Origin of the sequence: Burkholderia sp. RS01, from assembly GCF_039748055.1 — a bacterium.
In the GTDB taxonomy this organism is placed as follows: Bacteria; Actinomycetota; Actinomycetes; order Actinomycetales; family Micrococcaceae; genus Arthrobacter.
Map to the genome: position 1 here is coordinate 57,265 of NZ_JBDLAK010000007.1, position 57,671 is coordinate 114,935.

General features: G+C 61.7%; 46 protein-coding genes and 2 pseudogenes (1 of these 48 running past the window's edge). 24 read left to right on the top strand and 24 right to left on the bottom strand.

Annotated features, from left to right (window positions below; all coding sequences use genetic code 11):
- From ABFP37_RS08475 to ABFP37_RS08490, 4 genes are all read right to left on the bottom strand, one after another.
- Positions 1–1,064: the 5' portion of an iron-containing alcohol dehydrogenase gene (locus ABFP37_RS08475; protein WP_082506853.1), read on the bottom strand. The gene continues 118 nt to the left of window position 1, outside the view; 1,064 of the gene's 1,182 nt are visible here — the first part of the coding sequence; it begins with the start codon at positions 1,062–1,064; its stop codon lies off the left edge, out of view.
- Positions 1,065–1,157: 93 nt separating this feature from the next.
- Positions 1,158–1,832 (bottom strand): RraA family protein, encoded by a 675-nt coding sequence (locus ABFP37_RS08480; protein ID WP_055802829.1) that lies wholly within the window; start codon positions 1,830–1,832, stop codon positions 1,158–1,160.
- Positions 1,833–1,866: 34 nt separating this feature from the next.
- Entirely contained in the window at positions 1,867–2,544 is a 678-nt protein-coding gene (locus ABFP37_RS08485) for a GntR family transcriptional regulator (protein WP_055802828.1), read from the bottom strand.
- A gap of 267 nt (positions 2,545–2,811) precedes the next feature.
- Positions 2,812–3,942, bottom strand: coding sequence for an Ldh family oxidoreductase (locus ABFP37_RS08490; protein WP_347033252.1), 1,131 nt, complete (start codon positions 3,940–3,942; stop codon positions 2,812–2,814).
- 122 nt (positions 3,943–4,064) lie between these two features.
- On the opposite strand from ABFP37_RS08490, the gene ABFP37_RS08495 reads away from it, so the two are divergent.
- The 4 genes from ABFP37_RS08495 to ABFP37_RS08510 all read left to right on the top strand — a co-directional run bounded on the left by ABFP37_RS08495 (position 4,065) and on the right by ABFP37_RS08510 (position 8,834).
- Positions 4,065–5,483, top strand: a complete 1,419-nt coding sequence (locus ABFP37_RS08495) for an MFS transporter (protein ID WP_235505976.1) — start codon at positions 4,065–4,067, stop codon at positions 5,481–5,483.
- An 84-nt stretch (positions 5,484–5,567) separates the two neighbouring features.
- A complete protein-coding gene (locus tag ABFP37_RS08500; protein WP_055802824.1) occupies positions 5,568–6,662 on the top strand; it encodes a glycerate kinase in 1,095 nt (364 codons plus the stop codon).
- A 259-nt stretch (positions 6,663–6,921) separates the two neighbouring features.
- Entirely contained in the window at positions 6,922–7,647 is a 726-nt protein-coding gene (locus ABFP37_RS08505; RefSeq protein WP_347033345.1) for a FadR/GntR family transcriptional regulator, read from the top strand.
- A 491-nt stretch (positions 7,648–8,138) separates the two neighbouring features.
- A complete protein-coding gene (locus tag ABFP37_RS08510) occupies positions 8,139–8,834 on the top strand; it encodes an ATP-binding cassette domain-containing protein (protein ID WP_235505973.1) in 696 nt (231 codons plus the stop codon).
- Between the two features lie 280 nt (positions 8,835–9,114).
- Here the strand turns inward: ABFP37_RS08510 and ABFP37_RS08515 are convergent, their stop codons facing one another.
- From ABFP37_RS08515 to ABFP37_RS08535, 5 genes are all read right to left on the bottom strand, one after another.
- Positions 9,115–10,263, bottom strand: a complete 1,149-nt coding sequence (locus tag ABFP37_RS08515) for an MFS transporter (protein ID WP_082506856.1) — start codon at positions 10,261–10,263, stop codon at positions 9,115–9,117.
- 537 nt (positions 10,264–10,800) lie between these two features.
- Positions 10,801–12,345 carry an FGGY-family carbohydrate kinase gene (locus ABFP37_RS08520; RefSeq protein WP_347033253.1) on the bottom strand — a complete coding sequence of 515 codons (1,545 nt, stop codon included), beginning with the start codon at positions 12,343–12,345 and terminating at the stop codon, positions 10,801–10,803.
- Between the two features lie 7 nt (positions 12,346–12,352).
- Positions 12,353–13,186, bottom strand: coding sequence for a fructose-bisphosphate aldolase (locus ABFP37_RS08525; RefSeq protein WP_347033254.1), 834 nt, complete (start codon positions 13,184–13,186; stop codon positions 12,353–12,355).
- Between the two features lie 94 nt (positions 13,187–13,280).
- On the bottom strand, positions 13,281–14,327 hold the full coding sequence (locus ABFP37_RS08530; protein WP_347033255.1) for an alcohol dehydrogenase catalytic domain-containing protein: 1,047 nt from the start codon (positions 14,325–14,327) through the stop codon (positions 13,281–13,283).
- 99 nt (positions 14,328–14,426) lie between these two features.
- Positions 14,427–15,254 carry a DeoR/GlpR family DNA-binding transcription regulator gene (locus ABFP37_RS08535; protein WP_055802808.1) on the bottom strand — a complete coding sequence of 276 codons (828 nt, stop codon included), beginning with the start codon at positions 15,252–15,254 and terminating at the stop codon, positions 14,427–14,429.
- A gap of 327 nt (positions 15,255–15,581) precedes the next feature.
- Between ABFP37_RS08535 and ABFP37_RS08540 the strand changes: the two genes are divergently transcribed.
- From ABFP37_RS08540 to ABFP37_RS08595, 12 genes are all read left to right on the top strand, one after another.
- Positions 15,582–16,253 carry a GntR family transcriptional regulator gene (locus ABFP37_RS08540; protein WP_347033256.1) on the top strand — a complete coding sequence of 224 codons (672 nt, stop codon included), beginning with the start codon at positions 15,582–15,584 and terminating at the stop codon, positions 16,251–16,253.
- A 35-nt stretch (positions 16,254–16,288) separates the two neighbouring features.
- Positions 16,289–17,311, top strand: a complete 1,023-nt coding sequence (locus tag ABFP37_RS08545; protein WP_347033257.1) for a DctP family TRAP transporter solute-binding subunit — start codon at positions 16,289–16,291, stop codon at positions 17,309–17,311.
- A 14-nt stretch (positions 17,312–17,325) separates the two neighbouring features.
- Positions 17,326–17,889, top strand: a complete 564-nt coding sequence (locus ABFP37_RS08550) for a TRAP transporter small permease (protein ID WP_156372414.1) — start codon at positions 17,326–17,328, stop codon at positions 17,887–17,889.
- Positions 17,886–19,160 carry a TRAP transporter large permease gene (locus ABFP37_RS08555; protein WP_347033258.1) on the top strand — a complete coding sequence of 425 codons (1,275 nt, stop codon included), beginning with the start codon at positions 17,886–17,888 and terminating at the stop codon, positions 19,158–19,160. The genes ABFP37_RS08550 and ABFP37_RS08555 overlap by 4 nt, the downstream gene beginning before the upstream one ends.
- A gap of 51 nt (positions 19,161–19,211) precedes the next feature.
- Entirely contained in the window at positions 19,212–20,678 is a 1,467-nt protein-coding gene (locus ABFP37_RS08560; protein WP_347033259.1) for an aldehyde dehydrogenase family protein, read from the top strand.
- A gap of 47 nt (positions 20,679–20,725) precedes the next feature.
- Positions 20,726–21,886, top strand: a complete 1,161-nt coding sequence (locus tag ABFP37_RS08565) for an iron-containing alcohol dehydrogenase (RefSeq protein WP_055802795.1) — start codon at positions 20,726–20,728, stop codon at positions 21,884–21,886.
- Positions 21,886–22,959, top strand: a complete 1,074-nt coding sequence (locus ABFP37_RS08570) for an Ldh family oxidoreductase (protein WP_055802793.1) — start codon at positions 21,886–21,888, stop codon at positions 22,957–22,959. The genes ABFP37_RS08565 and ABFP37_RS08570 overlap by 1 nt, the downstream gene beginning before the upstream one ends.
- Positions 22,960–22,964: 5 nt before the next feature.
- Positions 22,965–23,663, top strand: a complete 699-nt coding sequence (locus ABFP37_RS08575; protein ID WP_347033260.1) for an RraA family protein — start codon at positions 22,965–22,967, stop codon at positions 23,661–23,663.
- Positions 23,647–24,666, top strand: a complete 1,020-nt coding sequence (locus tag ABFP37_RS08580) for a D-glycerate dehydrogenase (RefSeq protein WP_347033261.1) — start codon at positions 23,647–23,649, stop codon at positions 24,664–24,666. Before ABFP37_RS08575 ends, ABFP37_RS08580 begins: the two co-directional genes overlap by 17 nt.
- A 163-nt stretch (positions 24,667–24,829) precedes the next feature.
- Entirely contained in the window at positions 24,830–26,359 is a 1,530-nt protein-coding gene (locus ABFP37_RS08585; protein WP_347033262.1) for a glycerate kinase, read from the top strand.
- Positions 26,360–26,533: 174 nt separating this feature from the next.
- Positions 26,534–26,761: a hypothetical protein gene (locus ABFP37_RS08590; RefSeq protein ID WP_235505974.1), complete on the top strand. Its 228-nt coding sequence runs from the start codon at positions 26,534–26,536 to the stop codon at positions 26,759–26,761.
- Between the two features lie 862 nt (positions 26,762–27,623).
- Positions 27,624–28,568 carry a glycoside hydrolase family 43 protein gene (locus tag ABFP37_RS08595; protein ID WP_347033263.1) on the top strand — a complete coding sequence of 315 codons (945 nt, stop codon included), beginning with the start codon at positions 27,624–27,626 and terminating at the stop codon, positions 28,566–28,568.
- Positions 28,569–28,919: 351 nt separating this feature from the next.
- On the opposite strand, the gene ABFP37_RS08600 is transcribed toward ABFP37_RS08595, so the two are convergent.
- The 4 genes from ABFP37_RS08600 to ABFP37_RS08615 all read right to left on the bottom strand — a co-directional run bounded on the left by ABFP37_RS08600 (position 28,920) and on the right by ABFP37_RS08615 (position 36,188).
- Positions 28,920–29,435 (bottom strand): hypothetical protein, encoded by a 516-nt coding sequence (locus ABFP37_RS08600; RefSeq protein WP_347033264.1) that lies wholly within the window; start codon positions 29,433–29,435, stop codon positions 28,920–28,922.
- A 60-nt stretch (positions 29,436–29,495) separates the two neighbouring features.
- The gene (locus tag ABFP37_RS08605) at positions 29,496–29,756 is read right to left on the bottom strand and encodes a hypothetical protein (RefSeq protein WP_347033265.1); all 261 of its coding nucleotides are present in this window, start codon (positions 29,754–29,756) and stop codon (positions 29,496–29,498) included.
- 803 nt (positions 29,757–30,559) lie between these two features.
- A complete protein-coding gene (locus ABFP37_RS08610) occupies positions 30,560–34,138 on the bottom strand; it encodes a bifunctional proline dehydrogenase/L-glutamate gamma-semialdehyde dehydrogenase (RefSeq protein ID WP_347033266.1) in 3,579 nt (1,192 codons plus the stop codon).
- Between the two features lie 802 nt (positions 34,139–34,940).
- Positions 34,941–36,188, bottom strand: coding sequence for an FAD-dependent oxidoreductase (locus tag ABFP37_RS08615; protein WP_347033267.1), 1,248 nt, complete (start codon positions 36,186–36,188; stop codon positions 34,941–34,943).
- A gap of 347 nt (positions 36,189–36,535) precedes the next feature.
- Here ABFP37_RS08615 and ABFP37_RS08620 point away from each other — a divergent pair, with 347 nt between their 5' ends.
- Both ABFP37_RS08620 and ABFP37_RS08625 read left to right on the top strand, forming a co-directional pair.
- Positions 36,536–37,225: a GntR family transcriptional regulator gene (locus ABFP37_RS08620; protein WP_347033268.1), complete on the top strand. Its 690-nt coding sequence runs from the start codon at positions 36,536–36,538 to the stop codon at positions 37,223–37,225.
- Between the two features lie 648 nt (positions 37,226–37,873).
- A pseudogene (locus ABFP37_RS08625) lies at positions 37,874–38,921 on the top strand (IS30 family transposase).
- Positions 38,922–39,805: 884 nt separating this feature from the next.
- Here the strand turns inward: ABFP37_RS08625 and ABFP37_RS08630 are convergent.
- Positions 39,806–40,654, bottom strand: coding sequence for a DUF1989 domain-containing protein (locus tag ABFP37_RS08630; RefSeq protein ID WP_347033269.1), 849 nt, complete (start codon positions 40,652–40,654; stop codon positions 39,806–39,808).
- A 116-nt stretch (positions 40,655–40,770) separates the two neighbouring features.
- On the opposite strand from ABFP37_RS08630, the gene ABFP37_RS08635 reads away from it, so the two are divergent.
- Entirely contained in the window at positions 40,771–41,379 is a 609-nt protein-coding gene (locus ABFP37_RS08635; protein ID WP_131949441.1) for an acyl-homoserine-lactone synthase, read from the top strand.
- Positions 41,380–42,233: 854 nt separating this feature from the next.
- On the opposite strand, the pseudogene ABFP37_RS08640 reads toward ABFP37_RS08635, so the two are convergent.
- The 6 genes and pseudogenes from ABFP37_RS08640 to ABFP37_RS08665 form a co-directional block, all read right to left on the bottom strand.
- Positions 42,234–43,193: pseudogene (locus tag ABFP37_RS08640) on the bottom strand (ABC transporter ATP-binding protein); the annotation flags it as partial.
- Positions 43,190–44,095 (bottom strand): ABC transporter permease, encoded by a 906-nt coding sequence (locus tag ABFP37_RS08645; protein WP_347033270.1) that lies wholly within the window; start codon positions 44,093–44,095, stop codon positions 43,190–43,192. The gene ABFP37_RS08645 and the pseudogene ABFP37_RS08640, both read right to left, overlap by 4 nt.
- The gene (locus ABFP37_RS08650; RefSeq protein ID WP_347033271.1) at positions 44,092–45,063 is read right to left on the bottom strand and encodes an ABC transporter permease; all 972 of its coding nucleotides are present in this window, start codon (positions 45,061–45,063) and stop codon (positions 44,092–44,094) included. The genes ABFP37_RS08645 and ABFP37_RS08650 overlap by 4 nt, the downstream gene beginning before the upstream one ends.
- A 15-nt stretch (positions 45,064–45,078) precedes the next feature.
- The gene (locus tag ABFP37_RS08655; RefSeq protein ID WP_347033272.1) at positions 45,079–46,614 is read right to left on the bottom strand and encodes an ABC transporter substrate-binding protein; all 1,536 of its coding nucleotides are present in this window, start codon (positions 46,612–46,614) and stop codon (positions 45,079–45,081) included.
- 146 nt (positions 46,615–46,760) lie between these two features.
- Positions 46,761–47,813, bottom strand: a complete 1,053-nt coding sequence (locus tag ABFP37_RS08660) for a dipeptidase (RefSeq protein WP_347033273.1) — start codon at positions 47,811–47,813, stop codon at positions 46,761–46,763.
- 12 nt (positions 47,814–47,825) lie between these two features.
- Complete coding sequence (locus ABFP37_RS08665) at positions 47,826–48,896, bottom strand: ornithine cyclodeaminase family protein (protein WP_347033274.1); 1,071 nt, start codon at positions 48,894–48,896, stop codon at positions 47,826–47,828.
- A gap of 699 nt (positions 48,897–49,595) precedes the next feature.
- Between ABFP37_RS08665 and ABFP37_RS08670 the strand changes: the two genes are divergently transcribed.
- The 4 genes from ABFP37_RS08670 (at position 49,596) to ABFP37_RS08685 (ending at position 52,214) form a co-directional block, all read left to right on the top strand.
- Positions 49,596–50,189 (top strand): hypothetical protein, encoded by a 594-nt coding sequence (locus ABFP37_RS08670; protein ID WP_347033275.1) that lies wholly within the window; start codon positions 49,596–49,598, stop codon positions 50,187–50,189.
- Between the two features lie 83 nt (positions 50,190–50,272).
- Positions 50,273–50,665, top strand: coding sequence for a hypothetical protein (locus tag ABFP37_RS08675; RefSeq protein ID WP_347033276.1), 393 nt, complete (start codon positions 50,273–50,275; stop codon positions 50,663–50,665).
- A gap of 28 nt (positions 50,666–50,693) precedes the next feature.
- Complete coding sequence (locus tag ABFP37_RS08680) at positions 50,694–51,374, top strand: RES domain-containing protein (RefSeq protein ID WP_347033277.1); 681 nt, start codon at positions 50,694–50,696, stop codon at positions 51,372–51,374.
- A gap of 168 nt (positions 51,375–51,542) precedes the next feature.
- Entirely contained in the window at positions 51,543–52,214 is a 672-nt protein-coding gene (locus tag ABFP37_RS08685) for a helicase associated domain-containing protein (RefSeq protein WP_347033278.1), read from the top strand.
- Between the two features lie 166 nt (positions 52,215–52,380).
- Here ABFP37_RS08685 and ABFP37_RS08690 read toward each other — a convergent pair whose 3' ends face one another.
- From ABFP37_RS08690 to mobC, 3 genes are read right to left on the bottom strand one after another with little or no spacing between them, the layout of a single operon-like run.
- Entirely contained in the window at positions 52,381–53,325 is a 945-nt protein-coding gene (locus tag ABFP37_RS08690) for a hypothetical protein (RefSeq protein WP_347033279.1), read from the bottom strand.
- 17 nt (positions 53,326–53,342) lie between these two features.
- Positions 53,343–54,902, bottom strand: a complete 1,560-nt coding sequence (locus tag ABFP37_RS08695; RefSeq protein ID WP_347033280.1) for a relaxase/mobilization nuclease domain-containing protein — start codon at positions 54,900–54,902, stop codon at positions 53,343–53,345.
- Positions 54,902–55,294 (bottom strand): plasmid mobilization relaxosome protein MobC, encoded by a 393-nt coding sequence (mobC, locus tag ABFP37_RS08700; RefSeq protein WP_347033281.1) that lies wholly within the window; start codon positions 55,292–55,294, stop codon positions 54,902–54,904. The genes ABFP37_RS08695 and mobC overlap by 1 nt, the downstream gene beginning before the upstream one ends.
- 693 nt (positions 55,295–55,987) lie before the next feature.
- On the opposite strand from mobC, the gene ABFP37_RS08705 reads away from it, so the two are divergent.
- The gene (locus ABFP37_RS08705) at positions 55,988–56,296 is read left to right on the top strand and encodes a hypothetical protein (RefSeq protein WP_347033282.1); all 309 of its coding nucleotides are present in this window, start codon (positions 55,988–55,990) and stop codon (positions 56,294–56,296) included.
- Positions 56,297–56,710: 414 nt separating this feature from the next.
- Here the strand turns inward: ABFP37_RS08705 and ABFP37_RS08710 are convergent, their stop codons facing one another.
- Entirely contained in the window at positions 56,711–57,121 is a 411-nt protein-coding gene (locus ABFP37_RS08710; protein WP_347033283.1) for a hypothetical protein, read from the bottom strand.
- Positions 57,122–57,671: the final 550 nt, after the last annotated feature.

Below are 57,671 nucleotides of genomic sequence, written 5' to 3' on the forward strand. Positions count from 1 at the left end.
ACGCCGAATTCTGCAAGCCTGGACTCCATGCCGATGTCCTCGTACAGTGACGTGAGTGCAGCGACGATGTCGGTGCTGCCAGGTTCCAGTGCGGAGGCGATGCGCGCATACCGCTCCGGATCAACCTGCTCGTTGAACGCGCACATCGGGATCAGCATCATGCCCACTGCGAGCCCGTGTGGAACGTGGTGGGTCGCCCCAAGGGGAACGGCAAGAGCGTGTGCAAGGCCGAGGCGTGTCGTGTTGGCCGCAAGTTCTGCGATGCAGCTGGCGGCGAGCATGCCTCCTCGAGCTTGCAGGTTTGTCGGGTCGTTGGTCGCCGTGCGCAGGTGCTGCCCGATCAGAGTGATGGCCTGGAGGGCCATGCCCTCCGAAATCGGGTTGTTCCACACGCTGCCGTATGACTCGATGGCATGTCCTAGCGCGTCGAGGCCAGTGCCGGATGTGAATTTCGCGGGAAGTCCTACCGTCAGTTCGGGCGCGAGGATCGCGAAGACAGGCATGATTTTCATTGAAGCGATTGAAACCTTCGCTCCTGCTTTTTCATCCGTCAGGACGGCGAAACGTGTCACTTCGCTACCGGGGCCAGCCGTGGTCGGGATCGCGATGATTGGCAGCGGAGCGTTCTCGACGTTCTCCTGTCCGACGAGCTTCAGTGAAGACACACCGTTGGCGGCGGCAGCTGCTGCGGCCTTCGCTGAGTCCATCGCACTTCCGCCACCGAGACCGATCACGCCGTCGTGCCCGCCCTTGAGAACCAACTCAGCGATCTGGTCGACGAGATGCGTGGAGGGGTCTGACTGGACCTCGTCGAAAACAGCATGCGTGACGCCCGCCTTGTCCAGTACCGCTGTGACCTGCGCCGGCACAGTCGTTGCAGCCAGTCCCTTGTCCGTGATGAGTAGAGGGTTCACAACCTTGATCTGCTCGAGCAGCGCCGGAAGTTCTTCGAGCACGCCCTGACCAAAGAGGATTGTGGTCGGAAGTGAGTACCGTACCTGCCGCAATGGATCGCGTCGTCGGGCGCCCGCCGTGGTCATTTCTTGAACGTCAGTCTCAGTCATTATGTCTCTCCTTCGAAACGGTGGCTGCCGCTTGGACGGCAGCCCTTTTTGAGTTTGTTTTCTCTGGGCGTGATGAAAGGGTGCAAGCAGTTTTCAGGGAATCTCTACGACCGTGAGCGATCGGTCGATCCACTCCCGATCCCATGCGCCGGAAGCGATTGCGGCCCGCTCGGCAGCTTCCGATGACCTCTTGTCTTCGGCAAGGGCGATGATTTCCTCGGCCCGCTCACGCGGGATGACTGCGATGCCGTCCTCGTCGCCAATGATCAAATCGCCGTCACGCACGGTCAGTCCGGCGATTGCTACGTCGCAACGGATGTCGCCTGGACCGTCCTTGTACGGGCCACGGTGGGTAAGTCCGCGCGCGAATACCGGCGGGGCGTCCTCGTCAAGTTCGCTCTTGTCACGGACGGCGCCGTCGACGACGATTCCCGCAACGCCTCGAGAGGACGCGTACTGGCCAATGAGCCCGCCTAATATTGCGCGGTCCGTTGAGCCACCGGCATCAACGACGAGAATTTCTCCCGCCCGAACGAGTTCGAGGGCTTTGTGAACGACGAGGTTGTCCCCTTCCCGAGTGCGGACGGTCATTGCTGGCCCGACCATGACGGTGCCTTTGGGGAGTCCGGCGATGGGAATGAGGCCGGGAGCCCCGGCCCAACGCCCGAACACGTCGGAGACCAGGGAGGTCGCCAGCTTCCGCAACCTCTCTATCTGGTCTGTCGACGGAAGTTCGGTCTTGGGATGAATTCTGCATTCTGTGGGCATGGGGGGGTCCTTTCTGGACGGCGGAGCCTTGACGTTAGTGGGATGTGAGACCGGAGCGGAGTTGTTCGATCATGAGGTCCTCGCCGGTGTGCAGATGAGCGAGAAGATGTTTCGTTGCCGCATCGAAATCGCGCAGAGCGACGGCCCGGGCGATAGAGCGGTGCTCCTCGAGGTTGTCATCGGCCCGGCCCGGCAGCGTTGAGGTCAGGAAGTGCCGGCCCCGGTCGACGTGGTTCTGCAGCACTCCGTACATGCCGCGGAGCCGGGCGTTGTCACTGCAGGCGACAATGCGGTTGTGGAAGGCGTTGTCCTGGGCGAAGTACTCCGGAAATTCTTCGCGCCGGATGGGATGAGAGTAGAGGTCAAAGAAGTGCCCGATTTCGGCGATAGCTGACTCATCCTGCTTTTTCCCGAGTTCGCTCAGTGCCATCGGCTCGAACATCCGGCGCAACTGGAATAGCTCGCGTACGTCCTGTTCAGTGAATTGGCTGACCTCCCATCCCGAGCGTCCGCGCGAGACGACGAGACCTGTTGCCTCGAGGCGGTGGAGCGCTTCACGTACGGGCGTGCGGCTGATACCCAGTTGCTCGGCAAGCGAGCGGTCGCGCAAGTGCTCTCCAGGGGCAAAGTCGCCGTTGATGATCGCCGTGCGGATGATCTCCACCGTACGGTCGCCGAGTTGAATAGGTTCGATTGTCGATAGCTGGCTCATGATCCACGCCCTTGCTCAAGGTATATGTCCGTCACGGCAATCTTCCCCCGCGGGAGAGTGCGGCCCGCAACTCTGAAGCGTCAAGGAGGTTCTGAACTGTCCCGTTTGCGGCGTAAGCAAGCACGTTACCCACAGCTACGTCCCGCGGGCTTCCTCGGCGAATCCAGGACCGGTAGAAGATGCTCCGGTCGAATCACTTCCATGCCAGCCCCGATCAGTCGCTGGACCGATTCCTTGTAGATGGCGCGGGTAAGTAAAATCCGCATGTCAGGCCGAAGCCTCCACGAACAAGAGTTCAGCGGCTACGCCGAGGTCCGATGCAAGGGACTCGAGGTCCGCGATAACTGTGCCGGACAGAAGAACCCCATGGACGGCGGCCTCTGACTCTGCCGCCTCTTCCAGCTCGCCCGGCAGAAGGACACGGTTGAATCCTTCGGCCGGTGGTAGCTGAGCGACTTCGTCAACGAATTCGCGTACATGTGCTTCGAAGGATTCTGGCGTGCCCCAGCTCGCCGGGTCAATGGCGAAGAAGATATGACCAACCCTTTGTGGCCGGTCCCATTGTTCGTACATGTCACCAATCTGTGAACCAGTGATGCCTGAAAGCATGGTCCCGCATAGGAACTCGATACCCATCGCCAGACCGGAACCCTTCGGTCCCGCAAAAGGCAGTACAGCACCGGCAAGGGCATCGGCGGGATCAGTGGTCATACGGCCATTGACGTCCACCGCCCACCCTTCCGGTATAGTGCCGACCCCTGAGCGGGCCATCGAAATAATCTTTCCCCGGGCGGCATTGCTTGTTGCCATGTCGAGGATGATTGGCGGTCCCCCCGGACGGGGGATGGAATACCCAAGCGGATTCGTTCCTACTGCACGGCTGCGCCCGCCGAAGTAGGCCATGACGGCAGGCCCGTTCGAGGCCGCGACGCCTACCAGCCCGGCCTCAGCGATGCGCTTGAGGAAGAATGCAAGAGCTCCACAATGGTTACTGTTGACGACGCCGACTGCACACATTCCCAGTTGTCTGGCACCGCTGATCGCTTCCATCACTGCTGCCTGCGCCGCTACCTGTCCTGGTACGTTCATGGCGTCGACGCGCCTGGCCGCACGGTCCTTTCCAGTGATTAACGGTTCCGCTGTCGCATCAACCAAGCCTGCCAGCGAGCGACGGCTGTAAATCCGAGTGCGGCTGACCCCATGGCTGGAAACCCCCCGCATGTCAGCCTCCACCAGGGAATCGGCGACAAGCTCAGCCCGATCCTGCGGATACTTAGACGCCGCAAGGAGGTCCGTCACAAGTTGTCGAAGCGACGTCGCGTCCACTTTGCGGTCTGAACCTACCTGGGCCTCGCTTTCGAGGTCGTAGCCCGAAAGTGCCCCTTCAGTTGTCGTCATATCGGCTCCTTGTCCCTGATGGCTGTCCAATTATCAAGATCAGCAGCCAGATTTTGGTATACCGTGTACATTACACCAAGAAGTGTCGCGTGTGTCACACTTACTCACGCAGGCTCGCAGCCGTGGCAATCGCCCAGGGTCGTACGTCAATGAAGATGGAGATGGTTATGCAAGCAAAAGATCATGCTGTTCCGGGGGTGACCATGACCGGCAACCCGCACGGGACGGTCAATCGGTTCAAGGCCGCGTACGGAAGCGCGGCAGGAACAATCGTGGAGAATTATGATTTTGTTGCCTATGGCACCGCCTCGGCGCTGTACTTCAATCAGGTTTTTTTCCAGCAGAGTGACCCAGTAGTCGGCACACTGTTAGCCTTCGCCACGTTCGCCCTCGGCTACGTCGTCCGCCCGCTTGGCGGCATCATTGGAGGCTATTTCGGTGACAGGATCGGCCGCCGGCCAGTGCTCATTGCGGCACTCCTCCTGATGGGTGTTGCAACAACGCTCATCGGCGTCCTTCCCACATACGCACAAGTTGGCGTGCTTGCACCGATTCTCCTGGTCATCCTCCGGATGCTTCAGGGGCTCTCCTTTGGTGCGGAGTGGGGCGGTGCCATTCTCATGACCTATGAGCACGCTCCCTGGAAGCGCAAGGGACTGTATACGGCCATCCCGCAAGCGGGAGTTCCCTTTGGCAACATGGCGGCGAGTCTTGTCTTCCTGGCCAGCATTGCCCTGCCCGGAGACTGGGCATGGCGGGTGCCCTTCCTCGCAAGCGCTGTGCTCGTTCTCGTCGGGCTATTCGTCCGTCTGGCCGTGGAGGAGTCGCCGGAGTTCACGGCCATCAAGGGTGCAGGTGAAGTGGTGAAGAATCCGGTCGGCTCCGTGCTCAGGAACAACTGGAGGAACCTCCTGAAGGCACTCATGATTCGAGCGGCAGAAAACGCGGGCTATGCCATCGGCATTACGTATGTGAGTTCGTATATCATCAGCGAGAAACTGGGCGATCGATCGACGACTGTTTTTGCGATTGCCATCGCAGCTGGGATCGGATGTATTGCCGTTCTCCTGTGGGGCCACCTCACTGACAGGATCGGGCGTCGGAGTGTCTACCTCTTCGTCTCGGCGGGAATGGTCATTTTCGCTGTGCCCGTCTTTCTCCTGCTGAACACAGGACTGTTTGGCGTTATTGTCGTGGCTTTTCTTATCACTTTCTGCTTCGTCGAAAACGGGCTTGCCGCCGTTCAGGGTCCCTGGTTTGCCGAGTTGTTTCCGGCGGAAACCCGAGCCTCTGGGGTTTCGATGGCGTATCAGTGTGCCGCCGTTATCGGCGGGTTCACTCCGCTCATAGCGGTGGCTTTGTTCACCCAGTTTGGCTGGATGGGGCCGGCTCTGCTTTATGCGGCCTTCGGATGCCTCGGGTTCTTCTCCGCTCTCGCCACCAAGGAGACGTGGGGCCCTGCGCAGCGGAAGGCTGTTGACGAATACCTGGCGGGGTTACCCGATAGCAACCCCGAGCTATCGCCGACCGCCCGCCGCTAGCCAGAAATCACCCGTTCCGACGTCTTCCTCCCGTCATCCCCCGTGAGGTGACTCAGCCCAACCCCCTCCAGAGGAGTGGAAACGATGAGAGTTCTCATTGCCCCCGATTCATTCAAGGGGTCGGCTACGGCCCTCGAAGTTGCCGATGCAATAACGGAGGGATGGCGGGAGGAACGCCCGGGCGACCAGATATTCTTGGCGCCCATGGCCGATGGTGGAGAGGGGACCCTTGAGGCCTTTTCAACTGCCGTTCCAAATGCGCAATGGATGCCGGTCAACGTGCACGGGCCATCGGGCGCACGTTTGGACTCCGAGTGGCTCCTCCTTCCCGATGGAACGGGGGTGGTTGAACTAGCGAGGACAAGCGGACTGACACTGCTCCCGAGTCTCATGCCGTTTCATGCACAAAGCGTGGGTTTCGGCGAAGCCATCAACGCTGCGCTGAACCATGGCGTCAGCAAACTCATCTTGGCGCTCGGCGGCAGCTCCTCCACCGACGGCGGGGCTGGTCTACTTTCCGCACTCGGAGCACGTCTGCTGGACCGAGATGGGTTGGCTATCCCCGCCGGCAATTCGGGGCTGCGCGCTTTGGACTCGGTTGACTTAAGCGGGCTGCGTGCACTCCCGCCGGGCGGTGCCGTCATCCTCAGCGATGTCGATAATCCGCTACTGGGTTTGCGGGGCGCCGCGAACATTTTCGGGCCCCAGAAGGGGGCGCGGGAAGAGGATCTGCCCGCCCTTGAAGCTAACCTCGCGCGCTTCGCCGCCCTCCTACCGGCAAATCCGGCAGCTTCCGGGTCGGGTGCTGCAGGCGGCGTCGGATTTGCTTTACTCGCCTGGGGCGCCGTCATGTCCTCGGGCTCAGCCATGTTGGGTGAGACCCTTGGCCTCAATGAACTCGTGAGGTCGGCGGATGTCATTATCACAGGTGAAGGCCGGTTTGACAGCCAAAGCTCAGGGGGCAAAGTCCCCTGGTACTTGCAATCTCTCGCGAACGTCGAGCAGATCCCTGCGCTGCTCGTCGCCGGAAGTATCTCGGCGCCTATAGAACAGTTTGAGCAGGCCGTTTCCCTTACTGAACTGGCAGGGGGCGTTGACGCCGCAATGTCGGATCCCAGGCGTTGGTTGCGAACTGCGGGAACAAAGCTTGCAGCCTCGCTTTTTAGAACCGGAGCCTAGTCCCCGGGCGAAAACACGTATCCGAATGCGCTTTACGCACGACACATGACGGAATTCGCGGTGAGACTAGCGCTGTCTCCTCATTGTCGCCGCGGCAATATCTATGGATACAGGGAACCCACGTCGCCTCCGGAAGTGGGCAGACCGGAAAGCAGGAGTTTGTCCTTTACGACGGCGGTGATAGCGCACGTTGCGCCGATGGTTAGATTGGGGCTTGCACCCCAGGTGCAAGCCCCAATCTTTCTTTGGAAGCGATGGAATGACAGTGGTTAAACAGAACGCACTCAGCGGACGGCCCGGGATCAACCTTGCCCAACAGCTTGTGGAAGTACTCGTTGCCGATATTCGGTCCGGATCCCTGATGCCTGGGATGAAGATGCCATCCGAGAGTGCCCTTATGACGCGCTTTGGCGTCAGCAGAACCGTGGTGCGGGAAGCCGGTTCCCGGCTTCAGGCCGCAGGGCTGGTGGAGAGCCATCGGGGAAAAGGCTCGTTCGTGCTGATGGTTTCCCCTGATCACAGGGGCAGAACGAATTTTCCCACTGTGAACAAGCCCGAGGACGTGGATGAGCTAATTGGGTTCCGGCTAGGCGTCGAGGTTGAGGCAGCCGGGCTTGCAGCGGCCGGACGTTCGGATGCCGAAGCCAGCAGCATTGCCAGGGCAGCCGCTGCTATGCGGCGCATGCCCGCGCTGACGAGTCAGTTACTGGAAGCGGACTTCGACTTCCATTTGCGGATCGCCCGGGCAACCGGCAACAGATTTTACGGCGAACTACTCGAAGCCTTAGGACCCGCTATGATCGCGTACCCTGCCCACCGGCTGCCACCTCTGGACCGCGCAGGAACCATCGGCCCGGATGAGATCATCTGCCGGGAGCACGAAGCCATCGCCGAGGCGATCGCCGATGGCGACGTTGGCTGCGCCCGAGCGGCCATGCGGCTGCACCTGGCAAACTCCCGCAACCGGCTCTCCCGCAAGAAGTAGCCGCCGGTCCTGAGCTCGGGGATCGGGAAGTAGAGCTGCTGTCACAGGCTGCACGGCCCCTCTTGGGGTACTCCGACGACCGATTTAAGCGCCCCGTAATGAAGTTTTTTGTAAAGCTGGTGCCAGAGACAAGCTATAGCAGAACAAGGGAAGCGGGCCCAACCATCTAGCCGCTTTCCCTGCCGTCACTGCCCGACAGAGCGTGAGCGCGGTCACCACCCGGGCCTCAGCGATGGGGCCTGGGGATGTCGAGTGGAAGCTACTCCGACCAAGGAGATATTCTGGACACCGCGGTCGGGTACTACGGGAGTGCTGGCAAATAGGAATTCTCTTAGGAGCCTTTGGTATGGACGATCAGCGCAGGGAGTTGGTCCTGGAGCTGGATAACGTGACTTTCCGCAGGGAAGACAAGGAAATCATCGGCGGGGTATCAGTGTGCGGGGGAGCACTGGGCGCTACTGGGCGCGAACGGGGCTGGGAAGAGCACCCTAATGGGACTCTGCGGTGCCATCATGCACCCGAGTTCCGGGTTGGTGCGGGTCCTGGGTGAACGTTTGGGCCGGTTGGAACTGAAGGCCCTCCGCCGCTCCATAGGCCACGTCAATCCGCGGCACAGGATCCTCTCCCCGCTGGCCATCCGCCAGGTTGTCCTCACAGGCCTGACGGGCAGCGACGAGCTGTCGGGCAGATGGGAACCAAGCCCTGCCGAACTCCGCCGGGAGGCCGCCTTGCTCGAAGTGCTGCGCCTTGCCAGCAAGGCGGCCTCCCGCTGGCAGACCCTGTCCCAAGGAGAACGGGGCCGAACCCTCGTCGCCCGGGCACTCATCTCCTCCCCTAAACTACTGCTACTTGATGAACCCTGCACCGGTCTGGACGTTGCCGCCCGGGAACAGCTGCTGGAAACCATTGACGTCCTCGCCCACACCCACCCGCAGATGGCATCCGTCCTGGTCACTCACCACTTGGAAGAATTGCCGGTAACCACCAGCCACGCCCTGTTGCTCGCCGACGGACTGACCGTGGCCGCCGGCCCAGCAGCAGAAACCATCACCAGTGAGAACATCACGGCAGCATTCAGGCACCCCATCAAAGTTGAATACCGTCACCGTCGCTGGAGCGCCCGCGTCGACCGGACTCTCCGATCCGAGGCGTACCTGGAAGCGGAAACGGCAGCGATCCCCGCCTGACGGCACCGGTCGACCGACCACGCAGTCGCCATAATCGCTCGTCCGGACATCCCGCTCCGACGGCCGTCCCCGCACCGACAAAAGGCTTATTCAAAGCGTGATTTTCCTGCTTCGCGGATGGGCCACTTGTGCACAATGCTCTACCAATCTTTCCTATCGAAGGGCGGTTGGGTCGTAGTTACCGGCTTTGATCCACACACACCAAATGCGACGCGAGCTGGCATCGTGGTCTCCGCGCGCCAGCCTTTAGGAAGGTGCCAACATGTCGCGAGCCCCAGGTTTAGCCGTCTTCGAGCATGCGGGGCTGGTTGATCATCAGTAGCCCGGCGATGAGGGCCAGCAGACAGGCGCAGAGCAGTCCGAAGGACGCGATCCATGTACCGCTGATGTCGTGCAGGAGGCCGAACAGCAACGGACCGAGGCCGGCAAGGCTATAGCCCACGCCTTGGGCGAATCCGGAGAGGACCCCGGAGCCGGCTGTGGTTCGGGTGCGTTTGTTGATCATCAGGAGGGCAAAGGAATAGGTGCCCTGGCCAAGTCCGAACGCGATGACCCAAAAGGGTGAGCTGGTCCCGGGCGCAAGGAGGAGTCCCCCGTAACCGATAGCGAACAACAGGGTAAAAGACATGCCGATGGGGAACGGCCGTCGCATCCTTGCTACGAGCAAGGGCACGACCAGGCTGGTGGGCAGTCCAATGATGGCGTAGAGGGCGAGCATGGAGCCTGCTTCTGCCGGTGTGAAGCCGCGGTCAACAAGGACGGCAGGAAGCCAGGTGAAAATAGCGAACGTGTTGCTGGAACAGCCGGCGAAGATCAAGGCCAGCCCCCAACCGATAGGGGATCTCCAAGGACGGATTCGTGGTCCGGGGACGGGCTGGGAATTCCGGGTGGGGTGCGCCATTGCCCGTCGTTCTGCACGGTGACGTAGGAGCACGATAATCCAGGGCAGCGCGGCTGCAGCGCCGACGAGTGACCAGACGCCAACCGCCACCCGCCAGCCCGCTTCCTCCGAGATGGGCACCGCAAGCTGCGGGGCCACTGCCGTGCTGATCGCAAACAGCGTTACGTACAGGGCGGTGAGGAGCCCGACCCTGTCCGGGAAGTACTTTTTGATCAACGGCGGCAGCACGATGTTGCCCAGGCCCAGCCCGATCATGGTCAGCAGGGAAAGCAACAGGAAGACTGCAACGCTCGTTCCCAGGGCCCTGCCCAACTGTCCGGCAACGGCCAGCAGTATCGCTACCAGCATCAAAGGCTCAAGTCGGACGCGCCGTAAAAACTGCGGGGTCAGGAATCCCATCAGAGCGAACCCCGCCGTCGGGAGCATCCCGAGCACGCCAATCGAAACTGCATCGAACGGCAGGTCCGTGGCTATCAGGGAGATGATGGGCGAAACCCCTGCCACGGCCAGCCTTGCACTCAGGGCCATGAGAAGGATACCCAGGAATACCATCCGCCGGCCGGCAGTAAGCAAACGCTTTCCAACGTGCTGCTTCCCGCCCTTTGCCCTGCGCTGCCCGGTGCCCGTGGCTGCGATAACGTCACCTCAATCTTCGTCTGGGGAGTTTGCCGCTTCTACCTGGCGACATACACTCTGCGTGACCTCAGGCGGGGGAACCGGGTTTGCTTGATTCCCCTGCCGGGCTTCGACCTAGCCCGCTATCTGTTCCCTGCTGTGTTGGTGTTGCTGTGCCTCATGCGCGACTCACCTAAATATTTGGCCGCACCCACTATCGAGTGCGGACTGTCATATCTAGGAATCCATGGTGAGCCTTACTTCTGCGTTAGACCGGACGCATACACGAGTTGAGCTGTCGGCGAAGACGGTCCACACAAAGCCGAAGTGTAAGACAGCAACGGCAAAATTTGGGCTTAGCTGACTGCGCGTGCGGCACACTGTGGCCAACCCGGGTCGCCCCGCCTTATCTTCGCGACGGCAAATGTGTCATGGACGAGCTAAGGGCAGTCAAGGTGCTGCTGAGAAAGTGATGGCGTCAGTCGGAGCAGTGGCTTCCTGATCCGCTGTGGCTTCCGCTGTTGCTGTATCTGCCGCCGTTGCAGGGGCTCCAGCTTTTCCAAGGTAGTCGGTTCGGGCTTCGGTGAACCTCTTCCAGCGTGCCGCAATCACCGGTCGAAGTTCGGGCCTTGGGGCAATTTGCTCCAAGTTCTGCCGGAGGATTGGGTGAGCGCTGGTTCCCTCGGCGGCAAGGAGGGCCGCGCCTACGGCGGGAAGGTGTGATTCTGTGCTCACCTGCATGGGCGCGCTGAACATGTCTGCCGCGAGCTGCGTGAAGGCCTCACCGCCGCTTACGTCACCGGCCAGGAGGATCTTCTTGGCTGAATCGTGGGGAAAACTTTCCAGGACGAGCCTGTCGGCAAAAAGGACGCCCTCGACAGCCGCCCAGGCTGCGGCGGTTTCGTCCGTGTCAGCGTTCAGGCCAAGAAAGCCGGCCTGCGGAGTTTCCAGCCAGAAGGGGCCACGCTCGGCCCGGACATGCGGTATGAAAAAGGGGGAGCGGGCGATGGTGTCGGCCTCGGCACGCATGGCACGGTTGACCATCTTTGGCACCGCGTCAGGTCCCGTTCCATAGCCGAGCATTCTTGCGGCAACGGACAAGGCGAGCCCGCCGTTACACACACCGTGCCGCAGCCATTGTCTTGGTCTGATGTGAGCCCGCTGCAGGTGAAGCCCGTCCCTTGACGGGGCTGTGTCGTAGTCGGTGATGACGTGCGTGGTGCCGAGGGTGAAGAGGCGTGTCCTTCCCGTATCGATGCCGGCGGCGTACGCGGCGCAGGCGGTGTCGCCGGCTCCGACGACCACGGGCGCTCCCGGCTGGAGGCGAAGTGCCTCACCCGCGGCTGACGTCAGTCTGCCCAGGTTGGAAAGCGACGCCCGGACCGGCGGAAGGATGGTGGCCGGGATACCCAACTTCTCCGCCAATCCCTCCTGCCACGTCCAAGTGCCGACCACATCAAAGGCGCCGAAATACGAAGCTTGTGTGGGGTCCATGGCATAGTTTCCGGTCAGCCGGTGGCCGATATAGGTTCCGACGGAGCCGAGGACGCGGATGTCTCGCGCGGCACTGGGCTCCTGCTCCTGCATCAGCACGTAGGCAGCCATCATGAACGTTGCCGGGGTAACCCTGTTTCCCAGCATCACGGCTTCGGCCGGGGACAGCCGGGTCCGGATCGACTGAACGATTTCCGAAAGCCCCGGTGTCTCGAAGCGGTAGCCGGCGCTAACGTGGCGGCCCGTTTCGTCCATTGGCACAGCAACGGGGGAGTGAACTGACAGCCCTATTCCCGCCAGTTCAAGGTTTTCTGCACCTAGCGCACGGCAGGCCTCCTGCACGCTGCCCCACCAGGACACTGGATCCACGCGGCCTGACTCAAGCGGCAAACCCACGACGTGCGGAGCACGGACCCGCGTCAAGACGGTACCGGACTCGGTCAGTACGACCGCCTTGGTGGCGGTCGTACCGACGTCGATGCCGACAAAGTGTTTGGCCATGGTCCCGTTAGGACAGGTGCTTGGCGGCCACGGAGGCTGAGACGCCCTCGTGCACGATTGCGCGCAGAGCGGTGATCATTTTTGCCGGATCCTCCGCGCCCCAGACGTTACGGCCAAAGGTCAGTCCGGCTGCTCCTGCCTGCATGACTTTCTCAGCCATCTCAAGAACTTCCAGGTCCGTATCGGCTTTGGCACCGCCGGCGACCATGACCAGCGCGGGCGTTCCTGCCACGACCTGCGCGAAGCTTTCTGTCGAACCCGTGTACCAGGTCTTCACGACGTCTACGCCGAGTTCAGCGGCGGCGCGGGCAGCGTAGAGGACCGATTCAACGCTTCCCTTACGGTCGCCCCAGAGTTCCCCACTGGGGTAGGCGTGGCAGACAGTGGGCATGCCTACTTCGGCTGCCCGTTCCACCGTTGCGGCCAGCATCTCGAGCATTTGCGGCTGGACCGAAGATCCGGCGCTGATGCCGACGGCGACGGCGTCGGCACCGAGGCGAACGGCGTCATCGACGGTGCCGATGGTGGCATCGAGGGTCAGGTGGAAGTCCACCGAGAAAGAGGATGCCTTGAGGATCCAGGGCAGCGGTTCGGGGTCGTTTCCAAGGAGGGTGGAGCCGATGCCCCTCGTGACCGTGATGGCGTTCGGGTTGCCGGCCTTGACTGAACGGTAAGTGTCCTGAATGCGGGCCAGTTGCGGGGCGACGCCGCGGGGGACTGCCTGATCCAGTGCTACGACAAGAGCTTTTCCTGTGGTTCCGAAGAGGCGGCGCAGGCGGATGGTGCGTCCCAGCGCACTGGTGACACCAATGGGGTTGAAGGGGGTGTTTTCGATGGACATGCCGTGGTTCTCCTTTGGACTGAACGTTATTGGCGGTTGGTGAATCTGTAGAGCGGGCTGGTTGCGGGCAGGTCTGCCAGCGGAGGGAGTGCAGTCAGCCCAGGCGTGCGGATACACCGACCCGAAGGTCGCGGCCTGCCTTCGCTGCTTCAAGGGCACCTACGGTGTCGTCGATGCTCAAGGTGGTGGTCACGAGGTCGTCCACCTGCAGGGTGCCGTCGGCGACGAGCGATGCCACGTACTCGAAGTCCGAGAGGTGGCAGGAGGAGCTCCCGACCAGCGAGTACTCGTTGTAGTGGACTTCGTTCGCCGATACCTTGAGCGTGTCCTTGCCAGTGGGGAAGCCGGCGAAGAGGTTGACCTTCGCCCCGGGTGCCAGGGCGTCAAGGTAGGGCTCGAAAGCGTCTGAGCGTCCCACCGCTACCACCATGGCATCCACGCCAGCGCCGTCGGTGAAATCACGGATTGCTGCAACAACGCCATCCCCTGGGGCGAGGGTCAGCTGCGCGCCAGAGGCGGAAGCGACACGAAGTCGGTCCTCTGAGGGGTCGACGGCGATGATCTGGTCTACGCCGAGGGCCTTGGCGAGCCGGATGTGCATGAGGCCCAAGGGTCCACAGCCGGTGACCAGCAAGGCTTTGGCGTTGGGTGCGTCGATCAGTTTGAGCCCGTTGTAGGCGCAGGACAGCGGTTCGATGACGGCGGCACTGTTCGGCTGGACGCCGTTTACCTTGACCATGTTGCCCATCTGCACGGCGGTCGCAGGTACGCGGACATACTCCCCGAAACCGCCTGGAAGCTGGTATCCGAAAGCCACGCGGTTCCTGCAGATGTTGGCTTTGCCACGCTGGCAGGCAACGCAGTTGCCGCAGGGCACCAGGGGGTACACGGCGACCAGATCACCGATAGCCAAGCCCTCGGGCAGCTCGCCGTTGCTTTCGGTGATGGTGCCGGAGAACTCGTGGCCCATCACCGTGGGGTAGCTGACGTTCTTCTTCTTGGTTCCTTCGTAGATCCGGATGTCGGTGCCGCAAACAAGGGCTGATTCAACCCGCAGCAGACAGTCCCCGGGCTCAAGGGCGGGTATTGGAACATCAACGATGTCCAGCTGCAGCGGTGCGGAAAGGATGGCTTGCTTCACGAGATTGCCTTTCAGTTTTTATGGTGGGGCGCAACAACGGGCCCTTCGCCGTGTATGTCTAGGAGTCGGTAGTGCGGTCCGGCGCCTGGCCGCTGACGGTCAGCTGGCCCTGGCGTTGTCCTCGTCCGAGGCTTCCGCTTCCAGCTCCACGACGGAAAGATCAAAGTTTTCTGCTTCTTCGAACGGTTTGAGTGCTTCGCTGCCGGCCGCGTCATCGGTGATGATGGTGCAGCCACTCGGCAGGGGAGCCCAGTAGGTTGACCAGTCGGCGTTGAGCTTCGATGAGTCAGCCAGAACCACGGTCCGGCGGGCGTGGAGTGCCATCAGCGTCTTGAGGCTGTTCTGCTCGAGCGTCCGCGAGGAGATTCCCCGGTGGGCATCGAGGCAGTCCGTGCCCAGGAAAGCTATGTCGGCGTGGACGCTGCGGACGACTGATTCTGCGATGGGTCCGATCGTTGACTGGTTGGTGGGCCGGAGCGAACCACCGAGAGCTATCGCGTGAACATCTGTGTCGGCTTCAGCGAAAACGTTCAGTGCGTTCAGCCCGTTGGTCAGGACCGTCAGCCCGGGGATTCGCGCCAGATAGCGGCTCAGCTGCCCTGTTGTGGTTCCGGCATCGAGCAGAACTGTTGAACCGGGCTGCACAAGTTCGGCCGCTGAACGCGCAATGGCGTCCTTCGCTGAAGCGTTGCTGACTTCCCGTTCCCGAAGACTCTGCTCAGCGCGGAGATTGCCGATAACTGCCCCGCCGTAGGTCCGGGTGATGAGCCCGTCCTGGCCAAGGTAATCCAAGTCGCGGCGGACTGTAGCGACTGAGACTCCGAAGTGGCGGCTCAGGTCCTCCACATGGATGCTTCCACCGTTGCCTCTCAGCTGCTCCAGGATCAGATCCCTCCGCTGCCTCGCGTTGCCAGCCTTCTCGGTCATCGTAAACCTCCTTGTTGAGTCCCTCTCAATGATTACATCGCGCATCGTTATGCGTCAACCGCTCATGGCGAATAAGTTGCGCGGTTCAATCAAGTTCACGACGAAATGCCACATCTGCTAGCCCTTGACGGAAGAGACTACGACCGATGTAATCAAAGCGTGCACTTGGAGCTACTGAATCGAGCACCTTTATGCCGCTACTGCGCCGAATGCGAGGGTGATCAGAACGAGCACTAGCGAACAGGTGAAGGGGAACTCATGTGAGTTGAGCCGCAAAAAGTCTTGTATTTCGAATACGGTATACCGCATACTCAAACAATGGATTCGATGATGATGCCAATCCCGGAGCGCAAGCTCAGCTCCCATATGTACCGAGAGCTGGAAAACGCGATCGTGGAGTGCGTACTGCCCCCGGGTACTGCGCTCAGCGACCGCGAGCTTGCGCAGCAGTTCGGAGTGTCACGGACTCCCGTTCGCGACACTCTGCACCTCCTCGAATCATCAGGACTCGTGGAACGGGGCCAGCGGACCGGCTGGGCAGTAACCCAGATCCGGCTCCAGGACGTCCGGGAACTTTACGAACTACGGGCACTGCTTGAGCCGGCAGGGCTGGGGCGGATTGTCGATTGGGAGGACGACGCACTGTCCAAGGTCGCCTCTATGTTTGACGGTTTCTCTGTCCCGATGGGCCAGGGCGAGGTGGAGCAATACCTCACTCGTGACGATGAGTTCCACCAGCTGATCATCAAGGCAAGCGGCAACTCGCAACTAACCAGGGCTTACTACGTGGTGGACCGTCAACTCGCCCGTTGCAAGCGCTTTGTCTCGTACCAGGACGACTCGCGGCGGGAAGACAGCCTGCACGAGCACCGACTGGTCTGCGAGGCACTGGGCAGGCGCGACGAGAAGGCTGCGAGAGCCGCGCTTCTCGACCACATCCGCACCGCCGAAGACGCACTAACCGGCGCCATCAAAGCATCAGTACCCCTGTCCAATTAGGCCAGGAAGCCAGCAAGAATTCAAAGGAGAATCAGATGCCCAAGCGCATCCTGGCCGCCGCAGCTGCGGCCGTAGCCCTCACTGTTACCGCCGCCCTCACCGGCTGTGGCGGGGGACCCGGCGCAGACGCGCCCGCCACTACCATTAGGCTCGGCGTCGGCGACCCCGCCGCATCGTCCGTCGGCGTGAGCGCCAAGCATTTCGCCGACAAGGTGGCCGAACTCAGCGACGGCAAAATCAAGGTCGAAACGTTCCCGGACGGCACGCTCTTCGGCGGCGACCAGAACGCCGCCGTCAACCTGCTCGGGAACGGCACCCTGGACTCGACCATCATCTCAACCTCGGTCTACGCGTCCTTCGAACCGAAGATGAACGCCATCAGCCTGCCCTATCTATTCAAAGACATGGACGAGTTCAGCAAGTACCTTGAAGGCGAACCGGGCCAGGAGCTCCTGGGCTCACTGGACAAGCTGGGCATCAAGGGCGTGTCAATGCTGACCCGTACCCCTCGGCAGACCACCAACTCCGTACGCCCCATCGCTCAGCCAGAGGACTTCAAAGACCTCAAGATCCGCGTTCCGCAGAACGACCTGTGGGTTAAGTTCTTCGGCTCGCTGGGTGCCAACCCCACTCCGATGGACTTTAAGGAGGTCTACACCGCCCTGCAGCTAGGCACGATCGACGGCCAGGAGAACCCGCTGGAAGTCCCAGTCAACAACAAGTTCTTTGAAGTCCAGGACTACCTTTCCCTGACCGGCCACATCTCCGACGGCTACGTCCTGGGTTTCAGCAAGAAAAAGTGGGACTCCTTCGACGACGACACCCGCAAGGTCCTGCAGGACGCTGCTGCCGAAACAGCCGGCTTCAAAACCAGGACCGACAACGACGAAGCCGAAAAGACGCTCGAGAAGCTGAAAGCTGAAGGCGTGAAGGTCAATGAGTTGACTCCGGAGGCGCAGGCAGCCTTCCAGCAGGAAGCGCAGAAGGTCTACCCGGAGCTTGAAGGCAAGGTCGGCAAGGAATTCGTCGCGACCAGCCTCAAATTCCTCGGACGGTAAAGGTGAGCAGTCCAGTGCAAGATAAAGGAATCGCCCCGCCTCAAGGGGCCGGACAGAACAAAGTGGTTCCAGCCGCGGAAATTTCGGAGCCCCGGGAAGTTATCTGGAAGATCGTGGATGCCTTCCTGTTCATCGGGATCAGCGCCATGCTCGTCAGCGTCGCCATCCAGGTGGTCACCCGCCAGATGGGAACCTCTCTTCCGTGGACCGAGGAACTGACCCGCTTCCTGTTCATGGACACCACCTTTCTGGGCATGGCCGCAGGCTTTCGGGCGGCCGCCCACCCCCGCGTTGGCTTCGCGCTGGAGTGGGGGCCGGCCTGGCTCAAGAAATTCAGCGTCCATCTCTACGCCCTGTGCGGCACCGTGTTCTTCAGCGTCCTGATCTATAAGACCTGGGAACTGATGCTGCAGCAGTACGCCAGCGGAGAGTCCAGCCCGGCCCTGGGACTGAAGATGTTCCTGGTGACACTGCCCCTCGTGCTCAGCGCAGCACTGGCGATCCTCGCCCACATCCAGACGGTTTACTTCTCCCCCTACATGCGTAGGAAGATTCTCGAAGGAGAGATCATCGCATGACTCTTACTCTGCTGGGCATCTTTGTTCTGCTCCTGCTGCTGGGTGTTCCGCTGGCAGTTTCCCTGGGCATCGGCGTCATCGCCACCCTGGTGATTTTTGACATCCCGCTGGAGCTGTTGCCGCAGTCCATGATGAGCTCGATGAACAGCTTCCTGCTGGTGGCTGTCCCGCTGTTTGTCCTGGCCGGCAACGTCATGGCCGGGGGCGGGATCTCGGACCGCATCTTCCGTGGGGCCGAGGTCGTCTTTGGACGCTTCCGTGGAGGCCTTGGCCAGGTGAACATTGCTGCAAGCGCTATTTTCGGCGGCATCTCCGGTTCCTCGGTGGCCGACGTTGTGAGCCTGGGCAAGATCGAGATCAAGGCCATGACGGATCACAAGTACCCACGGCCCTATGCGGCGGCCATGACCATGGTGACGTCCACGCTGTCCTCCCTGATGCCGCCGAGCATCCTCATCATCATCGCCGCCTCCACAGCCAGCGTTTCAGTTGGAGCGGCGCTGGCTGGCGGCTTGGGGCCGTCAGTGGTGCTGATCGTCGTCCTGATGGTCCTGAACTTCGTCCTCTCGGCCCGGAATGGTTACGGTGAGATCTCGAAGACCACGTTCAAGAAGGGCATCGCGATCGTCCTGGCCGGCATTCCGGCCCTGGGCGGCCCCGTGGTCATCCTGGTCGGCTTGTTCAGCGGGTTCTTCACACCCACGGAAGCTGCCGCTGTCGCCGTTCTCTACAGCCTCCTGGTAGGCATCTACGTCTACCGGGACATGAAGTGGCGCCAGATGCCGAAGATGATCATCGATGCCGGCCTTACCACGGGAACCATTCTGCTGATCGCCATGATCGCCAGCGTCGCCTCATACATCTTCACTATCGACGGACTGCCCGCCAAGGTCAGCAGTTGGCTCCTGGGCGTCAGCACCGACCCCATTATCGTGATGCTGCTGATCGGCGTAATCCTGATCATTATCGGAACCGTGATGGATATTGTGGCCGCCATCCTGCTCTGCTCGCCGGTGCTCATGCCTGCGGCTACAGCTGCCGGTATTGATCCCATCCACTTTGTGGTCTACCTCGTCGCTGCCCTGTCTGTCGGTCTGGTAACGCCACCGGTCGGTGTTTCGCTGTTCGCCACTTCTTATGTCAGCGGGTTGCCCATTGAAAAGATCGTGAAGGCGGCAACCCCGCACTACGCGGTCATGGTGCTCGCCGTCGTCATTCTTGCCATCTTCCCGCAACTCATCCTTTGGCCGGCCGAGTTTTTGACCAATTAGTAAATCCAGCCGCCGCTCAATCCCTCCCCAATCAAGAATCAGGAAACCCTCATGTCTTCCCCCATCAGGAAAACCGTCAGCAGCTACATCGCCGGTGCGTGGACGGCCTCCCCGGACGCGGCGCTCTATGAAACGACCGATCCCGGCCGGGCCGGGGTGACGGTGGCCAGCTACCAGTTGGCCACTCCGGCCGATGTCCAAAAGGCTATCGACTCCGCCCGCGAGGCTGCCCCCGTCTGGGCCGCGACCACCGCCAGCGAACGCATGGACCTCATTTACGCGCTGCTGGAGAAATGGCCGTCCCGGCAGCGGGACATGGCAGAGATCGCCACCCGGGAAATGGGCAAAGCGATCACCGAATCCATGGGCGAAACGGCCCGCGCCATTTTCGAAATGCGGTTCTGGGCCGGGGAGGCCCTGCGCGGCGGTGATAAGACGTTCACCAGCGTCCGCAACAACACCGACGCTTATTCCATCCGCCAGCCCATCGGCCCGGTGGCTGCCATTACCCCCTGGAACTTTCCGATCCTGACCCCGATCCGCAAGGTAGTTCCGGCGCTGGTGTGCGGCTGCCCGGTCATCCTCAAGCCAGCCCTCCAGAGCCCTGGCGCCTCAGCGATCATCGCCGAACTCCTCGACGAGATCGGCGTTCCCGCCGGCGTGTTCAACCTCCTGATCGGAACGGGCCGCGAGGTCGGTGACGCCCTGGTCAACAGCCCGGACATCGCCGGAATCACCTTTACCGGCTCCACCGATGTCGGGCTCGGCATCGCCACCGCCGCGGCTCGCCGCAACGCGAGAACGCAGCTGGAAATGGGAGGCAAGAACGCTGCCGTCGTGTCCTCAATTTCCGACGTCGACCGTGCCGCCGCGGAAATCGCTGCCGCAGCCTTCGCGGCAGCCGGGCAGCGGTGCACCGCTGTTAGCCGCGTAATCGTCACCAGGGATCTGCAGGCCCCGCTCGAAGAAGCACTTGCCAGGCAGGCGGCGACCTTCACGGTCGGTTACGGCATGGACGAGAAAACCAAGATGGGCCCCTTGGTGAACAGGAGCCAGTTCGAGCAGGTCCACCGCTACGTGGAGCAGGCCACGCAGGACGGCGCAAGGGTGCTCGTCGGCGGTCAGCCGCTCCAGGAAGAAAACTTGGGCGACGGCAATTACTACCCCGCAACGGTGGTTACCGACGTCAAGCCCGGCACGGCGCTGGCCACCGAAGAGGTGTTCGGGCCGGTCTTGGCGGTCATCCCGGTGGAGGACTTCGACGAAGCCATCGCCGTCACGAATGAAACCCAGTACGGGCTCACCGCTGCCGTGTTTACGGAGGACATGGACCTGGCCCACCGCTTCGTCACCGAGGCGCGCAGCGGCATGGTCCACGTCAACCACGGCACCACCAGCGAAGGCCACCTGCCGTTCGGCGGAGTCGCCCAGTCCGGCCAGGGCGCCTTCGGCATCGGGGACACCTCCCGTGATTTCTTCACCACGCGCAAGGTGGTCTACCAGGTGTACGGCCAGTAACCGCCAACCCAGACCGCTCTCAGAAACTTTCAAAGAAGAAGGAAACCGTGAATTACCATCAGCATTTTTCATTCGAGCTGCCCACTCGGATCGAATTCGGCATCGGACTCATTGACACCCTGGCCGAACAGGTCACCCGCCTCGGCGGCAAGCATGTCCTGCTCGTCTCGGATCGGGGCCTCGTAGCGGCAGGCGTCGTCGGCCGCGTAGCCGACATCCTCACCGCCGCCAACTTCGACGTCGTCACCTTCACCGACGTCGAGCCGGAGCCGGAAGCGGAGGGTGTGACCGCAGGCGCCCAGCTCTGCAACGACGAGGGCCGCGACATCGTTGTTGCTGTCGGCGGCGGCAGCGCCCTGGACACCGGCAAGTCCATCGCGCTGATGGCCAAGAACACCGGCCACATTCGGGACTACGCAGGGCTCGAGATCCCCAGCAGCCAGGGGCTGCCGGTGATCGCTATCCCCACCACCGCCGGCACCGGCAGCGAGTGTGCCGTGTGGTCGGTGATTTCGGAGAAGGCCCGGAACATCAAGTACGGCGTGGGCGGGCGGAACATGACAGCCACTGTGGCCTTCTGCGACCCCTCCCTGTCCGTCAGCCTTCCGGCCCGGCTCACCGTCGGAACCGGACTGGATGCCCTGACGCACGCCCTTGAGTCCTACGTCAACAAGGCAACACAGCCCATCTCAGAGGCGCTCTCGGAGAAGGCCATGGAACTCATCGCCCGCTCCCTGCGGACAGCGGTCTTCAACGGCGCCGACATCCAGGCGCGTTCGGACATGCTCCTGGCCTCCACCATGGCCGCCTGCGCCTTCGCGCCCACACGCCTCGGCTTGGCGCACGCCATGGCCATGCCTCTGGGAGCCAAGGCAAAAATTCCCCACGGCGACGTCATCTCCATCCTCCTTCCCGAGGTCATGCGCTTCAACGTCAACGCCAACCTGGACAAGTTCGCCCGCATCGCCACGATCTTCGGCGTCGACACCCGTTCGATGTCCTTGCGGGAAGCCGCCCACGCAGGAGTGGATGCAGTGGCCCAACTCATCACTGACATTGGAGCGCCAAGGAGCCTGGCAGCCTACGGAGTCCAGGAATCAGACCTGGAGCAGCTGGCAGCGGAAAGCATGGAATCGGGGAACATTGTGGTCAACCCCCGCCCAGCCACAGCAGCCGATCTCGTGGACATTATGAGGAAGTGCTTGTAATGAAAGTGAACATTCCCTTCCGGCGTCTCGAGGAATACTCCGCCAATATCCTCTCGGCAGCAGGGCTGCCCGAGGATGACGCCCGGCTCGTGGCCGAGTCGCTCGTGGACGCAAACCTCCGCGGCGTCGATTCCCATGGTGTCAGCAGGATCCCCATCTACGTCAAACGGCTGCAGCTGGGCTTGGTCAACACCCGGCCCAACGTCAGGGTGGTCAAGGAAACCGGCGGCGCCCTCGTCATCGACGGCGACAACGGCATGGGCCAGGTGGTGATGCAGCGGAGCCTCGAACTCGCCCAGGAACGCCTTCCTTCGACGAGCACTGTTTCCGTGGCAGTGCGGAACTCCAACCACTACGGCTCCGGCGCGTACTTCGCGAAGAAGGCTGCGGCCGCAAACGCCGCGATCTTCCTCTACGGAAACGCGCCGGCCACGATGTCCGCCTGGGGCGGCCGGGAACGCTTCCTCGGCACCAACCCCTACACCTTCGGCGTCCCCGCCGGCAGCAGGGAACCGATGATCCTGGACATGGCCACCAGCGTGGTGGCCCGCGGAAAGATCATCCAGGCGGACCAGCTCGGCGGACAGATCCCCGAAGGTTGGGCCGTGGACATCAACGGCGACCCCACCACCGATCCGGAGGCAGCCCTCGCCGGCAGCGTCCTGCCGTTCGGCGGCCCCAAGGGCTACGGCATTGCACTGATGGTGGAAGTCATGGCCGCAATGTTCTCCGGGGCCAGCTCCGGGCCGGAGATCGGCGACCTCTACGACGATCTGGACCGGCCGCAGGGCGTAGGTGCTTTCTTCACCCTCCACAATGTCAGCGCCTTCCAGCCCTTGGACCAGTTCGGCCGACGGATGGAAAACCTGTTCGAAGCAATCAAGGCAAGCGGGCCTGCGAACCGCGAAGTGCTCATCCCCGGCGAAATCGAAGCACGCGCCGCCCTCCGCAACCAGGAACAAGGCATCGCCCTGCCGCAGGCCGTCATCGCTGAACTCGAAAAGCTCTCACAGGACGCCCGCCCCCTTGCCGGCGACAACCCTGCAATGGAAAACGCAGCCACAAGGAAGTGACAAACATGAATATCATCCGTCTTTATCCGCCTGCGAACCAGGTTCGGGGCGAGGTGCTGGCACGGTACAGCCAGGTTCAGACCTCCGCAGTGTCCGACAGCCAGGAGCGGGTATCCGGTGCAGTAGGAATCTCCCCGGTCGGAAACTGCCTGGCATCACTCGGCGGTCGCTCGATGGCTGGAACGGCGGTGACGGTCCGAACCCGCGCTGGTGACAATCTTGCCGTCCACCAGGCCCTCGAACTCGTCCGCCCCGGCGACGTCCTCGTCATCGACGCCCAAGGTGAGGTCACCAATGCCATCCTCGGTGAACTGATGACCTACTACGCCGCCTACCGCGGCGTAGCAGGCATCGTCGTCGACGGCGCCATCCGGGATCGTAACGACCTCTCGGCCGGGCCGATTCCCGTTTTTTCCAAGGGAGTATCACACATGGGCCCCTACAAGAGTGGTCCGGGCGCCATCCATGGTGACGTCACTATCGGCGGGTCGGTAGTCCACGACGGTGACCTGGTGGTCGGGGACAGTGACGGCGTCGTGTTCGTCTCCGCTGACAGGATCGAAACCGTCCTTGCCTCGGCCGAGGCCATCATGGCCAGTGAGATCAACCAGCGTGAGGCGATAGCGCGCGGGGAGTGGGACCGCAGTTGGGTCGAAGGCGCAGTTTCACTCGTCCACGTTGAGCAGGATGCGTACAGTGCCTAAGGGCCACGTCTACCTCACCCGGCCCATGTCCGAGAAAGTCATGCGCCAGGCCGAAGCCCTGCCTGCACCGCTGGCGATGCATCCGGACCGGGACTTTCCGCCCAGCCGGAATGAACTTTTGGAGGGCTGCCGGGGAGCCACGGCAATCATCACCATGCTCACGGAAAAAATCGATGACGAAGTACTCGAGGCGGCAGGCCCCGGCCTGAAAGTGGTGGCGAACGTCGCCGTCGGTTACGACAACATCGACGTGGAAGCGGCGGCACGCCGCGGAATAACCGTCACCAACACGCCCGGCGTCCTCGACGAGGCAACCGCCGACCTGGCGTTTGCCCTCATGCTCGCAACAGTGCGGCGGGTGGGGGAAGCTGACCGTTTCATCCGCACCGGCCAGCCCTGGATCTGGGGGCCGCAGAGCTTTGTTGGTTTAGACGTGAGCGCAGGGGCAACACTCGGGATCGTCGGGCTGGGCCGGACGGGCATGGCAGTCGCCCGCCGCGCCAAGGCGTTCCGAATGAACATCATCGCGACCGGCAGCAGGGCCTCAACGCCCGAGGCTGCCGAGCTCGGCGTCCAGCCCTGCGACCTCGACACCCTCCTGCGCACCAGCGACGTCGTCAGCCTGCACTGCCCCCTGACTGGCACCAACCGGCACATGATCGGAGCGCAGCAGCTCGCAGCCATGAAGGCCGGCAGCTACCTGATCAACACCGCCCGCGGCCCCCTCGTTGACGAGGACGCCCTGGCTGATGCGGTGGAATCCGGTCACCTTGCCGGTGCAGGCCTGGACGTGCACGAATTCGAACCCAAGGTCAACAACCGGCTCCGCTCCCTGGAAAACGTAGTGGTGCTGCCCCACATCGGCAGCGCCGCGGCCGCCACCCGCGACAGCATGGGGGAGCTGGCGATACGGAACGTAGCCGCGGTGCTGTCCGGGCAGGCGGCCTTGACGCCGGTCCTGCCCGCCGGGCTGAAACAGGAGTTGCTGCCCACCCGCGGATAGAACTCCACAACGAACGGCAGCGGACTGCCCTTGAACATCGGGGCACCGCCTCGGAAGTCGCCGACGTACCTGTCTTCCATGCCGCTGACGCTGCCCGTCCGGTGACCTGAGCCGCTAAGGGCCCTGGCCGTCCATCCCCACGACGTTCCCAAGAGGACTGCACATGCGTGTACTGATCGCCACGGATAAATTCAAACATTCGCTGACCGCCGACGAGGTCGCCAGACATCTGGCCAGCGGCCTCGTCACCGACAGACCAGACCTGACGGTGGATTGCCTTTCGATCGCCGACGGGGGAGAAGGCACAGTCGCGGCGGCAATATCCGCCGGATACACCGCCCACGTCGCCACCGTGAGCGGACCGACCGGACTGCCCGTAACCGCTACCATGGCTGTCCGCGACCACATTGCTGTCATTGAGACCGCCTTAGCATCAGGCCTGGGATCCCTGCCCGGAGGGACCCCCAACGCCCTAGGTGCGACAAGCATGGGGACCGGCGAGCTCATTCGTGAGGCACTCAACCACGGCTGCACGCTCATATACATCGGCGCGGGTGGCAGCGCCTGCACCGACGGCGGAGCCGGTCTCCTTGTGGGGTTGGGAGCGAAATTCCTGGACTCCCGCGGGCAGCCCTTGCCTCCGGGGGGAGGCGCGCTGGAACATTTGGCAGCTGCCGACCTGAGCGGGCTGCATCCAGGACTGCGAAACGCGCGTTTCGTCCTGGCAAGCGACGTGGACAACCCGCTATTAGGGGAACGGGGAGCACCTGCCGTTTTTGGGCCGCAGAAGGGCGCCGATCCCAGTGCTGTTGAGCTCCTCAACCGGGCACTGACCCGGCTGGTTGAAGTTCTTGAGGGGGAGATCGGCCCGCGGGCCAAGACCGCTGTGACAAAGGCTGGTGCCGGCGCCGCGGGTGGTATCGGATATGCGGCCATTGCTGTTCTCGCCGCCCGCGTCGAGCCTGGTGTCACAGTTGTTGGACGGCTGGTTGACCTGGATAAAAAAATTGAGGGCGCCACACTCGTGATTACCGGAGAAGGCAGCCTGGACGAGCAGAGCCTAGGCAGTAAAGCACCGCTCGGCGTCAGCCGGGCAGCCGCCAGGGCGGGTGTACCGGTCATCGCCGTATGTGGACAGACCACCCTCTCTGACCGGACTCTCAAGGCGGCCGGCTTCAATCGAACGTTCGCGCTAGCCGATATCGAACCCGATCCCGCCAAATGTATGTCCAATGCGGGACCGCTCCTGCAAACCGTCGGCACGACTGTTAGCGGCCATGCAAAACTGCCGATAGGCGGTCAGGCCAGTGCCCGGTGGCGGCCACGAGGTCTGCCCGATCACAGCCATCAAAGATGCCCACAAACGGCCAGCCGAAACACACTCGGTGAGGGCCGGATCCCCCGAAATCACCCGGCGCCGCCACCATCGCTCGAGCGAATACTCAAGGTGGGGAGAGCGCGAAAGCCTAGGGTGTGCCTCCCAAGTGGCATGGCTGGATCGCACACATGGAGCGCGCGAAATGCCCGTTTGCGACAGCGAGATGCTTCCTGGCTCGGACCGCAGATGCTGGTCGGAGACGACCGATGGTTGGAATCCCCGGGAATAGGCCGCAAGCACAAGCAAAACAATGAATTGCGATACGAAAGGCAGCTCCATGGGAGACCATGCAGATTGGAAGGATCTGGCCGATAGGCAGGTCCAGATTCAGAAAAAAGGCCGAACTATCCGGACTGGGTATGTCAAGGACGTAACCGTTACTGCGGACGCTCTCTGGCTGGAAGCCTATGGCACCGAACCTCGAACCCTGTATGAAAAAGCGCAGGGCTATACCGCGCTACCCATCCGACCCAGCGAAGTGAGCACGTCATGAACATGCAGGATCTGGAACCCATCGAAATCAAAGTCCACGACAGGGCCTCCATGGAACGCTGCATCACTGCGGCGGTCGACCGGATGATCGAGAGCGCAAGGCAGCAACGGACGCACGGCATCCTGGTAACCCGGCTCGGAGACGGACACTTCGTCGTCAGCCTCAGTAATACAGTCCCCTTTGGCTACACGGATCAACTCGATTCCCGACGCCAAACTGCTTGACTGACTGCGGACACTGTTCCCGCCCTTCCATCCGGTCCGGCCCAAAGATGCCCGGAAGACACGCCCTAGCTAGGGCCCGTCCCGCTCGCTAAACGCCGCTCCACGGGCGTGTACACATCTCGATCGATACGCCACGGCCTGTCGGACGCTTGACGACCTGCCGGAAACCAGGCACGGTGCTTCTCCGATCGGGCCGCAGATCATGGCGCCTGGCTCAAAAGCGTCCTGCCCACAGGCGGCCAACACGACCGTCCATTGGTGACCGCCGGCGGGTAATCAAGGTGGCCACCAGCGGGCAGGCCTCTGGCCGCCTGTGGGAAATTCCTAATGGCCGCTGACACACGACCATCGCGTCAGAAATACTGCCCCTGAATGTGCCAGGGAAGTACCGAGATGAACGCGTCAAACAGTTTCTAGGCCAGGACTGAGGTCATGAAGACTTCGGATTACCGGATAGACATTTCCTTGGCTTTCCTGCTCGCAGCTGCACCCATCAAAAACGCCAAAGTCTCAACAGACAGACGACGGAAGCCCCTGACCGAAATTACGAGCCCTGCGGTGCGGCCTCTACGAGCACACCAAGGAGATTGACCCCCCGAACTGCTGAGCGAGGACCCAGCGCCACTGACGCCGAGGTATCGCAAACATTCCCCAAAACCTGGCCCTTGGCGAGGAATGCCGAAATTCACCTGGCGCCGCACTTCCTGGTCGTACACCTTCTCCGACCCACTCCGCGGGCAAAAGCTTTCATTAGGCGAAAGTGGTTCTCCATACGGCTACCGGGACGGCAAGGCTGGTGTTGGCGCACGGACGGGCCGACACCGGGACGCGGTGAGCCGGCAAGCCGACGAAAGGAACGCAGATGCCCGTTGAACAACTCCGCCTTGAGGAGATCCGGATGCGTGATCCGTTCATCCTGGAGCCGGTTCCAGGTGAGTTCGTCCTTTTCGGGACCACCGACGAGAACGTCTGGGGCGGGCCCGCGACTGGCTTCGACTGCTACACCAGCAATGATCTCGAGCACTGGAACGGCCCCATCGCCGCGTTTCGACCCCCGCAAGGCTTCTGGCCGGACACCCAGTACTGGGCTCCGGAAGTCCACTCCGTTAACGGACGGTTCTTCATGCTCGCCACATTCGCCACCTCCACCGGCGCACGCCCCCGCGGAGTCGCAATCCTGGTCGCGGACCACCCCACGGGCCCTTACAAGCCGTGGAGCGACGGACCCGTGACCCCCGTGTCGCAGCCGAGCCTCGACGGAACCCTCTTCATTGATGAAGACTCTGCCCCCTGGCTGGTCTACAGCCGCGGTGCCGAGGGGACGCCCGACAGGCCAGGGATCTCTGACGGCGAGATGTACGCGCTCCGCCTGTCACCGGACCTCAAAGCTGGCGCCGGTGAGCCAATCCTGTTGTTCGCAGCTTCATCAGCAGACTGGAGCAGGCCACTGCAGTTCCCGAAGAGGCTCGAACCACCCGAGGACCTGAACCTTGCTGAGGACCCCATGTTCACTGATGGTCCATTCCTCATCCGATCGCCCGAGGAGTTACTGCTGATGCTGTGGTCGAGCCACGGCGAGGAAGGATACGCGATGGGCATCGCCGAATCAGAAAGTGGAACCATAACGGGCCCCTGGATTCAGCACGACCGGCCCTTGTGGTCCAGCAAGGGCGGTCACGGCATGATCCTCCGCACCTCCAAGGGACACGACCACCTGGTCTTCCACTGGCCCAACAACACCCCGGATGAACGCGTCAAGCTCACCGAGGTGGAAATCAAGGGGGCCCGGGTCCGGATTCTGGGATGAATGGCCCGTCAGTTCTTGCCTCAAACTCTCTTTCCATATTTGTAAGTGCCGATAACAGCGATTCCGTCAACCTGCCTCGTCCGGGTAAGCCGTGCTTGCTGATCACGGGCCCGGAACTGGTTTCGCTCAACGCCATGAGCGACTAACGAGTCAACAATGACGTGCCCAGCGGATTTGGTCAGCGCCGAAGCCCCGCCAAGACCAAACCTCACCGTTTCGGCTGGCAGGTCCGCCGAAGCGGGTGAGCTGGCCGCTGGAAGGATTTCTTGCGCGGTCTGGGGTGAAGCTGACTTCGTTGTCACTGTTTTTCTCGTCTCCTGGTTTTGCGGTTTGTCCGGGCTGGGTATGTATTTAGGGTCGGGGGACTCGGGCTTGGTTTAGGGTGATTGCGTGCCGGCGCTTTTGCTGTGCAAGCATGTTCACCCGTTCGACACTGAAGCCCGAAGCGGCGGCCAGCCAAGGGGCGTCGAGTGCGGTGGTTTCAAGCGCGGTGAGACTCAGCTGTTCCTGCTGACCTAACAACTCTTTCTGTGCCGTGTGGAGCCGTGCTACTTGCTGGGTGAGGGCGCTTAGAGTTTCAAGGCGGGATGCTGCGGAGCAATAGCCGGGGCCAAGGTCTTCACATGCCAGTCCGATTGATCTGGCTTCGGCGGCCGTCATCGCTGCTGCTGCCGCGACTGTCTGGACAGCCACACCATCCCAGATGGCCTGGGCGATTTCCTGGTCCCTCTGGTTGCGTAGTGCGCTGAGCCTGGTGGAGATGCTTCCTATGGCTTTGCAGTAGGCCAGGATGCCGAGTTCCAGTTTCTGTCTGCGTTGCTCCGCCTGCTGGTCTGGGCTGCGCTTGCCCCTGTAGGTGTAGCTCATTCCGGAATGTCCTGGGAGTACCGGTGTGTGCTGTTCATATGTTGTCGTCGCCGCCTGCGATCAGGGCGGTGGGGGGGGCTGTTGGCTAAGAACCGCCGAGTAGAGTTCGTCCGGCAGATCGTGGGCGTCAGCCCATACTTCGTATTCTTCTGCGGCTTCGAAGAGTTCCCGGGTCCCGTTGTGGTCGGTCGCAAGCCAGATGATGCTGTTGTCCGGCATCACGGCGTCCACGGTCCCGGTCCGGATGAGTTGTCCGCGCTTGTGGATCTCGATTTTGGCGCCGGTGAGGCGGCTCCAGTCATCACATCGGTAGGTCTTCATGGCGGTTCTTTCCTCGTTGAGAGACACGCAAGGCTTCGGACGGACAGTTTGTGGGTGCGGATTTCTAGTCCGTTTCGGGTCCTTCGCAGTAGTAGCAGCCATCTTCACAGGCCTCCTCGCCAGGGGGAGATGGTTGCTGGGACGCTGTCGTCTCTTCGTGTGTTGGTGTCGTTGACCAGCCACGGTCAAGGTCAAATACCCGCCGTGGCATTCGGAAACCGTTAGGCGGATCGGGGAGCCTGACAGCTTTCACTGGTGCCTCCCGCTATGCAGGAGCGCATCATCTGGTTCGCTCGAGTCAAGTCCGCCTGTGGTTAACGTCCAGGCGACAGTCCTGCCCTTGTCGGCTGGCATGATGCTGCCTTCACCGATGAAGCGTTTGTCACCCTGGTTGTCGGCGGAAGTCCACCATCCATTCAACGGACAGTGCTCGCCAGTTTTTGCCGTTGCTGGCTGGTGGGAGGTTCTGCCGGGGAGATGGTTACGGGAAATGCGGTTTTTCATGACTGATTCCACCTGGTCATCTGTCTACTAGATTTCGAGGGATTGTTTTGGTGTCCCGGGCCATGACGCCGGCGGAGACGCCTCCGGCGCCCACACTCAAGAGGACCAGACCAAGTCCAAGGCCAAGAGCGGAAGTAGCGGAAATAGCTCCGGCGATGCCGGCGAGCATAAGCAGAAGCATTGTCGAGAAGTAGATTCGCAACATGGGGGGACTTTCCGGTTGTCGAGGCCGCTGGTGCGGGGATTCAATGTTGGCCGGGTCCGTCCGCCACCGCGAACGGACCCGGCCTGTGCTTTGTCTAGATGAGGGCCCCAGTGAGGTTGTTCGGGGTGCCGAAGCGGTGGGCTGTGATGGATACTGCTTGTTCCTGCAGGAAGGTCAGCAGCTCGATACGGCCGGCTGCAACGACCTCATTGGTGTAGAGGGCTATGTCGGGTTTGCCGTTGGCAGCCTCCGCTGTTTCGGGCACGGGAGCGCCGATCAGGCGGATCCGCACGCCGGAATCCGGCCCGGTTGTGTCTGTGTAGCGTTTGACCCGGGAAGTCCAGGCAGCGGAGTTCTCGACGACCATGACGACCCCGTGACCCCTCAGGACTCTGGCGACAGAATCGGTGAGCGGCTCAAGGGTGCTGACCGTCAAGGCGTTGAGTTCCGGGCGTCCGTTCCAGGCTGTGATACCGGCTGAAACGACGCGCAGCAGCTCAGCCAGCCCGTGCCCGGACGTTGGGGCTTCGTAGCGGACGGTGACCGGCAGTGGACGGAAGCGGAAGATGTTCCGCTCGGCCCGCACTCCTGAAACGTCACGGGCTGCGCCGAATTCGTTGGTCCAGGCATCTGCATCCGAGAGCAGGGCCGACTCGAGCCAGGTAACGTCAGCGGCGGTGATGCTGCCGGCGCCTGCGAGGTCAGCGGCCGCTGTCAGGAGTTGCCGGGCCGGGGCGGAGGGCTGGGCCAGGGGCACCGTCTGGATGGGGGCGTCTTTCCATCCGCCGAGGCCGACCAGGTAATTCGGGCCGCCGGCTTTGGTGCCGGCGCCGACGGCGGATTTCTTCCACCCGCCGAAGGGCTGGCGCCGCACGATGGCCCCGGTGATGCCACGGTTGATGTAGAGGTTTCCGGCCTGGACGTTCTCCAGCCAGTACTTCAGTTCCTTGGGATCAAGGGAGTGAAGGCCGGAGGTGAGGCCGTAGTCGATGTCATTGACGATGCCGACCGCTTCTTCCAGGGTCTGGGCGGTCATGACGCCCAGGATCGGTCCGAAGTATTCGGTCTTGTGGTATTCGCTCCCGCGCTTGACGCCTGCCCGGACGCCGGGGCTCCAGAGCTTGCCGCTGTCATCGAGCTGGCGGGGTTCAAGGACCCAGTGCTCTCCCGGTCCCAGGGTGGTGAGGCCTCCAAGGAGCTTTCCGTTGGCTGGTTCGATGACGGGCCCCATTTGGGTCTGGGGGTCAACGGGGTAGCCGACTTTAAGGGAGCGGGCGGCGTCGATGAGTTGCTGGTTGAAGCGGCGCGACGTTGCTACAGATCCGACGAGGATGACCAGTGACGCTGCGGAGCATTTCTGTCCGGCGTGCCCGAAGGCGGACTGGACAACATCGCGTGCGGCGAGGTCCAGGTCAGCGCTGGGTGTGACAATGATGGCGTTCTTGCCGCTGGTCTCGGCAAGCAGAGGCAAATCTTTGCGGAAGGACCGGAACAGTTCGGCTGTTTCGTACCCGCCGGTCAGGATGAGCCGGTCCACGGCCGGGTGGGATACCAAGGCGGTGCCCAGTTCGCGCTTTCCCAGTTGTACGTATTGCAGGACGTCCCGGTCGATCCCTGCCTCGTCGAAGGCTTCCCAGAGGGCTTCGACCATGACGGCGCCGCTGCGGCGTGCCTGCCGGGCGGGTTTGAGGATGACGGCGGAACCGGCGGCCAAGGCAGCGAGTGTGGACCCGGCCGGGATGGCAACAGGGAAGTTCCACGGGGGAGTAACGACAGTCAGCTTCGAGGGGACGAACTCTGCGCCGTCGACGTTGTCCAGCTCCTTGGCCAGCTCGGCGTAGTAGTGCGCGAAATCGATGGCTTCGGAGACTTCGGGGTCGCCCTGGTCCAGGGTTTTGCCGCACTCTGATGCCATGACTTCCAGCAGTTCGGCCCTGCGTGCTTCCAGACGGACCCCGGCCCGGTGAAGCACAGCAGCACGTTCAGCCCCCGTGAGGGCACCCCAGCTCTTCCCGTTGGTGAGGGCAGTTTCGATAACTGCTTCCAGATCGGCCCTGGTGTCCAGGTCATAGGTCTGGGCGGTTTCTTCACCCAGGAGTGAGAACGGGACCCGGTTGAGAATAGCCCTGCCCCATGCACGGTTGGCAGGCAGGTCAGGGTCGGTGTCTGGGGTGTTGGCGAAGCTGGCCGTGGGCCCGCCGTAACCGGTCCCTCCCGCTTCAAGCCCTGCCCAGGACATCACCTCATCCAGGGTCGCTTCGGCGTCGAACCGGGTCCGGTCCTGGACGCGGTTGGGCCCGGGAACGGTGTCGGTCAGGGCTGCCAGGGAGGCGAGGAAGCGCTGCTTTTCACGTTCGAAAAGGGCTTCGTTTTTGTCCAGTTCGAAGACTGCTGACATGAAGTTTTCCTGGCTGGCGCCTTCTTCGAGCCGACGGATCAGGTAAGCGATGGCGACGTCGAACTCGGCCGGGTGTACGACCGGGGTGTAGAGCAGCAGGGATCCGACGTCACGCTTGACCGCTTCGGCCTGCCCGGTTGCCATGCCGAGGAGCATTTCGAATTCGATGCCGGAGCTGATGCCGCGGGCCTTGGCCAGCAGGTGGGCGAGGGCGACGTCGAACAGGTTGTGCCCTGCGACTCCGATGCGGACGTTCCGGATCTTGTCAGGCGTCAGCGAGTAGTCGATGACGGCTTTGTATGAGGTGTCGGAATCCTGCTTGGTTCCCCACGTAGCGAGCGGCCAGCCGTGCAGGTCTGCATCAACCAGCTCCATGGGCAGGTTCGCGCCCTTAACGACGCGGACCTTGATCGGTGCGCCGCCATCAGCAGTGCGCCCTGCAGCCCATTCCTGCAGCCGGATCATGGCGGCCAGTGCGTCGGGCAGGTAGGCCTGCAGGACGATGCCGGCTTCCAAGTCACGGAACTCGGGCTTCTCGAGCAGCCTGGTGAAGACCGCGATGGTCAGGTCGAGGTCTTTATATTCCTCCATGTCCAGGTTGATGAACTTTCGTGGAGAAGAGGTTGCCGCTAGCCGGTACAGCGGGGCGAGCTTCTCTACGATATGGCCGACGGCCTCATCAAAGGCCCAGTGGTTATGCGGCGCGACAGTGGAAGAAACCTTGATCGAGACGTAGTCAACGTCCGGCCGGGCCAGGAGCTTGCGCGTTCCCTCAAGCCTGCGGGAGGCTTCACCCTCACCCAGGATCGCCTCACCCAGCAGGTTTACGTTTAGCCGGATGCCGTCCTTTTTGATCCGGGCAATGGACCGGCCGAGCTTGTCCTCGGTTGCGTCCACGATCAAGTGACTGACCATTTCGCGCAAAACCTTGCGGGCAACCGGGATTACCACCCCCGGTACGATCGGCGCGACCGAACCGCCGACGGCGACGGCGGACTTCATGTACCACGGCAGAAAGGCGGGGACGTTTGGGGCTAAGACTTTCAAGTTCCTGGCCGCGACAGCCTTGTCCTCCGGACGGATTACCCCGTCAACGAAGCCCACGGTGAAATCCAGGCCCTTCGGGTCCTTCAGTACTCCGGCAAGTTGCGCAGCAGCAGCATCAACGGGCACCTTTGCCCCCTCGGCCAGCCACCGCCGCACCAACGCCACGGCTTCCTCGGCCAAATCAATGGGTTGGACCAGCGAAGCGCTGATCCCTGCTGTGTCAGTCATGGAAGTACTCCTTGAAGTTGGGTTGTCTGTTTATCTGCCATGGGTCCAGCCTCTGGGGATGGTGATTTCGATGCCGCGCTGGGCAAAAATGAGTCAAAGTGATTCCAGGGCAGCGTTACGTTGGACTGGCCGTGAGGATGCCCAGAAGGATCGTGGAAAGTGACGCCCTTGTCTGATCCGCTCGTTGCAAGGACGAGATGACCTCCATTTGGCCCGGCTGACAGCGGCCTTGAGGTCGGAGTGGTATTACGGATGACCGGATTCACCGAGAGCATTAAGACGGTGTCGGGCATACTCAAAATTTCCTGTACACGCTTCAGGTTCAACTCCCTGTGCACAGTTCCGTCCAAGCCCCACTTAGGCGGATGTATTCGGTAAAAGGGTGGTAGAAAAGACCGGCAACGTGATTGCCGCTGACTTGATATGCGCCCACCCGGACAAGGTCGCGGGTGAGGTCGGCGGCCTTTGCCACCGTCGGTGTGAGGATCATCCGCAGGCAAGCTACCCCGCATGTATGCCAAGCCCAGAACCCGTAGTCCTCGGGTTGAGCCCATCCACAGTTTCGCCAGCGAGAATCCTCCTTTGGCGTCAGACGGCCCTCCAGGAAGTCGGATGCGAGTTCTGAGGATTCGAATTGGGAGACATACGGCAGAAGCGCACTCATAGGGCAGCTCCTCGGAGACTTGTTGGAGAGTAGTAGAATTGCGGGTGCAAAAGCGAGAAAAGCGGAGAGCTTGCGCATGAACCGGGCCTGGCCCATATCTCCAGTCTGGCCACGTCGATCATCAGTTCAGATCCAGCGTCAGGATAGGAAGCGGTCCGCTGCAAGGCTGGAAATATGAACGGACGCTGCTTCCCCGGCTGCCATCTTTGCGATGAGTAAGCCTGTCGGAGGGGCAAGGCTCACTCCCAGCATTGCGTGACCGGTGGCTATCAGTACGTCAGAACGTTCCTTGGAGCGGCCAATAATCGGCAGGCCGTCGGGCGTCATTGGACGGAGGCCGGTCCAGGGCTCTGGTGGAGTTGGAAGAGAAGGCCAGTCCTTGAAATAACCGGGGAGACTTTTAAGGAGTCCTCCGGCGCGGCTTCTACTGATGCCTTCGTTGATCCCACCGAAGCCCATAGTGCCGGCGATGCGGACTTTGTTGTCGAGGGGCGTTATCGCGACCTTGGCTTCCGAGAGATACATCGGGTGCTTGGGGGCGTCGGGGTGCAGCGGAAGGTCGTAACCGTAGCCCTTACCCGAAATCAGCGAGATCCTGCTTCCAATGCCGGCCAGGATATTATTCGTCCAAACACCGGCGGCAACGACTACTTTGTCAGCCTTGAGGACTTCCTGACCGACTACAACGGCGACGGAGTCGTCAGTCTCAATACGAAGACGTGCCGCGTGACCGAGACGGAACTCCACTCCGTCACGCCGGCAGGCTTCAGTCAACCCGCGCGTGAAGGATTCGGGGTCCAGCGAACGGTCGCCATACGTCTGAAGGGCACCGACAACATTCGATTTGACTTGGGGAAATTCCCGCCCAAGGTCGTCCCCTTCAACTGACCGCCACTCAAAGCCGCTGATATGCGTTTCCATGGACTGCAACTCAACAGCGTGCTTATCCAGGCTGGCCCGACTCGTGTAGAGCATGGTGAGCGGGTCACTGTGCATCTCGAAAACCACGCCATCGCGAACCAGGTCATCGAAAAGCTCGAGGGTATCGCTGCTTAATCCAGCGAGGACTTTCAATCCGGCTTCAAACCGTGCGGTCGTGCAGTTCCTAAGCATTTCCATCATGAAACTGACATAGCGCGGACTAATGCTCGGCGAGACGTACAAGGGACTGTCATTCCGGAGCATCCACCGCAGCGCTTGCGGGAGCATACCCGGCGCAGGAACAGGAGTGGACATGCTTGGGACGACCCATCCGGCGTTGTGGCCGGACGCCTTAGACCCGGGTTGTCCGACGTCAATAACCGTTACTTCTATTCCATTTTTGCGAAGGTAATAAGCTGAAGATAGCCCGATTGCCCCGGCACCTATAACAATTGTCTTCATCATTTTCCCGAGTCGTAGTTGTTCTTTGCCTAGCGGAAGCACGAAGGCCGCCGGTACTTTTAGGAATAGGTCTAGAAACGAAAACTGCCACTGCAGAACCTTGGCGACTTTCGGGAAAAGTTCGCAGCAATAGGTCCCCTGGAAGGCACCTCCGTACTGACTCACACCCTAGGTGTAATACCTTACCATGCTTCACCGGGGACGCCAAGGCCCCTAACGGCTTCTGCTCGCGGTCACCCGTCAAACAGCGGTAGAGAGGCGCCGCTGAGCGCTTTCTACCGCCTCTCGGGGGCTTCCTGCCCTATAGTTAGGTTTGATACCTTAGAAGATCGTGACAATGAGAGTGAGCAATGGTTGCTTTGACCTGGGACGAAGACAATGATCAGGGCCTCCGCAAGCAGAGCTTTCGTGAGCAAGCTGTCCGGATCCTCAGGGCGCAAATTATTTCCGGGCGACTAGAGCCGGGATCGATGCACTCAATTGGAACAATGGCAGAACGACTGAATGTTTCAATTACTCCTATCCGGGAGGCCCTCCATGACCTTGCCAAAGAGGGACTTGTCGAAATAAAGAGAAACCGCGGCTTTATCGTAAGGCAGCCCACCGATACGGAACTCGATAACATCGTGCAGATACGCACAATGCTTGAGGCATCTTCCGTCCGTGAAATCACCGAACGATCCCTTATCAGCGATTACAAGCCGTTGCGGAAGTTGTCCCGCAGGACGCAAACTTATGCGACTGCAGGGGAGTTGGAAGAGTTTGTTGAAAGCGATCGGGAGTTTCATTTGGCCGTCCTTTCAGCCTTAGGAAACGATAAACTTCTCGAAATCGTCGGCACCCTTCGGGACCAAAGCCGCCTTACTGGGCTGGACCAGCTCGCAGGAACCAGCGTTCTCGAGGACTCAACGAAAGAGCACGAGTTACTCCTGGATGCCATGGAAAACAAGGAGCCTGAGAAAGCCGCTGAGATCATGACCTATCACCTTCGCCATGTACGGGGAATTTGGGCAGGGCAGGCAGAAGACACCCGAGAATAGACGCCCTCGTAGGGTTGCCCCGCTCTCGAACGGGGCAACCACGATCCACAGAGGACAGTGTGGGCGGGTTTCGGCGGCGTGAGATGTGTTCCACTGAACGCTTCTTTTGCTCAGGTTGTGGAAGCGGCACAAGGGTGGTCTGCAGTGTGCAGCTGACTTCCGAGCCACTAGGGCTTGACCGAGGTGGGCGCGTCCGTTGATGACTTTGCGAGGCCAGCTGTCGAAAATACTCGCGCTGGTCGAGAAGCGAGCGTCGGTTACCTGCGTGGAGCAAGTACTTATCATCGAGGATTGCTGCCCTCATCTGAGCGCTTCCTGGTGTTTGGTGTTGACCCGCCCAATCCATGGCTTAGCAGCGTTTGCTCTTTGAAAAACATATGTCAGCGATGGTCGAAAAGTGAGCCATTTCGCGGGCTTGGCGTCCAGCGGTCGTTGCAACACCTGAGGAATTAGGAGTTGCAATTCGCAGAGATGAAAAGACGGAGGAAGTCCCGGGGAGCGCCTCCGAAGAACGCTGCACGTGCTCATTATGATCAGCTGATGAAACAGGGAATGGGCAATTCCGAAGCCTGCCGGATCGTGGGAATCAGCCGTAGTTCGGGCACCCGATGGCGGCACGGCCATACCGTCGTTCTGAAGTCCGGAGACATCAAGAAGTACGCCCCCATCTCGCTCCGGAGGCCGCCGGTCATCTCCGTCCGATTCCTCTCTGAGTCGGAACGGATCACGATCGCAGACCTGTTGCATAGCGGCCGGAGCATCTGCGCCATTGCCAGGGAGCTCGGACGAAGTCCATCGACGGTCAGCCGGGAGATTCGCCGCAACACCCATAAGCCCTCGGGTAGTTACCGTCCGCGGACGGCTCAGCGGAGTGCCGAGCGCAGACGGAGCCGGCAGCGCACCGGAAAAATCGCCGGCAACCCGGTCCTGCGCGAGTTTGTAAAGGAACACTAGGAGCAACGCTGGAGCCCGCGCCAGATAAGCAACCGTTTACGCACTGACTTCCCCGGACAAACCGAGATGCACGTCGTGCCCGAGACCGTGTATCAGACCCTGTACGGGCGCGGAAGCCTCGATCTGGCGGTGGATCCGGCTATCGCACTCCGCAGCGGACGGACCGGTCGCAGGCCTCGCCGCCGGAAGGAGCACCGGACGAAGCGTTTTCCCGAAATGGTGATGATCCGGGACAGGCCAGCCGAAGTGATCAGCAGATTAGTACCAGGGCATGGGAGGGGATCTAATTATTGGAAAAGGTGGCCGATCTGCCATCGGCACGTTAGTCGAACGAACAACCCGCTTCATTGTCCTCGTGCATCTGGCAGGCAACCGCGGCGCCGAAAATCTCCGCGACCGGCTGGCAGCCACAATGGGTTCACTTCCGGCCCATCTCCGCCGTTCCCTGACGTGGGACCAGGGCACCGAAATGGCCTGCCATCAAGATTTCACCCGGCGCACACTCACACTCATCCCCGTCTACTTCTGCGACCCCGCCAGTCCATGGCAGCGAGGGTCGAACGAGAACACCAACGGCCTGCTCCGGCAGTACTTCCCGAAAGGCACAGACTTGAATGTCCACAGTCCAGAACACCTCGCCCAGGTTGCTGCTGAACTCAACCGGCGCCCACGCGAGATCCTGGGCTGGCAAAGTCCTGTAGAACGACTGGCTAGACTGTCCTCACCTGCGGTAGAACCATAAATTGTTGCAACGACTGCTGGAATCCGCCGCCGGTGGTTGGTCAGGGCCGATGGAGATCCAGTACCAAGCAGGCAAAGGGCTTGAGGCATAGTTCCAGGCAGTCGCCAACGGAATTCATCCGAACCTCGGCGTATCTGAGGTGAAACTCGTTGCATTGCCCACTGCAAGTGAATACCTCACGGCCCTGACAGCGGGCGCAAGAGGACCGTTCAGTGGCGTTGGGCCGGACTTCCAACCCCCTGGATGTGCTCTCCGGCATCTTCCAGAAGACCAGTGCTTACAACCGCGATCTGGGTTCTATGGGACCAAGACGGTAGATAACTTCATCGAACAGGCGAAAAGCGCGAAAACCGAAGAGGAAGCCACCGCTCGGTTCCATGATGCAGAGGCCCAAATCATGAAGGACTTCCCCGTGGCCGCGATGTACCACATCTCTCAGGTCACCGCGTACAGCGACCCATCGAGCCACCTCCTGCAAATCGTTAGTGCGTTTCCGTAACCTGCCCGGAACGGGCTGGCAGACCCAGCCCGAACTTGGGCCGATAGCAGTTTGCTTTCACCGAAAATGACGCCCCAACGTGGCCTCGGTCGATTCTCCGAAGCGTGCCGCCTCTATAAGGAGGCAACCTCATCAAAACGAACCCAGCAGAAATTCACGCCCTACGTGTAACACTCACACCTCAACTGTCCAGAGCGTCTGAGATGTAAGTCGCTTTTAGTAGCAGGGATAAAAGAAAAACGGAACCGGGTTGCAGATAACAACCCGGTTCCGCGCGGGACAGCCGAATCTTCACGGGCGCACCTCCTGCCAAGGCGGTGCAGAAGACCGTTAGCCTAAAAGGGGATCAGGACCAGCGTGTGTAAAGATCGGCGTCTTCGTAACGCTAAGACTCTCCCCAGGATCGGGGATGGAGCCCATGCAATCCGGCGTACTCGGGCAAACCGGGGGAGTTCCATCCGGACAGGACTGAGTCTTCCACCTTGTATACCTCCACGCCGATAGGCCGGCACACCTCGATAGGATCATGTGCGTCCGGGCCCCAAAGGGGAACTGACAAGTCACCCCCGGGGCACGTGGACAGCGCTACGAGAAGATCAACCTCGGCAAAAAACTCAAAGTAGTCCCCGACTGTCGCCGGGCACGTCTTCATAAAATACTGGTCCTTGTCGTTCAGCCCTGTGCACTGAAAGACGTTCAAAACGTCATGAACGTCGAATTCCGTGAGCCCGAAAGGAAGCACTGCGCGCGTTAGGTTTGAATGGCAGTGGTAATCGAAGTCCGCGCCTGTCAACACCCTGTTGACGTAGGGATCGCAACGCGTTCCCAACGTATCGTGGACACGTCCGCCTTCGCTGTCGACCCCATAGTTTTCCAAGGTGTCAGCCGTGATTGTTGCCAGGGGGCGCAGGTAGGGCAGGTTGGACCAGAGACGGTCAAAGGTAGTGACATGGGCAGCCTGTAGCTGCCTGGTCCGTGCCGCCCAGAAGCGCTCACGTGGATTGTTGGAGTTCCAGATGTTCAGGTCAGCCACCTGCGGCCCGTCGACAGTCAGAAGCCGGCAGACATGCCCAGCGGGCACCCTCCAGGCCTGACCGGAGCGGATGGGGATCGTGAACGAATCCACTTTGGTCCGGCTGTCCGTTTCCGCGCCAATCCGGCCGTAGAGGTTCTTGTCGACACTGAGTGCCGGTCCTTTGTATGCCGCCTCTGTGAGAGCGGTTCCGTTGTTCATGTAACTCCTTTGTCTTGAGGCCGGTTATGTGCCCGTGGAAGGATTTGATGAAAGGCAGGGCTGTCGTCTTGAATCCTGTTAGACACGACTGCTACGCCTAGCTGACGTGCAGCCCCATGCGGACCTTCGTTCACGAAGAAGGGCGGTTACCACACGAACTTGCAGCGGATCTCGGGCGCTACCGGCGCCGCGTGTTCGTCGAACAACTCGGTTGGGAGCTCCCGTCGGCGAACGAAAGCTTCGAGCGCGACCAGTTCGATCGCGACGATACCGTGTACGTGTTCGCGCGAAATGCCGGCGGCGACGTGTGCGGATGTGCGCGCCTGCTGCCCACGACGCGCCCGTATCTGCTGCAGTCGCTGTTCGCCGACCTGATCGCCGCAGACATGCCGCTGCCGCAATCGGCGGCCGTCTGGGAGCTGTCCAGGTTCGCGGCGACCGACGACGAAGGCGGGTCGGGCAATGCCGAGTGGGCCGTGCGGCCGATGCTCGCGGCCGTGGTCGAATGCGCGGCGCAGCTCGGCGCGCGGCAGCTGATCGGCGTGACGTTCGCGAGCATGGAGCGGCTGTTCCGCCGGATCGGCATACACGCGCACCGCGCAGGCCCGCCGAAGCAGGTGGACGGACGTCTGGTGGTCGCATGCTGGATCGATATTGATCCGCAAACGTTTGCGGCATTAGGAATCAAGCCGGGGCAGGCAGCCCGGCAAGCCATCGCCGCCTGAGTGCCTTGGGGAGCACTCCCCAGCGATGGCGTGTTAGTAATCAACTGACGGGTGTAGGGCTGTTGCGGGGACGACAGGACCTGAGCGGTGTCGCCGTACTCCACAATGTTTCCGTCGGCGAGCACGGCGACTTTTTGGGCGATGGAGCGCACCAAGGGCAGGTTGTGGGTCACAAAGACCATGGAGACGCCGAGCTCATCCTGGAGTTGGCCCAGCAATTCGACGATTGCGGCTTGTACGCTCACATCCAGAGCAGACGTCACCTCATCACAGATCAGAACCGAAGGGGACGATATAAGGGCCCGCGCGATCGCAACACGTTGCCTCTCTCCGCCGGAAAGCTGATCGGGATAACGATGGGCGTAGCTAGCGGACAGCGACACTTGTTCCAGCATCTGAGCCACGCGGTCGTCGGCCTCGCGTCCCTTGGCGATGCCAAAGACACGCAGGGGTTGGCCCACCGAATCGCCGACTGTCTTCCGGGGATTTAGGGAGCCGTAGGGGTTCTGGAAGATGTACTGGATCTGCCGGCGTGATTCCTTGCTTCGGGCACGGGCCGCTGCTTCCAACTCCTTATCGCCGAGCAGAACGCTGCCGGTCCAGTCGTGGTGGAGCCCAGCGATAGAGCGGGCAGTGGTGGTCTTGCCCGAGCCTGATTCGCCGACTACGGCCAAGCACTCACGCTTGCCCAGCGTCAGGTTAATTGAGTGGAGTACCTCGGTCTTGCCGTACCGGGCTACCAAGTTGCGGAGGGTGAGTACTGACTCGCTCCCGTCCGCACTTACCGTGTCGACCCGGTCACCGGCACTCACTGGAACCTGCTCGACCACCTCGAGTGCTCGGATGCACCGTGCACCGTGTCCCGCGCCAACGCTCACCAGTGGAGGAACTTGTTCGTCACAGGCTGCCACGTGCATTGAGCACCGAGGCGCGAAAGGACAACCCGGCGGACGTTGTCCTGGTGAAGGTGCGTGCCCGGGAATACCTACCAGAGCCCTGCCGCCGCTCAACCGTGGGATGGCGGCTACGAGCCGGCGGGTGTAGGGGTGCGCTGAGGAGTTAAAGAGTTTCTCCGCCGGTCCAAGCTCTGCTACCCGGCCGGCGTACATCACCGCGACCCGTCGCGCCAGGGCGGCGACCACGGCCAGGTCGTGGCTGACATAAAGTGCTGCCACACCATGAGCTGCAGCGAGATCCCGGACCGTTGACAGCACCGTTGCCTGCGTTGTCACGTCCAACCCAGTGGTGGGTTCGTCCAGCACGATAAGCCGCGGCCGGTTCGCGAATGCCATAGCGAGGCCAATTCGCTGCTGTTGCCCGCCCGAGAGCTCGTGCGGGTACCGGTCGAGGTACTTGGCGTCATCAGGCAAGGCAACTTCGCGCATCATTTCCGCGATGCGCTTGTTGTGGTCGCGGCGGCTGCCCCGGCCGTGGGCTTCAAGGACCTCCCTTAGTTGGACCCCGATGCGCAACGCAGGGTTAAGTGACGACGCGGGGTCCTGGGGCACGTAGGAGATCGCCGACCCACGCATGCGGCGCAGCTCGCCCTCAGGGATGTCGAGGATGTTCTCCCCGCCCAACAAGACAGAGCCACCGGTTATGCGAAGCCCGCTCCGCGTATGGCCAAGGAGGGCCAGCCCGACAGTGGTCTTGCCGGAGCCGGACTCGCCTACGACTCCGAGTACCTCGCCCGCTGCGATGTCGAATGACACGTCGCTGACGACTTCGATACCTGATGTTGTGGAGATGCACAGGTTTTTCACTTGGACGGCGGCGGTGTTCACTCCGGCCGAGGTCTGCTGTTGAGTGTTCATCCGTTGTCACGCTTTCGATCGATGCCTGCTGCGGTGCGCGCTATTCCGTCGCCGATCAGGCCGGTGCCCAGGGTGAGCAAGGCGATGGCGATGATGGGAAGGAGTGCGCCCCAGGGCTGGAAGGACAAAGCGATCCTGTTTTGTTGGATCATGGTGCCCCAGTTCGGGGCGTTTGGGTCAGAGGTCAGTCCCAGGAATGCCAGCGCGGCGATGGTGCCGATGGAGTATGTCAGCCGCAGGCTTGCTTCCACCATCATCGGGCCCAGAATATTTGGCAGGAGCTCGCCCGTCATGATTCGGGTCCGGGACTGTCCCATCGTCTCCATGGCGGCCACGAAATCACGTTCAATCACAGGCAGGGCTGCGCCGCGGGCCACACGGGCAACGCGCGGGGCCGTCGTGAGCACGATGGAAGCAACGACAACCCATTTCTGGGGCCCGACCAGGCTGACGGCCAGAAGCACCAGCATGATCTGGGGGAATGCCATCACAACGTCCATGCCGCGCATGAGGATGTCGTCGAGTGCGTTGCGTGAATATGCTGCGATGAGGCCGATCGCTATTCCGAGGATAAGGCCGAGGGCGGTGGAAGTCGCTGCCGTGACCATAAGTTCGAGCCCGCCGTGCAGAAACCGGCTTAATACATCCTGGCCGAGGTAGTCGGTGCCAAAGACCGCGTCTGCCGATGGGGGAGTATTGGGCAGGGCGACGAAGTCGCTGGGGCTATGCGGGGCGACATAGGGCCCAATGATTGCGATGGCTACCAGCAACAGCACGAAAAGTGTGCCGATCCTGGTCCGCCATAGTTTGAGGGACCGGGCCAGAAGTGTGGAGGATTTTACGGGCGGCGTTGGCGTCCCTGCGCCTTCAAGGCGGGCGATGGCCTCTTGGGTAGTGCTCACAGACGTGTCCTTAAACGCGGAGTAACAAGAATAGTGGCGACGTCAGCCAGCAGATTGACGACCACGTAGACGGCCGCAATCAGCATTGCCAGTGCTTGGACGACTGGCACGTCGTGGTTTGCCACCGCATCCTGAAGGGCGCCTCCGATGCCTGGGTAATTGAAGGCATATTCAACTACGACGATGCCTCCGGCCAGATATGCCAGGCTCAGTGCGATCGACTGGAAGGCCGGTCCGATGGCGTTGGGCAGTGCGTGGCGGATCAAGACCAGTCGTTCAGGAAGGCCCTTGAGTCTGGCCATCTCCACGAAGTCGCTTTCCAGGACCTCGATCATGGAGACCCTCATGTTGCGCGCGATGTAGGGAACAACAGTCATGACAAGCGTCACCGTCGGGAGGACCAGGATCGCAGGAGTGTTCCACGGAAGCTGCCCCGGTGGCACGGGGCTGATCGCTGGAAGGACGTGGAGGACGGTGGTGGAAAAGAAGATGACCAACAGCACAGCAACCACGAAGTCGGGCAGGGAAGCGAATACCAGCATCAGATTCGAGCTGACGGTGTCCACAAGCTTTTCGCGCCGCAGAGCCGCCCACGAGCCCACGGCGATGGACAGCGGGATGGAGACCAGTGCCGCGCAGAGCACGAGAACACCCGAATTTATCAACCTCCCGGAGAGGAGTTCGGCTACCGGCTTCTGGCTCGTGAGGGAGTCACCGAGTGATCCTTGCAGCAGGCCTCCCACCCAATTCAGGTACTGCTCGAACAGGGAGACATCAAGGTTGAGTTCCTGCCGCAAGGCTGCCAGTCGCTCCGGTGTCGCGTCTCGGCCCAGGATTGCCTTTGCCGGGTCTCCCAGCGCCTGGGTCGCTACGAAAACGAGCACCGAGACAAGCGCGAGCACGAGGACGCCGAGCAGTACCCTCCGCAAAATGAAGGCGGGGATACCGCCGTGCCTAAACCAGGTCATGGATGATCTTCCTCCTTAGGCGAGCCATATGGTTCGGAAACCATGGCCGTAGTTGTTCAGGCCAAGGGTTGTTTTGGCCTGCGTCAGCCCCTGAAGATTAGGGGCGTGGCCGTCAAATTTGCTCGGGAAATAAGGAATAATGTATCCGCCGTTGTCATATTCGAGCTGCTGCATCTTGTGCTGGATCTCGGCCCGCTGAGCCTCGTCTGTTGTTTCGAGCGCCTGGTTGTAGAGCGTTTCGAATTCGGAGCCTTTGTCGCTCTTGGCCCACTGGGTTTCTGGGTACAGGGAGTTGGACAGCCCGGAGAGCTTGACCTGGTCAAGGTAGGGGCGGCCGGCCCAATACACAGATGCGAAGGGCACCTTGAGGTAATACTCGTCGGAGTAAAACTTGTCGCTGGGGAGGGTTTTGACGTTGACCGTAACCCCGGCGTCCTTCGCCTGCCGGGCAAACACTGTTGCCATGGACACCATGCCATCCGTGAGGTCCGCCGTGTAAAGGTCGACCGTGAGGTTCTCTTTGCCTGCTTCCTTGAGCAAGGACTTGGCTTTCTCGATGTCTCGCTGGCGCTGGGGCAGCTTGTCGAAATATGCAGCGTCGTAGCGCCCATACACGTCGTTGCCGACCTCCCCCTTGCCGGACGCGACCTGGTCGAGCATGGATTGCCGATCGACGATCAGCCGGAACGCCTGACGGACCCGGTTGTCGTCAAAAGGTGCCATGGTGGTCACCATGCCCAGCCCGACCCACCAGCCCGTCTGTGACTCGAGGACCTGCTTGCCGCTGGCCTGCACAGCTGCGACCTGTGCCGCCGGCAGGTCGGTCGCCGCATCGATCTGTCCGGCCAGGAGTGCGTTGACCTGGGCGGTCGCGTCCGAGAAGCCAGTGATCGTGACTGTGTCGAAGTAGGGTTGGCCCTCCCGCCAGTAGTTGGGATTGCGCTCGTGGACGCTTTCCTGGCCTGCAGTGAAGCTCTTGAGCTTGTAGGGGCCGGTTCCGATTTGCGTTGAAATATCGCCGGCGAAGGCCTTGTAGTCTACGGGAACGATACCGAAGTAGTATGCGGCCAGCGTATCCGGGACGGTTGAGTCGGCCGTGAGCAGCGGTAGGCGGACAGTGTAATCATCTGTCTTGGTGATGCCCTTGATGTCCCAGGTGGCCGTCGCAGTGTGGCCCCTAAGCTTTTTGTCAGTGCCGATGCGTTGCAGCGAGTAAATGACGTCATCTGCCGTCATGGTTTTGCCATTGTGGAATTGAACGCCCTGCCGCAGCTTGATTGTGTACTGCGTGGGGTTGTCTGCCACTACGCTTTCAGCCAAGCCGTCGTTGGACAGTCTGAAGTTCTCGTCCCGTGTCAGGAGTGTCTCGAAGGCAGTCATGAGCCGGGGTGCGTCGGGGAACACCACGAAGTTCTGGCCGTCGAAAATTTCTTTGGATCCGCCACCGATCACGCCAACGCGGAAATTTCCGCCGCGCTTCGGTGTGCCAGTGGTCCCCTCGCTGGGGCTGCTGGACGTCCCTCCTGGACTGCACGCGGCCAGGGCCGCCACGGCGCCGAGGCCGCCGGCTCCAAGGAGGAGCTGCCTCCGGGTGAAACTTGCCGCTGCCCACAACCTCCTGGACTCGCTTCCATCGGAGGTCCGAATTCCAGTTTCTTTTGTCATGCTAAACACCTCTGTTATTGGGTTGGGCCTGGTCACGTTTTGGACCAGATCTTGTCGAAAATACGCATCCAGTTTTCGCCGAGGACTCCGCGGATCTCGTCGTCGGTGTACCCACGCTCGACAAGACGGTCCGTCAGCCGATGCAGCGTCGAGGGGTCCTCGATGCCTGCCGGGAAGTTCCACGGGGGCGGCGGATAGCTGTCCGGATGCCATAGGCCGCTGGACAGAAACTGCTCGTATTTGTCGGCTCCGCACTGGTAGTAGTCCAGGCCTAGACCGACGTGGCCTGAACCCGCCATCGAATCGATGTGAATCATATGGTCGATAAGGTGATCCAGGGTCGGGGCGTCCTTGGGATTAACAAATGCCGGGAAGCCGTTGAGGCCGATGACTCCGCCCTTTTCGGTGACCGCGCGGATCAGCTTGTCGGAAAGGTTCCTCTTGCTCTCGTGCACGCTCCTGCAGTTGGAGTGCGAGACGATGCATGGGGAGGTGGAGGTCTCGATAGCGTCGAGGGATGTTCTCTCACCGGTATGCGCCAGGTCCACGGCGATCCCGAGCCGGTTGAGCTCGCCGACGATCTTATGGCCGAATTCACTCAGCCCGGCGTTGCCCGGTTCCTCACATCCGTCGCCGACGGCGCTGCGCTGGTTATAGGTCAGCTGTACGATTCGGACGCCTAGGCGGCCGTAAAGTTCTACGAGGTTTGAGTCGTACTCGATGGGGTGAGTTCCCTGGAACTGGATCACCACAGCGAGCTTCTCGTCGACCTTCGCTTGCCGGATTTCCTCCGTTGTGGTCGCCAGGACGAGCCGGTCACCGTTGTCCCTGAGCAGCTTGAAGAGGTCGGCCAGGGCTGTCATTGTGTCGCGGGCAGATTCCGTGGAGGTGACGGTGACGACGCAGCAGGTCGCTCCACCGGCAATCCATTGATCAAAGTTCTTGCTCCAGTGGTCACCCGGACAGGTACCGTCCACGATGATCGAGGACCTGTGCAACGCACTAGCGAGGTTCCCCAGCAGAGTGGATGAAGCCGGCGGTGCCGGATTCTCTGGACTGGTCACCATGTTCGTCTTTTCGGTCATTGGACGCCTCCTTTAGGTCGCTGTCAGCTGATCGTGAGGCTGCATGAGTGATGGGTCTTGTTCCAGACGAATGGTGTATCCGAGGTTCCCCGCACGTGCTTTGGCTATGACGAGCGCAGTAGCTGCAGCATCCTGCATCCCTATCCCCGTGGTGTTGTAATAGATGACCTCATCGGGGCTTCGTCGCCCTGCCGCTTTATGTACGACTATTTCGCCAAGGCCCACAAGATCGCTGTCGGTGATGAGTCCTGATCGCAGTGCTTCAATGATGGGGCCAGCTTGGCTCTTGGCGCTTCGTGCGTCGTCGACTATGACCCGGCCGGCCCGTTCGATGAGGTCCTGACCGACTTCGCAACGATCTGCGGATATGGACCCTACGGATATCACCGTGGCACCTTTGGATATCCATTCGGACTCAACCACGGGCGTGTTCGCGGTCGTGCACAGAACGATCACGTCAGCGTCCCTGACAGCGTCACGCGCTGTCTTTGTTGGAAAGATTTCGAGGCCGGTTTCAGCGGCCATCTCGGCAGCGAAGGCGTTGCGTTTCGATTCCGACCGGCCCCATACGCGCACCTCGGTCACTGTGCTCCGGTCCTGGAGCATGCGTATATGCTCCCTGGCCTGCACTCCGTAGCCAAGTATCGCCACGCGTATGGCGCCTGGATTGGCGAGGACAGTCACTGCCAGGGCGCTTGCCGCTGCAGTACGGCGGGTAGTGATCGCAGTGCCGTCCATGATGGCCTGCAGGCGACCAGTTTCAGCGTCCAAAGCAAGGATCGTGGCACTGATGGTCTGCAAACCACGTTCGGCGTTGTTTGGATTCAAACTGCCGAATTTGCAGATCGTCCCGAAGCTCTCAGACAGCCTGGCGGCGTAAGCGAATGCCACTGAGTTATCAGCCGGATGGTTCAACATCACCTTCCCGGCTCCGCCTACCGTTCCTTGTCCAATTGCAGTGAAGGCTGTCAATTGAGATTCGAAGGCCGAGTTGTTGTCGAACAGGGTTGCGACATCGGTCTGATTGAGTACGAGTATCCCGTTGCTGAGCGCCACCTCATCCCGGTGGCTGTTTTTAAGCATTTCCAACCTTGGTAACCATCCTTACTGCCTAAATCCTTGAGGGAGTCCGCTGTCCGTCGATTCGGATCCCGAGCTAGTCCCGCGGACACCGCATGGATTGTCGGTTCTTCATCACGGCCAGCTAGGCGAATAGTTGTCCCGTTGTTCGGGGACTACCCGTTTCGTCCTGGGTCTGCGTCTTAGCAGAGGACCCCTAACTCCATGCAACATGTGTAACACCTCACACCTTACGTGTCAATATTGGGCTACATTTGAGCCGGGGCTTTCCTCAAAGATTCCGGGGCGGTGAATAGGAAAATCAATGACGCCCAAACCCTTCAGTACACCTGGGCTCAGCAACGTCCTGGAGACTTCCAGCCTCCGCGTCCAGGCCGGGCGGATTCTGCGTGCCCGGATTGTCACGGGGCAGCTTGTTCCGGGCTGGCTGTATGCCATTCGGCCAGTGGCATCGGAATTTGGCGTGTCAGTCACCCCCATCCGTGAGGCGCTGCTTGACCTGGCAAGTGATGGGCTAGTAAGAATCGTGCGTAAGCCGCGCGCCGACTAGAACACCAACAAGCCCCTTCTGTGCATGCTACAAAAGAGCCGATAATGGACGTTATGTCAACTAATGTTGCTATTGCTACCGTGCTTGTCAACAAGAGTTGCTAAGGTTCATACTGTCACTGTAGCAATGGGCGGCCGGTGAAGGGAAGCGCGATGGGCTGGTTTACCGAGGGCAGCGAGCATGAAGGCTATGTTGTCTGCGTCTTCGCGGATGGCATGTACGGGTCCGGTGGCAGGTGGATGGAGATCAACCTGATGACGCCCGACGGCCGGCCGGTTGGGCATGAGGAGGATCCAACCCGCGAGGCGTGGCGGCCGCCGTCGCAGGTGGTTGGCTGGAGGGTTGCCTGCAGCTGTGTTCCGTTCCGAGAACATGTCTTCCTGGACCCGTTGTGGACACGGGTCTGGGAGCCGGCCGATGAGGACATCTCCGCGGGGCGTATCTATGCCGGGCCACCGGCAAGCGCTGACGCCGCCGACATTAGCGACCGGGAGGACCTTGAGCCCGCGTTCCTGGACGTCTGGCACCGGCATATTGCCCCGGACCTGTCGCTGCACACTATCGGCGCCCTGAGCCGCAGCCTGAAGGATCTCGAAGCCCAGCTCGACGACGCCGTCGCATCCGCCAGGGCGGCGGGCGTCTCATGGGACAAAATCGGACGAGCATTCGGGATCAGCCGGCAAGGGGCCCAGAAGCGCTGGGAAACTGTGTCGGCCGCTGCGGCCGGCCGGTCCGAAGACAACTGATACCCAGTTAATTGGGATTTAGCATGTGATCTGGGCCGTGTTTGTGGCATTGATATTTGGTGTTGCGCACGTAAGAATGAAGTATGACTGCAGTGACAGGAGCCCGGGGCGGGCTGAAGGCCCATCAGGACTCGATCCGGCTGCCCGAGACGGAGCTGGTCCGCGATTTGCGGGATCTGTTAGGGGCGAAGCTCGTCGCCTATATCGGGTCCGTGAAGGAAACGCGCGCGGTCCGGCAGTGGGCGGACGGGGAACGGAAGCCATCCGCGGAGGTCATGCAGCGGCTTCGGACGGCCTACCACGTGGCTGCCCTGCTCGCGGAGCGTGATTCACGGGCTGTCGTGCAGGCCTGGTTCCAAGGGATGAACCCGCAGCTGGACGATACCCCTCCGGCGCGGTTGCTCCGCGAAGGACAACTCGAGGACGCAGGCCCGCTGGTCCTCGCCGCCGCCCGGGCATTTGCCGCGGCGGGCTGACCGGGTGGTTTCTGGTGAGTTAACCGCGTTGTCAGCCGCGGGACGGGTTTGGCGTGTCGGATTCCGCCCGGAACCGTGGGAATGGAGCGGCTGGGAATGGGCCACCGACGGCCGGTTCCCGGGCCGCTGGGATGATCTGCACGGCAACTTCCGCACCGTCTACGCCGGCTCGAGTCTGCTGGCCTGCCTGCTGGAGGTCCTGGCGCATTTCCGCAAGGACGCCAGGCTCAGTCTGGAACTCGATGACATTGTCGAGGACGATGAGGACAACGTCCTGCATCCCACCATCGCACCGGGCAGCGTTCCCAAGGAATGGCTTGATGAACGCGTGGCAGCTTCCGCGGAACTGTCCGGCCGGTACTGCGCAGTGACAGCCTCCAGCACTATCGCTGCCCTGCACCCGCACTTCATTGGCCTGGCACTGAGCTTGGGGCTCGATGATTTTGATGCCGCAGCGCTGAAGGACGCACGGCCGAGGCGCCTGACCCAGGCGATTGCCTCGTGGCTCTATGAGACGACAGACTTCGACGGTGTCACGTTCGCTTCCCGGCACGGCGATGATCTGCAGCTCTGGGCAGTGTTCGAACGCCCGGAAGACCCAGCTGTCACTCCCAACATTCAGGACGTGGAGGTCGAGGATCTGCAGCACGATAGCCCGGCACTCCTCACCGCATTCGGCCTCCTCGGCATCCAATGGGAGAACGACTAAGAAGAACGTGCAGACAGTGTCTGCACAAACCATCCTTCGTCCATGGATCACCGCCCCTCGCGGCGGGTCCACCTGGCGAGGTCTCTCCCCCGCGTTTCTCGGCTGCCGGGCCGTGTCGGACGATGTGTCCGTAGGCTACCGTGAAAGGCAGAACCGTTGGGGGTGACCGTGGCTCAGACGAAGGAAACGGTGTCGCATGCGCGGCGCTCTGCTCCGTACTGGGAGTGGGTGGAGATGTACCGGCGGGGCATCGAGCCAACGAAGATCGCTGACGTCTGCGGTGCTGCAGCGACAACGGTCCGCTACCACCTGCAGATCGCGGCGAAGAGAGATCCTGGTCTTCGCGGCGAGCATGCCGCGGCCAGGCCCGTAAAGGTCCCGTCCGATACGGCTTTGCAACGGATGAATGACCTGCTCTCGTTCTACCGGACGGAAGGGCGCCTGCCGGCAGCTCATGCGAAATCCTCCAGTGAGCAAACCCTGGCCAGCTGGTTGTACCTTCGGCGGCGGGAATCAGCAGCGGGAACCCTCTCCCCCGCCCTTCGCGAGGGTCTGGGTGTTATCCCCGGCTGGGACCAGGCCTCCCCCCGTAAGGCTGAAGACGAGGCCCGGTGGCAGCGGCGGCTGAGTGAAGTAAAAGCCTTTCGTAGGGCCAGTGGCGAATTTCCGCGGCACCAGAAGACTGATGATCCACTCGAGCGCACCCTCGGGGTGTGGCTGCACGGCCAGCGCATCAACTACAACCACGGCAAGCTGCCGCGGGAGAAGAAGTCGCTGCTGGATAAAGTCCTGCCGGGGTGGCGCGAGGGCCGGCCGCGCGGCCGCCGCCGCGCTTCATAACCGGCGTGCCGGCCCGGCGGCACTCAGTGGCCCCCGCTTTTTAGCGGCTGAGGTCCTTTTGGGCCTGCCTTCCGGCCCCGATGCGCCTTTGGTTTTGCAGCCTTAGGTGCCTGCTGTTCCTCGGCCGCGGCGGTCCCGTACAGGGATCACCCACTTGCGCGCGTCTTCAGCGGCCCATGCCCTTTTGCAGGAGCTTCGTCTGGCCGTTGGTTCCGCGTGTCTTGCGGGCCTTCGGATTACGCCCTGATCCCTTGGCCACGGCCGCACTGGGCGGAGTCCCCTGATCCTGGTCGGCATTGAGGCGTGCTTGTACAGCCTCACGATCAGCAACCCCTTCGAGGCTTGCCGCCAGTTCCTCTCGGCGCTCGGCTGAGTCGTAGGCGGCTCCTGCTTCGTCACGCAACTGCTCGGGGCGGTGATCGGCACGAGCAGCTGTCCAGTCTGTGATCAGCCGCCTCTCCATGTCCTTCTCCTCGGCCACGCTGTCCGCAAAATTATGCCGCTGTTCCCAGTTGTGTGCCTCGACGGGTTTAGTCTCCCGGAGCCACGCCAGCGCTTCGTCCAACTCCTCCTTTGAGGGCCGATCAACGGCCTCCGCGCGTTTCCTGTCTTCCCGGTCGGCCTCGGCCAGCAGCTGCACAGCCTGGGCGTTCTCATCACGGCCGGAACGGCGTTCCTGTTCTGCCTGTTCGCGGTCCCGTTCAGCTTTAGCCAAGGCCTCCGCCACCGTTGCTTCATTGGCACCGAGGTTATCCACGTCCAAACCGTAGCGGCGCTGCACCTGGTCACGGATCACCTCGGCCGCGTCGCGCGCCGCCGGGTCATTGTCCTTCCACGCAGTGGCCGCCTCATGGACCCTTTCGACGTCTCGGCCGGTGGCTGTGTCCCACCACCGGTTGTCCATGACCGGAGCGAGCTGTGCACGGGCAGCCGCCCGCTCCGCATCGAACCGGGCCTGCAGCTCGCGGGCCTGTTGTTCCTCGGACGCTTGGGCACGGCGCAGCTCTTGCTCGCGTGCCCTGGCAAACTGCTCACCGAGCCGGCCGGCGACAGTCAGCCCAACGCGCGACATTCCCTCAAGAGCCTCATCAATGCCATCAGATTCGCTCATGGTTCCCCTCCTTGGTGTTATCTCTCAATGTCCGGGCGGGCACTCCCGCTTCGGGTGCTCGCGTGGGTGCGTGCCTGCACGTATTTCGGCGGCAGCACGGAGCCCGCGGGCCGACCGGAAACCTGGCCGGCTGCACTCGCCCGTACCGCGGCGGCAGCTTCGCTATCCGCTGTGGGCGTGGTCGCGGGGACGCTGGGTAGTGCGGCCGCGACCTGGCTCAGGTGGTGCTTCACCATGTGGCTGATCTGGCGTGCTCGGCGCACATCATTTGATGCCTTGTGCATGTCGTGGACGGCCTTTGCGACGTTGAGAAGCTGGCGCAGCATGATTGCCTGCGCGGCGGTTCCGGTGCCGCCCATCGAAGCTGCCATGAGCATGAGCGAGGCTCCGCGGGCAGACGGTCCTTCGCTGCGGATGGGGCGGACTGGGTAGCGCCGCAGTTGTGCTGTCTTAGACAGCTCGTCGGCTGCTGCTGCGAGTGGTCCGGGCGTTGCCTCGGTTGCCGTGGACCAGGCTGCGAAGGCACCGGATGTCTCGCGGGCAGCGTGCGCCCAGGTCGCGTGATCGTCCAGCGGGACGGAGCGCAGCGTTTCGCGGAGCCGGGCAACTTCGTCGCTGTACTGCTCCCACATGTGCGGGTCCGGTTCGTGGGCTTCGCGGCCGATCGTGACCGGGCGGCGTCCACGAGCAGCTGCCTGCCATTCTGCGACCGCATCGGCGGCACCCTGTGGGCCGTCAGGCCACTCGGCACGGAGCTTGGGCAGGGCAAGGTCTTTGGCGAGGTGACCGCCCCCGAACCAGACAGGCCGGCCACCTCTCGCTGGACGTTCTGCCACGCTGTAGCCGACCACGACGTCGTCACGTCCGGACGCGTACCGCGGCCTGACCAGGGCACCGGTACGGCGGAGGCGTCGAATGAATTCGGCCTCATCCTGGGCGGACGTCGCGCAGGCGCGGACTTTGCGTTCCAGGGACCGGCGTTCCGGTTCCGGTGCTCCCCGCCGTTCGGAGGCTTCACGTTCGCCCGGCCGGAGGCCACGGGTGGAATGCGTGGGTGAAAGTTCTTCCAGGCCGTACTTCTTCTCCAGCTCCCGGGCGGCTTGTTGTGCCCGGGGGAAGTCGCGCCAGCTGCTCCACTTCGTGCCGTCCTCGCGGACCATGGACGCGGCGATGTGGATGTGGTCGTTTCCGGCTTTGCTGTGGCCGTGACGGATCGCCACCCACTGGGCCGGCGCCCGTCCGCTGGCTTCGGTGAACCCCATCTCGTCCATGAAGTCCTGCGCAATGTCAGCCCACTGCGCGTCGGTCAGGTCGCCTTCCTCGGCGCGCAGCGACAGGGAGCAGTGCCAGACATGGCCACCGGGAATCTCCACGCCCAGGACGCTTCGGGCACGGTCCAATTCCTTGGCAATGGCCTGCGCGGCGTCGGCGTTCAGTTCGTCGTCGTTGTGCCAGGCCATGATCGACGGTGAGCCCGCGACAAGGTGCGGGTCGGTGTGTTCGTTCGCCCGGCCGGGACCGGCAAGGTACGCGATGAGCCCGTGCATGCGGGTGCCCTTGGTGATGTTGGGGATCATCAGCGAACCATCGAATCCAGCATCGTATTGATGCGGTCAGCGACCGCCCGCACCCGGGTCAAGGCAGTGCGGGCTGCTTCGGGGAATTCGTCTGTGGCGTTCGCGTGCCGGGCGAGCTGGTTGACGTTGTTTGACAGGGCAGCGAGGTAGCGGCGGGCCGTAATGAATTCCACGGCTATCGCCCGCCGTTCAGCCAGCGACTCGGAGTTCTCCGCGTACAGGGCAGCGCTGACCAGAATCTCCGACGGGCTGCGCCCGGTCCGTTCCTCCAGGACCTTCAACTGCGCGCGTTCGAACTCCGACATGGACACCCGAACGTACTGGGTGTCGCCGTCAATGTTGGCGCGGCGGCGACGGGAGATTTGGCGCGGAGACTTCCGCTCTTCGCTCATCCCGGTCCCCTCCCCCAATGCCCAGCGCAGCGCCCCGGAATATCCGGGCCACACTGACGAGTGTGCCGCATCCAAGGCCGCAGGCCGTGGATCAACACGCGGGTTATGGCACATAACGCCCTAGCTTGCTCCGGAAAATCACCTGCGCCCGTATTCGGTGCTTTTGGTGGTTCTCCGGCACTGCCCTGCAGGACGCTGCGCGTCTCACTTGTTCAAAACGACTGCGTCGTTCCGTTTCGGCTGGTTGAGGCTACTGCCCGGTCCTTCCTTGGCAAGTCTCCGCAGCCGGCTTTCGCGGCATATCCTCGCTCCGCTCCGGTATTCCACGGTCCGGCCGCTCCAACTGGCCAATTCCTTCACCGGCCAAGTTTCGGCAAGCGTGCCGAAAGGAACGCGGCATAGGGCAAGCGAAAGGTACAGTTTTGGCTCTCATCTCACCTACCACAGTGGCCAGGCAATACGGAGTCTCCCCGACGCAGCTTCGGCAGTGGCGGCGGCGGGGCATCGGCCCTGAATACTTCCAGTTCACAGCACGAACCGTCAGCTACTCTGACGACTATCTGCGGGACTGGTTCAGTGATCCCCGGAACGCCCATCTCCTGGCGCAAGATCCTCCGGTTACCTCGGACATGTCATGCCAGGATGGGCGCGTCCGGCGGAGCCGGTGTCGGGATGATCGTTAGGCTGGATCCCATGGCTACCCTCGACATTGAACAGACACGAAACCAGGCCCGCGCACTGCTGGACTCCCGCATTGAATCCGTCACTGCCCTGGTGAAGAGCCGCCAGCGAATCACCGAGTTGCGGGACCAGCTTGTTGCGGCCGAACGCGATGACAAGCGCGCCTACGTGCAGGCCACCCGGGATGGATGGAGCGCGGAGGAACTGAAGAAACTTGGCCTTGAACCATCTGCGGTAAAGCGCCGGCGGACGACAAAGCGCTTCGTCGGATCCGAACAGGATGCCGCCCAGGAATCTGGCACATCCTTCAGCGAACAGTGACCCTACAACCCACAAAGTGGTGAAACCCAAGCGACAGCGCTGACACCACTGAAAGCCGCTGCACACAAAAAAGGACCGGAACATTCCGGTCCTTTTTTGTCCTTCGGCAAAAGGAAATCTTTCATTCACTCTAGCGCACCCATGAAGGGTGCACTGGTTAGGCGCCCGTGCGTTGCCGGCGGCTTTTAAACACCGCGACCCGGACGACGCCGGGTACCCGTCACGTTGATAGGCGCGGCACCCCTGGTGGGCTTCTGCCCAGGCCGCGCCTAATGGCGGTCCGCCGCTGGTGAGTGGCTGCCGTGGTTCGCCCCGGGCGGCGGACCGCCCGACGTTTGCGAGGTTCCCGGCCCTGCCGTGGTGATTGGCGGGGAACCCGTGCCGGGCGGTGGTGTTCCGCCCGGCAGGGGTTCCTTAGGCCGCTTGGGTTTCTTCCTCGGCTGGCTTGCCGCTGTCGATGATCAGCTGTTCAACAGTTGATGCCTTGTATCCCCAAAGGACCAGTTGGTTCAGGTAGTCCCTGTGAGTCTGGGACGGGGACCGCCACGAGTCCTTCGCGATCGTTTTCTCATACCCCGCGCAGATCAGTGCGATCAGGGAGAATTCAGGCCGTACGGTGGATGTCGCCACGTGCGTCCGGAGCGGGTTCCACGCCCAGGTCTTGGCCTCGTCAACCTTCGCCCCGACCATTTCAGCGGCCACCTCGCCGTCGTAGCCGCTGGCCGTTTCGGGGTGGTGCGTAATCGCGTGGACGGTGAAGTACTGCCAGCCCTTGGGTGGCTGCTTCTTCGCCAGCAGGCCGGTCACGAATTCACGGCGTACCACCTGCGCTTCTCTGCACTTTGCAAGGGCTCACAAAGAGCGGCCTCAGCGACAGGGCACGCCCGGTATGTTTTGACGACCACCTGGCTATATTGAAAAGGGTGACCACCGATGGCTTTCAGACATACGCTCCACCCGCTGGCCGACAAGGTTCATGGATGGTCTGGTCAGCAGCCACTGCAGCATGGCTAGTTGGCTTCATTTCCAACTTCCTGGTTGCGCCCATGAACTCGGGAATGGGGCCAGGGGACGCGTACTCCGCGTTCCAGTTCGGGTCTAATATTGGCAACCTGGTGGCCTTCGTCAGTTGGTCTGTCGCAGCCCTTATCTCCGCGTGGTTGGCAGGGCGCTGGTCAGGGCCGAAATGGACTAGACCCCTCCTCGCTTACGGGATACCCGCAGTTGCTTCGTTCTACCCGTCTGCGGTGATCAGCAACGCTGTTTCACATGTCGTTGCTATCGACGATTCATTCGTGTACCAGGACTGGCTCGCTCGGCCTTTGATGATCTCCGGCATCGCGGCACTGATTGCTGTGTTGCTAGGCGGCATACT

Bases quoted from the DNA above. Each gene is read 5' to 3' on its own strand.
- ABFP37_RS08480 (WP_055802829.1), bottom strand. From the start codon at position 1,832: ATGCCCACAGAATGCAGAATTCATCCCAAGACCGAACTTCCGTCGACA.
- ABFP37_RS08485 (WP_055802828.1), bottom strand. From the start codon at position 2,544: ATGAGCCAGCTATCGACAATCGAACCTATTCAACTCGGCGACCGTACG.
- ABFP37_RS08490 (WP_347033252.1), bottom strand. From the start codon at position 3,942: ATGACGACAACTGAAGGGGCACTTTCGGGCTACGACCTCGAAAGCGAG.
- ABFP37_RS08500 (WP_055802824.1), top strand. From the start codon at position 5,568: ATGAGAGTTCTCATTGCCCCCGATTCATTCAAGGGGTCGGCTACGGCC.
- ABFP37_RS08505 (WP_347033345.1), top strand. From the start codon at position 6,922: ATGACAGTGGTTAAACAGAACGCACTCAGCGGACGGCCCGGGATCAAC.
- ABFP37_RS08510 (WP_235505973.1), top strand. From the start codon at position 8,139: ATGGGACTCTGCGGTGCCATCATGCACCCGAGTTCCGGGTTGGTGCGG.
- ABFP37_RS08515 (WP_082506856.1), bottom strand. From the start codon at position 10,263: ATGGCCCTGAGTGCAAGGCTGGCCGTGGCAGGGGTTTCGCCCATCATC.
- ABFP37_RS08520 (WP_347033253.1), bottom strand. From the start codon at position 12,345: ATGGCCAAACACTTTGTCGGCATCGACGTCGGTACGACCGCCACCAAG.
- ABFP37_RS08525 (WP_347033254.1), bottom strand. From the start codon at position 13,186: ATGTCCATCGAAAACACCCCCTTCAACCCCATTGGTGTCACCAGTGCG.
- ABFP37_RS08535 (WP_055802808.1), bottom strand. From the start codon at position 15,254: ATGACCGAGAAGGCTGGCAACGCGAGGCAGCGGAGGGATCTGATCCTG.
- ABFP37_RS08540 (WP_347033256.1), top strand. From the start codon at position 15,582: ATGATGATGCCAATCCCGGAGCGCAAGCTCAGCTCCCATATGTACCGA.
- ABFP37_RS08545 (WP_347033257.1), top strand. From the start codon at position 16,289: ATGCCCAAGCGCATCCTGGCCGCCGCAGCTGCGGCCGTAGCCCTCACT.
- ABFP37_RS08555 (WP_347033258.1), top strand. From the start codon at position 17,886: ATGACTCTTACTCTGCTGGGCATCTTTGTTCTGCTCCTGCTGCTGGGT.
- ABFP37_RS08560 (WP_347033259.1), top strand. From the start codon at position 19,212: ATGTCTTCCCCCATCAGGAAAACCGTCAGCAGCTACATCGCCGGTGCG.
- ABFP37_RS08570 (WP_055802793.1), top strand. From the start codon at position 21,886: ATGAAAGTGAACATTCCCTTCCGGCGTCTCGAGGAATACTCCGCCAAT.
- ABFP37_RS08575 (WP_347033260.1), top strand. From the start codon at position 22,965: ATGAATATCATCCGTCTTTATCCGCCTGCGAACCAGGTTCGGGGCGAG.
- ABFP37_RS08580 (WP_347033261.1), top strand. From the start codon at position 23,647: ATGCGTACAGTGCCTAAGGGCCACGTCTACCTCACCCGGCCCATGTCC.
- ABFP37_RS08585 (WP_347033262.1), top strand. From the start codon at position 24,830: ATGCGTGTACTGATCGCCACGGATAAATTCAAACATTCGCTGACCGCC.
- ABFP37_RS08590 (WP_235505974.1), top strand. From the start codon at position 26,534: ATGAACATGCAGGATCTGGAACCCATCGAAATCAAAGTCCACGACAGG.
- ABFP37_RS08595 (WP_347033263.1), top strand. From the start codon at position 27,624: ATGCCCGTTGAACAACTCCGCCTTGAGGAGATCCGGATGCGTGATCCG.
- ABFP37_RS08600 (WP_347033264.1), bottom strand. From the start codon at position 29,435: ATGAGCTACACCTACAGGGGCAAGCGCAGCCCAGACCAGCAGGCGGAG.
- ABFP37_RS08605 (WP_347033265.1), bottom strand. From the start codon at position 29,756: ATGAAGACCTACCGATGTGATGACTGGAGCCGCCTCACCGGCGCCAAA.
- ABFP37_RS08610 (WP_347033266.1), bottom strand. From the start codon at position 34,138: ATGACTGACACAGCAGGGATCAGCGCTTCGCTGGTCCAACCCATTGAT.
- ABFP37_RS08615 (WP_347033267.1), bottom strand. From the start codon at position 36,188: ATGATGAAGACAATTGTTATAGGTGCCGGGGCAATCGGGCTATCTTCA.
- ABFP37_RS08620 (WP_347033268.1), top strand. From the start codon at position 36,536: ATGGTTGCTTTGACCTGGGACGAAGACAATGATCAGGGCCTCCGCAAG.
- ABFP37_RS08630 (WP_347033269.1), bottom strand. From the start codon at position 40,654: ATGAACAACGGAACCGCTCTCACAGAGGCGGCATACAAAGGACCGGCA.
- ABFP37_RS08635 (WP_131949441.1), top strand. From the start codon at position 40,771: ATGCGGACCTTCGTTCACGAAGAAGGGCGGTTACCACACGAACTTGCA.
- ABFP37_RS08650 (WP_347033271.1), bottom strand. From the start codon at position 45,063: ATGACCTGGTTTAGGCACGGCGGTATCCCCGCCTTCATTTTGCGGAGG.
- ABFP37_RS08660 (WP_347033273.1), bottom strand. From the start codon at position 47,813: ATGACCGAAAAGACGAACATGGTGACCAGTCCAGAGAATCCGGCACCG.
- ABFP37_RS08665 (WP_347033274.1), bottom strand. From the start codon at position 48,896: ATGCTTAAAAACAGCCACCGGGATGAGGTGGCGCTCAGCAACGGGATA.
- ABFP37_RS08670 (WP_347033275.1), top strand. From the start codon at position 49,596: ATGGGCTGGTTTACCGAGGGCAGCGAGCATGAAGGCTATGTTGTCTGC.
- ABFP37_RS08675 (WP_347033276.1), top strand. From the start codon at position 50,273: ATGACTGCAGTGACAGGAGCCCGGGGCGGGCTGAAGGCCCATCAGGAC.
- ABFP37_RS08690 (WP_347033279.1), bottom strand. From the start codon at position 53,325: ATGAGCGAATCTGATGGCATTGATGAGGCTCTTGAGGGAATGTCGCGC.
- ABFP37_RS08695 (WP_347033280.1), bottom strand. From the start codon at position 54,902: ATGATCCCCAACATCACCAAGGGCACCCGCATGCACGGGCTCATCGCG.
- mobC (WP_347033281.1), bottom strand. From the start codon at position 55,294: ATGAGCGAAGAGCGGAAGTCTCCGCGCCAAATCTCCCGTCGCCGCCGC.
- ABFP37_RS08705 (WP_347033282.1), top strand. From the start codon at position 55,988: ATGGCTACCCTCGACATTGAACAGACACGAAACCAGGCCCGCGCACTG.